Annotated in this window: 36 protein-coding genes (1 of these 36 running past the window's edge); 21 read left to right on the plus strand and 15 right to left on the minus strand. The window is 73.5% G+C overall.

The features are described from left to right. The 5 genes from ACSIH6_RS15475 to ACSIH6_RS15495 form a co-directional block, all read left to right on the plus strand. Positions 1-1142 carry the 3' portion of an FAD-dependent oxidoreductase gene (locus tag ACSIH6_RS15475; RefSeq protein ID WP_435109027.1) on the plus strand. Its footprint begins 205 nt before the window's first position, so only the last 1142 of its 1347 coding nucleotides appear in the window; its start codon lies off the left edge, out of view; the stop codon is at positions 1140-1142. 379 nt (positions 1143-1521) lie between these two features. After that, positions 1522-3894, plus strand: coding sequence for a penicillin-binding transpeptidase domain-containing protein (locus ACSIH6_RS15480; protein WP_435108989.1), 2373 nt, complete (start codon positions 1522-1524; stop codon positions 3892-3894). Between the two features lie 518 nt (positions 3895-4412). Next, a complete protein-coding gene (locus ACSIH6_RS15485; RefSeq protein WP_435108990.1) occupies positions 4413-4733 on the plus strand; it encodes a hypothetical protein in 321 nt (106 codons plus the stop codon). Positions 4734-4786: 53 nt separating this feature from the next. After that, the gene (locus ACSIH6_RS15490; protein WP_150255047.1) at positions 4787-5035 is read left to right on the plus strand and encodes a hypothetical protein; all 249 of its coding nucleotides are present in this window, start codon (positions 4787-4789) and stop codon (positions 5033-5035) included. 103 nt (positions 5036-5138) lie between these two features. Beyond that, positions 5139-5711, plus strand: coding sequence for a CAP domain-containing protein (locus ACSIH6_RS15495; RefSeq protein ID WP_435108991.1), 573 nt, complete (start codon positions 5139-5141; stop codon positions 5709-5711). Positions 5712-5758: 47 nt separating this feature from the next. On the opposite strand, the gene ACSIH6_RS15500 is transcribed toward ACSIH6_RS15495, so the two are convergent. The 6 genes from ACSIH6_RS15500 to ACSIH6_RS15525 form a co-directional block, all read right to left on the minus strand. Next, positions 5759-6094 carry a DUF3040 domain-containing protein gene (locus ACSIH6_RS15500; RefSeq protein WP_435108992.1) on the minus strand — a complete coding sequence of 112 codons (336 nt, stop codon included), beginning with the start codon at positions 6092-6094 and terminating at the stop codon, positions 5759-5761. 221 nt (positions 6095-6315) lie between these two features. Further along, complete coding sequence (locus ACSIH6_RS15505; RefSeq protein ID WP_435108993.1) at positions 6316-7428, minus strand: ABC transporter ATP-binding protein; 1113 nt, start codon at positions 7426-7428, stop codon at positions 6316-6318. Next, positions 7428-8270 (minus strand): ABC transporter permease, encoded by an 843-nt coding sequence (locus tag ACSIH6_RS15510; RefSeq protein WP_435108994.1) that lies wholly within the window; start codon positions 8268-8270, stop codon positions 7428-7430. Before ACSIH6_RS15510 ends, ACSIH6_RS15505 begins: the two co-directional genes overlap by 1 nt. Next, entirely contained in the window at positions 8267-9166 is a 900-nt protein-coding gene (gene modA / locus ACSIH6_RS15515; protein WP_435108995.1) for a molybdate ABC transporter substrate-binding protein, read from the minus strand. The genes ACSIH6_RS15510 and modA overlap by 4 nt, the downstream gene beginning before the upstream one ends. Next, positions 9159-9560 (minus strand): TOBE domain-containing protein, encoded by a 402-nt coding sequence (locus tag ACSIH6_RS15520; protein ID WP_435108996.1) that lies wholly within the window; start codon positions 9558-9560, stop codon positions 9159-9161. The genes modA and ACSIH6_RS15520 overlap by 8 nt, the downstream gene beginning before the upstream one ends. A gap of 233 nt (positions 9561-9793) precedes the next feature. Next, positions 9794-11416, minus strand: coding sequence for a glycoside hydrolase family 10-like protein (locus ACSIH6_RS15525; protein ID WP_435108997.1), 1623 nt, complete (start codon positions 11414-11416; stop codon positions 9794-9796). 322 nt (positions 11417-11738) lie between these two features. Here ACSIH6_RS15525 and ACSIH6_RS15530 point away from each other — a divergent pair, with 322 nt between their 5' ends. Both ACSIH6_RS15530 and ACSIH6_RS15535 read left to right on the plus strand, forming a co-directional pair. Next, on the plus strand, positions 11739-13019 hold the full coding sequence (locus tag ACSIH6_RS15530; protein ID WP_435108998.1) for an isochorismate synthase: 1281 nt from the start codon (positions 11739-11741) through the stop codon (positions 13017-13019). A 184-nt stretch (positions 13020-13203) separates the two neighbouring features. Continuing rightward, positions 13204-13653, plus strand: a complete 450-nt coding sequence (locus ACSIH6_RS15535; protein WP_435108999.1) for a GNAT family N-acetyltransferase — start codon at positions 13204-13206, stop codon at positions 13651-13653. A gap of 115 nt (positions 13654-13768) precedes the next feature. Here the strand turns inward: ACSIH6_RS15535 and ACSIH6_RS15540 are convergent, their stop codons facing one another. The 4 genes from ACSIH6_RS15540 to ACSIH6_RS15555 form a co-directional block, all read right to left on the minus strand. Next, a complete protein-coding gene (locus ACSIH6_RS15540) occupies positions 13769-15793 on the minus strand; it encodes a PhoX family protein (RefSeq protein ID WP_435109000.1) in 2025 nt (674 codons plus the stop codon). A 452-nt stretch (positions 15794-16245) separates the two neighbouring features. Further along, on the minus strand, positions 16246-17199 hold the full coding sequence (locus tag ACSIH6_RS15545; protein ID WP_435109001.1) for an ABC transporter ATP-binding protein: 954 nt from the start codon (positions 17197-17199) through the stop codon (positions 16246-16248). Then, entirely contained in the window at positions 17196-18455 is a 1260-nt protein-coding gene (locus ACSIH6_RS15550; RefSeq protein WP_435109002.1) for a FecCD family ABC transporter permease, read from the minus strand. Before ACSIH6_RS15550 ends, ACSIH6_RS15545 begins: the two co-directional genes overlap by 4 nt. After that, entirely contained in the window at positions 18452-19645 is a 1194-nt protein-coding gene (locus ACSIH6_RS15555; RefSeq protein ID WP_435109003.1) for a FecCD family ABC transporter permease, read from the minus strand. Before ACSIH6_RS15555 ends, ACSIH6_RS15550 begins: the two co-directional genes overlap by 4 nt. Positions 19646-19827: 182 nt before the next feature. Here ACSIH6_RS15555 and ACSIH6_RS15560 point away from each other — a divergent pair, with 182 nt between their 5' ends. The 8 genes from ACSIH6_RS15560 (at position 19828) to ACSIH6_RS15595 (ending at position 31757) form a co-directional block, all read left to right on the plus strand. Further along, positions 19828-20850, plus strand: coding sequence for an ABC transporter substrate-binding protein (locus tag ACSIH6_RS15560; protein ID WP_435109004.1), 1023 nt, complete (start codon positions 19828-19830; stop codon positions 20848-20850). 212 nt (positions 20851-21062) lie between these two features. Next, positions 21063-22451: a type III PLP-dependent enzyme domain-containing protein gene (locus ACSIH6_RS15565; protein ID WP_435109005.1), complete on the plus strand. Its 1389-nt coding sequence runs from the start codon at positions 21063-21065 to the stop codon at positions 22449-22451. A 95-nt stretch (positions 22452-22546) separates the two neighbouring features. Then, entirely contained in the window at positions 22547-23110 is a 564-nt protein-coding gene (locus ACSIH6_RS15570) for a GNAT family N-acetyltransferase (RefSeq protein WP_435109006.1), read from the plus strand. An 86-nt stretch (positions 23111-23196) separates the two neighbouring features. Continuing rightward, positions 23197-24831 carry a pyridoxal phosphate-dependent decarboxylase family protein gene (locus ACSIH6_RS15575; protein WP_435109007.1) on the plus strand — a complete coding sequence of 545 codons (1635 nt, stop codon included), beginning with the start codon at positions 23197-23199 and terminating at the stop codon, positions 24829-24831. Next, positions 24828-26138 carry a lysine N(6)-hydroxylase/L-ornithine N(5)-oxygenase family protein gene (locus ACSIH6_RS15580; RefSeq protein WP_435109008.1) on the plus strand — a complete coding sequence of 437 codons (1311 nt, stop codon included), beginning with the start codon at positions 24828-24830 and terminating at the stop codon, positions 26136-26138. The genes ACSIH6_RS15575 and ACSIH6_RS15580 overlap by 4 nt, the downstream gene beginning before the upstream one ends. 78 nt (positions 26139-26216) lie before the next feature. Beyond that, positions 26217-28133 carry an IucA/IucC family protein gene (locus ACSIH6_RS15585; protein WP_435109009.1) on the plus strand — a complete coding sequence of 639 codons (1917 nt, stop codon included), beginning with the start codon at positions 26217-26219 and terminating at the stop codon, positions 28131-28133. A gap of 239 nt (positions 28134-28372) precedes the next feature. Next, a complete protein-coding gene (locus ACSIH6_RS15590; protein ID WP_435109010.1) occupies positions 28373-30217 on the plus strand; it encodes an IucA/IucC family protein in 1845 nt (614 codons plus the stop codon). A 112-nt stretch (positions 30218-30329) separates the two neighbouring features. Further along, a complete protein-coding gene (locus ACSIH6_RS15595; RefSeq protein ID WP_435109011.1) occupies positions 30330-31757 on the plus strand; it encodes a glutamine synthetase family protein in 1428 nt (475 codons plus the stop codon). 64 nt (positions 31758-31821) lie between these two features. Here the strand turns inward: ACSIH6_RS15595 and menD are convergent, their stop codons facing one another. The 3 genes from menD to menB form a co-directional block, all read right to left on the minus strand. Next, a complete protein-coding gene (gene menD / locus ACSIH6_RS15600; protein ID WP_435109012.1) occupies positions 31822-33534 on the minus strand; it encodes a 2-succinyl-5-enolpyruvyl-6-hydroxy-3-cyclohexene-1-carboxylic-acid synthase in 1713 nt (570 codons plus the stop codon). Positions 33535-33718: 184 nt separating this feature from the next. Further along, the gene (locus ACSIH6_RS15605) at positions 33719-34702 is read right to left on the minus strand and encodes an o-succinylbenzoate synthase (RefSeq protein ID WP_435109013.1); all 984 of its coding nucleotides are present in this window, start codon (positions 34700-34702) and stop codon (positions 33719-33721) included. Next, a complete protein-coding gene (menB, locus tag ACSIH6_RS15610; protein WP_435109014.1) occupies positions 34699-35538 on the minus strand; it encodes a 1,4-dihydroxy-2-naphthoyl-CoA synthase in 840 nt (279 codons plus the stop codon). Before menB ends, ACSIH6_RS15605 begins: the two co-directional genes overlap by 4 nt. Before the next feature lie 200 nt (positions 35539-35738). On the opposite strand from menB, the gene ACSIH6_RS15615 reads away from it, so the two are divergent. From ACSIH6_RS15615 to ACSIH6_RS15630, 4 genes are all read left to right on the plus strand, one after another. Beyond that, positions 35739-36995 (plus strand): AMP-binding protein, encoded by a 1257-nt coding sequence (locus ACSIH6_RS15615; protein WP_435109015.1) that lies wholly within the window; start codon positions 35739-35741, stop codon positions 36993-36995. Between the two features lie 561 nt (positions 36996-37556). Further along, complete coding sequence (locus ACSIH6_RS15620; protein WP_435109016.1) at positions 37557-38963, plus strand: sigma-70 family RNA polymerase sigma factor; 1407 nt, start codon at positions 37557-37559, stop codon at positions 38961-38963. A 142-nt stretch (positions 38964-39105) separates the two neighbouring features. After that, positions 39106-39465 (plus strand): hypothetical protein, encoded by a 360-nt coding sequence (locus ACSIH6_RS15625; protein WP_435109017.1) that lies wholly within the window; start codon positions 39106-39108, stop codon positions 39463-39465. Positions 39466-39608: 143 nt separating this feature from the next. After that, positions 39609-40856 (plus strand): Nramp family divalent metal transporter, encoded by a 1248-nt coding sequence (locus tag ACSIH6_RS15630; protein ID WP_435109018.1) that lies wholly within the window; start codon positions 39609-39611, stop codon positions 40854-40856. 34 nt (positions 40857-40890) lie between these two features. On the opposite strand, the gene ACSIH6_RS15635 is transcribed toward ACSIH6_RS15630, so the two are convergent. Then, the gene (locus tag ACSIH6_RS15635) at positions 40891-41253 is read right to left on the minus strand and encodes a GntR family transcriptional regulator (RefSeq protein ID WP_013153598.1); all 363 of its coding nucleotides are present in this window, start codon (positions 41251-41253) and stop codon (positions 40891-40893) included. A gap of 112 nt (positions 41254-41365) precedes the next feature. Then, on the minus strand, positions 41366-41752 hold the full coding sequence (locus ACSIH6_RS15640; RefSeq protein ID WP_435109019.1) for a hypothetical protein: 387 nt from the start codon (positions 41750-41752) through the stop codon (positions 41366-41368). Positions 41753-41897: 145 nt separating this feature from the next. On the opposite strand from ACSIH6_RS15640, the gene ACSIH6_RS15645 reads away from it, so the two are divergent. Both ACSIH6_RS15645 and ACSIH6_RS15650 read left to right on the plus strand, forming a co-directional pair. Then, positions 41898-42506: a TetR/AcrR family transcriptional regulator gene (locus ACSIH6_RS15645; RefSeq protein ID WP_435109020.1), complete on the plus strand. Its 609-nt coding sequence runs from the start codon at positions 41898-41900 to the stop codon at positions 42504-42506. A 218-nt stretch (positions 42507-42724) separates the two neighbouring features. Beyond that, positions 42725-43510: a sporulation protein gene (locus ACSIH6_RS15650; protein WP_435109021.1), complete on the plus strand. Its 786-nt coding sequence runs from the start codon at positions 42725-42727 to the stop codon at positions 43508-43510. The last annotated feature ends 182 nt before the right edge of the window (positions 43511-43692 follow it).

Genomic DNA, 43692 nt, shown 5'->3' on the forward strand with positions numbered 1-43692 from the left:
AGCCGGAGATCACCTTCTACGGCAACGTCGAGTACGGCGTGGACCTCAAGCTGGAGGACCTGCGCCACCACTACGACGCGGTCGTCTTCGCCACGGGCAGCGACCGCGACCGGCCGCTGGACATCCCGGGCATCGACCTGCCCGGCAGCCACGGCGCCGCCGACTTCGTCTTCTGGTACGACTCCCACCCCGACGTGTCGCCGTCCTGGCACGTGGAGGGCACCAGCGTCGCCGTGATCGGCGCGGGCAACGTCGCCGTCGACGTCGCCCGCATCCTCGCCAAGAGCGCGGAGGACCTGCTGGAGACCGACATCACCGACAACGTGTACGAGGGGCTGCGCGCCAAGCAGGTCACCGACGTCCACGTCTTCGCCCGCCGCGGCATCGCCCAGTGCAAGGCCACCCCCATGGAGCTGCGCGAGCTGGACAAGCAGCCCGGCGTCGAGGTCATCGTCTACCCCGAGGACTTCGACATGGACGAGGGGAGCCTCCAGGCCTGCGAGGACTCCAACCAGGTCAAGACCAACGTCAAGGTCCTCCAGAACTGGGCGATCCGCGACCCGCGCGGCGCCGAGCGCCGCCTGCACCTGCACTTCCTGCACAGCCCGGTGGCCGTGCTCGGCGAGGACCGCGTCACGGGCTTCCGGACCGAGCGCATGGAGCTGACCGGCGACGGCGGCGTCCGGGGAACCGGCGAGTACGTCGACCACGAGGTGCAGGCCGTCTACCGCGCCATCGGCTACCTGGGCTCGCCCCTGGCCGACCTGCCCTTCGACGAGGAGCGCGGCGTCGTCCCCAACGCCGAGGGCCGGGTCCTGGACCTGGACGAGGAGCCGATGGACGGCGTGTACGCCACCGGCTGGATCAAGCGCGGTCCCGTGGGCCTCATCGGCCACACCAAGGGCGACGCCCTGGAGACGGTCACCAACCTGGTGGCCGACCGCGAGGCCCTCACCCCGGCCTCCGAGCCCGACCCTGTCGCCTTCCGCGCCCTGCTGGAGGCGCGCGGCGTCCACTACACCACGTGGGAGGGCTGGCAGCGGATCGAGGCCCGCGAGGAGGAACTGGGCGCCGAGCGCGGGCGCAAGCGCCTCAAACTCCTCTCCCGTGACGAGCAGACCAGCATCGCGCGCCAGGAGTAGCCTCCGGTTCGCGGGCTTCCCGGCCGGTCCCGTGCCCCTCTGCGGGACCGGCCACCGCATTCCCCGCTTCGCCCGTGAGTACCGTGAGATTGCGCATGCGCCGCATCTGCCGGTAGCGGAACAACGGCCCGGCCCGATGGGTTAGAGTCACTGTTGGTCGGTGTGGTAGCAAGTGTCCCCCGGGCCTCAACAACCGCCTTCGCGGAATACCGCGTCCGGCCCCGCCTCCGGGTGGGTGACCGTACGGCCAGGAGCCCCGTTGTGCCCCGCGCCGAGAGGCGACCGCCATGCCGACCCTCATCCTCGTGCCCCGTTCCCACCGAGGTGGGAGCGGGGCATCGTGGTATTTCCAGCCATCCCCAGTGAAGGACGGTCAGGCGTGGACGAACGGTCCCCCCGGCAACCGGATTCCTCCGGGCCGCCCGAAGCATCGCACGAGTCCCCGGCGGCGCACCCCTCGCGCCCCGCAAACCCCTACCGCATCCCCCAGCGCACCCAGGGGCCTCCGCCCGCGGACACCGGCGGCCACGGACACCCCGATCCCGCGGAACCGGTGACCCCGTCCGCGCCCGTTCCCGGCACTCCCCCGCAGCCCGACTTCCCGGAACCGTCCGCCGGGTCCTGGAACGCACCCGCCTCCTGGGACGAGCCCCCGCGCGGGGGACCCGCCGACGAGGGCTGGAGCGCCCCCTACCCCTCGGCGCAGGGTCCCTCCGGCGACTGGAACGGGTCCCGGGACGACGAGGCGCACGACTCCTGGCAGGACGCCCCGGCCTCCCGGCACGGCGTCCGCGAGCCCGCCGCCGGACACGGTCCCGCGGACGGCCGCACCGACACCTGGGACGACGACCCCTACCCGGGTCAGCCCGTCCACCACGGCGACACCCCCTATCCGGGCGAACCAGACGACCCGGCGCAGGAGCACGGCGGCCGCGGGGAGACCGGTCCCCAGCACCGCCAGGGATCCCCGGACGGCTTCGAGTACCTCTACAGCGGCGGCGGCCCGGGCTCCGGCGGACCGGACGACCCCGACCGCTACGGGGGCGACGGCTACGGGAACGACGACTACGACTCCGGTCCCCCGCCCCGCAAGTCGCGGCGCGGCCTGCTCATCGGCGTGCTCTCCGCCGTCGTGGTGCTGCTGCTCGTCGGCGGCGGCGCGTCCTGGTACGTCCTGACGCTGCCCGAGCCCGAGGAGGCCACCGCCGAGTACGAGGCCGCCTGGGAGGCGCAGGACTACGAGCGCCTGGCCGCGGTCACCCGGGGCGGCGACGCCGCCGCGGTGCTCGGCGGGATCGACTCCGGGCTGGGCGTCGACTCCATCGCGGTGGAGGTCGGCACGGTGACCGCCGACGGCGGCACCGGCAGCGCGCCCTACGAGGTCACCGTGTCGCTGACCAACGCCGACGACTGGGGCTGGGAGGGCGAGCTGCCCCTGGTCCGCGAGGACGGCGAGTGGTGGGTGGAGTTCTCCTCCGAGGTCGCCTACCCCGGCCTGGGCGAGGGACAGGTCCTGGCCCGCACCGCCGTGTGGGGCGAGCGCGGCAACATCCTGGCCGCCGACGGCACCGCCCTGGACGGCGGCAACGTCTCCGGTTCGCTCCAGATGATCGCGGGCTCCCTGGGCGAGGCCACCGCGGAGGACGTCGAACGGCTCGGCCCGGCCTACAGCGTCGGTGACACCGTGGGCGTCAGCGGCCTCCAGCGCACCCACGAGGAGCGGCTGGCCGGAGAGGCCGCCACGACCATCCTCATGGTCGACGCGGCCGCCGCCGAGGACAGCGACTCCCTGGAGGCCACCGAGGAGAACACGGTGGCCACCCTGGACGGCGCTGACGGCGAGGACATCACCACCAGCATCGACATGGCCGTCCAGAACGCGGCCTCCAACGCCATCATCGACTCCCCCGACCCGGCGGGCCTGGTCGCGGTGCGCCCCTCCACCGGGGAGATCCTGGCCGCGGCGAACGTGCCCGGCGGGTTCAACCGGGCCTTCGAGGGCCAGTACCCGCCCGGATCGTCGTTCAAGATCATCTCCTACAGCTCGCTGCTGGACAACGGGATGAGCATGGACGCCACCATGAACTGCCCCAAGGAGTACGACCTGGGCGGGTGGCCGTTCGTCAACGCGGGCGACGCCGAGTACGGCGCCCAGACGGTGACCGAGGCGTTCGCGACCTCCTGCAACACCGCGCTGGTGGAGCAGGTCGGCGACCGGCTCAGCTCGGACACGCTCCAGGCCAGCGCCGAGCAGTTCGGCATGAACGCGCCGCTGGACATCGGCGTGCCCACGCTCGAACCGTCCTTCCCGCCGGTGGACAGCGCCACCATGCTGGGCGCCCAGAGCATCGGCCAGGGCCAGATCCTCACCTCGCCGCTGCACATGTCCACGGTGCCCGCCGCGGTCGCCGACGGTTCCTGGCGCCACCCGGTGCTGGTGACCGAACCCGCCCAGGAGGGCCTGCCCGAGCCCCGGGCGATCGCCCAGGCCGAGGCGCTGCGGACGATGATGCGCGCGGTCGTCACCGAGGGCACCGCCGAGGACGTGCCCTTCCAGGGCGAGGTGCACGCCAAGTCGGGTACGGCCGAGTTCGGCACCGCCGAGGACGCCGACGAGGACGGGGAGCTGCCCAGCCACGCCTGGATGGTCGGCTTCAAGGGCGACGTGGCCTTCGCCGTGGTGGTCGAGGGCGGTGGCGGCGGCTCGTCCGTGGCCGGTCCCCTGGCCGCCAGCTTCACCAACGCCCTCTGAGACAGATCCGCCGCGACGGCGCGTACCGGCCCCGCCGGTACGCGCCGTCGGCGTCGGGGCGCCCCCGCGCCGCGCGGTGCGCCTGCGAGGGGATGTGAGCCCGCGGCCCCGGAGCGGTGCGGCGGCCCGTCCCCGGAAGCGGCCCGGCCCGCGGCGGCCTGGCCGGAAGCGGTCCGACGCGCGCGCCCGGGACGGCGTGGCCGGTGTCGGTACCGGTTTCCCTGCGTCTACGATGCTCCCGGGCTCCGCCACACGCCGCGGCCCCGTCCCCGGCCTTTCCAGGACCGGTAGCCCCCCTGTCTCCGCTTCGGGGCATGTGCTCTCCCCAAGCAGGAAAAATCCGACCCAAAACAACCAATTATTACTTTAAGCTATTTAGTGACTACTAAGAGTTAATGAGCGGGAACCCGGGGCAGATCTACGGATGGCGCCAGGAGAACGGTTCCCCCGAGGGTCGAGCTGGGGGGATCGGCGCCACCGGACCGACAGATCGTCGGTCCGCCTCGAAAGGACACAGGATGAACCGCAAGACTCTCACTCGGATCGCCTTCGCCTCCGTCGCCGTTCCGGCCCTGGCCTTCGGCGCCCCGGCCACCGCCATGGCGGACAGCTTCTTCTCGGGTGAGTCCAGCGCCGCCGGCCCCGAGGGCGCCGCGAGCCACAACGTGACCGCTGTCGCCTTCGATGGCGGCGACTACGGCCACGGCCACGGCCACGGCCACAAGGACGGCAAGGGCGACGACCACTGGAACGGTGGCGGCTCCTTCTACAAGAAGAGCGCCACCTGGGCGGGCTACGACGGCGCCGCCTCCCACAGCATCGTGAGCGGTGCGAACTAGGCATCCCGTTTCCGTCGGGCGTGACCCGACCCAACCCGAGGAGGGGAAGGACGATGGTCCGACTACGACGAGCGCTGTCCCTGACCGGTGTGGCCTTCGGCCTGGCGCTGGGTGCGCCCTCGGTCGCGATGGCCGACACGGTCTTCGAGAAGGACTTCGGCAGCGCCAGCGCCGAGGGTGCCACCATGACCGTGGTCCACAGCCGCGTCGGCGACGACGGCGAGGTCTTCTACGAGTACGTGACCTACACCGCCTCCATGCACGGAGCCACGGTGGACAGGACCACCAGCAAGGCGAACTGAGTTCCCGCGAGGTTGCGGGCGGGCGGCCTTCACGGCTGTCCGCCCCTGGTGTGCGCGGGCGCGGCGCGGTACACGCGCCCCCGCGCACGGAAGGTGGAAAGACATGCGAAACCTGCTTCGAGGCCGCGTCCTCGCGGGGATGGCGGCGGCGGCCGTGTGCTGCGCCGGTGTGACCGGCGCGGCCGACCCCGGCGACGTGTTCGCCGACGGCGGGACCCCGTCCGCGACCCAGGGGACGGGCTCCGGCGACGGCTGGCCCCCGCCGTGGACTCAGGAGGACCCTGCCGATCCCTGGCCCGAGGCCGAGGCCGAGGTCGTGCGGCTGGTGAACGACGAAAGGCCCGGGTACGGGTGTGAGAAGCTGAGCGCCCACGAGCTGCTCACCCAGGCCGCCCGGGAGCACAGCCAGGCCGAGGCCGGCGACAGCGGGTTCCCCGGCGGCGGGTTCCTCGGCAGCTCGTCGGCCAGGGACCGCGCCCGCGGCCTGGGATACGCGCACCCCTCCGGCGAGATCGTGGCCAGCGGCTTCGAGACGGCCGAGGAGGCGGTGGAGGCCTGGACGCGCCGCGGCCACAACCAGGTGCTCGCCGACTGCGAGGCCGAGCACATCGGCGTAGGCGTGGCGAAGGGCGAGGACGGCCCCTACTGGACCGTCATCCTCGGCCACGGCGACTGAGCCGGGCGCGCGGAAAGACGCCCAGCGGCTCCGGCCCGGGGCACCGGTCAGGAGGTGCCGACGGCCTCAGGCCCGTCCGGAACGGGGTCCGGTTCGGGCGCCGGGTCGCCGGTGGTCTGTGAGGTGTCGGCCGGCGCCGTCGGCGCGGACGGTTGCGGTGTGCTCGGGGTGAGTACGAACAGCATCACGAGCAGGCCCGCGGTGACCGCGGCGATCAGACCGCACGCCACCCACGGTTTCCAGCCGCCAAGACCGGGGTCGGCAGGAGCGTCGGGGTCCGCTGACCCGAAGGACTCCAGCCGTCCGGCCAGGTCCGGTTCCTCCTCGCTGAGCTGCCGCTCGATCTCCGCGAGGATTCTTCTCTCGTGCTCTCTCAGGGACATGGAACCCTCCTCGGCCACGGGGGGAAGGACTGTCGTCGCCAGACTTACAGTCTCCCCCGGGTGTACCTGAGATATCCAGGTGTGCACAGGTTTTCCGATGTGGGTTTCTATGCCCGATTCTGGGTAGAAAAATCGGTTCTCTCCGTAGGACACAACCCACCGCCCCGGACCGGCGACGCGCGCCGCGCCGACGTGGGGCCGCGGACCGGATCCGCCGGGAGTCATCCCGGGTAGCACTCGACCTCGGCGGCCTTGACCCCCGCCCACACCGCGTCCCCCCGGGACAGGCCCAGTTCGGCCAGGGCCGCCGGGCTGATGTCGGCGGCCAGGGAGGGGCTCCCCGCCAGGTGCACCCGCACCTGGTCGCCGAACCGCTCGGTCCCCTCCACCGTCAGCCGCCACACATTGCGCGGGCTGCCGTGCGGACGGTGCGGGTACAGGGCCACGGCGCGCGGCGGGAAGGCCACCAGGGCCGGGCCCCGGTGCGCCTCGTGCACCTCCACCCGGGCGGGCTCGCCGGAGCCGTCGCCGTCCAGGGCGACGGTGGTGCCCTCGGCCGTGCCGCGGAAGAGGTTGAGCCCGACCAGCCGCGCGACGTAGGCGGTGCGGGGGCGCCGCGCCACCTCGGCGGGTTCGCCCTGCTGCACCACCCGGCCCTCCTCGATCACCGCCACACGGTCGGCGAGCACCATGGCGTCGAGCGGGTCGTGGGTGACCAGCACCGTGGCCCCGTCGAACTCCTCCAGCAGGTGGCGCAGCCGGGCGCGCACGTCGATGCGGGTGCTGGCGTCCAGGGCGGCCATGGGCTCGTCGAGCAACAGCAGGCGCGGGCGCACGGCCAGGGCGCGGGCCAGCGCCACCCGCTGGGCCTGGCCTCCGGAGAGTCGGCGCGGCCGGACGCGGGCGTGCGCGGACAGGTCCATGTGGGCGAGCAGTTCGGCGGCGCGCTCGCGGGCCGCCGCCCGCGACAGGCCCTGACGGCGGGGGCCGAAGGCCACGTTGTCCAGGGCGCTCATGTGCGGGAAGAGCAGGTAGTCCTGGAAGACCATGCCGATGGGGCGGCGCTCCACGGGCGTGGTGGTCTGGTCGCGCCCGTCCACGAGGACCCGTCCGCCGGTGAGGGGCACTAGTCCGGCCAGGGCGCGCAGCGCCGAGGACTTGCCCGCGCCGTTGGGCCCCAGCAGGGCGAGGATCTCCCCCGGGCGCACCGTGAGGGAGGCCTCCAGGGTGAAGGTGCCCCGGCTCAGGCGCAGGTCCGCCTCCAGCGCGGGTGTGGGTTCGGGCATGGGTCCGGAGTCGGGCGTGGACTCGTCAGGGTGGTGGTTCGGGGCCATCAGGTGTTCGTCCACCTCTCGCGCAGGGTGGCCAGGACGGCCAGGCAGACCGCCAGCAGGATCAGGCTGAGCACGATGGCGGCCTCGGGGTCGCGCTGCATGGCCACGTACACGGCCAGCGGCATGGTCTGCGTGGTGCCGGGGAAGTTCCCGGCGAAGGTGATGGTGGCGCCGAACTCGCCCAGGGCCCGCGACCAGCACAGGACCGCGCCCGCCGCGATGCCCGGCAGCACCATGGGCAGGGTGACGCGGGCGAAGACGACCGCCCGGCTGGCGCCCAGCGTGGCGGCGGCCTCCTCGTAGCGGCGGTCCGCGCCGCGCAGCGCGCCCTCCACGCTGATCACCAGGAACGGCATGGCGACGAACACCTGGGCCAGAACCACGGCGGCGGGGGTGAAGGGCAGGGTGATCCCGAACCAGGCGTCCAGGTACCGGCCCACGATCCCGTTGCGTCCCAGGACCAGCAGCAGAGCGACGCCGCCGACCACGGGCGGCATCACCAGGGGGACGGTGACCAGGGCGCGCACGAGGCGGCGCCCGGGGAAGTCGGTGCGGGCCAACAGCCAGGCCAGCGGCACCCCGAGGAGCAGGGACACGGCCGTGGCGGCGGTGGCGGTGGACAGGGACAGCCACAGGGCGGCCAGCACCTCGGGCTCGGCGAGGCGGCTGCCCATGGTGGACCAAGGCGCGCTGACCAGCAGGCCCGCCATGGGCAGCACGAGGAAGGCCACGCCCAGGAGCGCGGGCAGCACCAGGATCCAGGGCGGTCGGCCGGAGCGCACACGCGGCGGACGGCGGCGCGGCGCCGCGGTGGGCTCGGCGGGGGCGCGGTCGGGCGTCATGGCACCTCGAATCCGGCGGCCCGCAGGACCTCCTCGCCCGCCGGGGAGCGCACCAGCTCCACCCAGGCGGCGGCGAGCGCGGCGTCGGAGGTGGTGGAGACGACCCCGACGGGATAGTCGTTGACCACCTCGTCGGACTCGTCGAACGCGATGCCCTCGACCCGGTCGCCCGCGGAGACGACGTTGGTGGCGTAGACGAGTCCGGCGTCGACCTCGCCGAGTTCGACCTTGGTCAGGACCGCGCGCACGTCCTCCTCGTAGGTGTCGGGGGTGATCTCCAGCCCGGCCTCGTCCAGGACCGCGCCGGTGGCCGCGCCGCAGGGGACCTCCTCGGCGCAGAAGGCGACGGCGGTGTCCCCGCCCGCGAGGTCGGCCAGTTCCTTGACGTCGGCCGGGTTGCCCGGGGGCACGACGATGCGCAGGGTGTTGGCGGCGAAGACGACGCCCCGCGCGCCGTGCTCCGCGGCCCAGTCGGGGTCCAGCCCCTCGCCCTCGACGACCCGGTCCATGGTGGCGGTGTCGGCGGAGGCGAAGACGTCGGCGGGGGCGCCGGAGTTGATCTGGAGGGCCAGGTCGCTGCTGCCCGCGAAGTTGAGGACCACCTCGGTCCCGGGGTGCTCTGTCTCGAACTCCTCGGCGAGGTCGGTGAAGACGTCGGTGAGGGAGGCCGCGGCGAAGACGTTGAGCCGGTCGCCGGGGCCCTCCCCCGAGGAGCAGGCGGAGAGGGCGAGTGCGGACGCGGTCAGGGCGCAGGCCAGGCGGAGCGCGCCGGGCCGGAGACGGCCGGGAGCACCGGTTCCCGGGTGGAGAACGCCGGACTGGAGCCAGCCGAGCGGAGCGTGTCCGGGGCGCCGGGGAACACCTGACCTGAGGTTGTGGAGGGCGCGGTCACGCATGGCGCTCCCCGGTGGTCTCCACGACCACGTTGGTGGACTTGACCACCGCGGTGGCGACGGTGCCCACCTCCAGGCCGAGTTCGTCGGCGGCCTCGCGGCTCATCAGCGAGACCACGCGGTGGGGTCCGGCCTGGATCTCCACGCTGGCCATCACCCGGTCGCGGACGATGTCGGTGACCAGGCCGCGGAAGCGGTTGCGGGCGGAGGACAGGCGCCGTGCCGGGTCCTCGTCGGTATCCGTGCGCATGAATCCGGCCAGGTCCGCGCCCCCGATCAGACGCCTCCCGGAGGCGTCACGGGTGGCGGACAGGCGGCCGGAGTCGACCCAGCGCCGGACGGTGTCGGCGCTGACGCCGAGGAGGTCGGCGGCCTCGCTGATGTGGAAGGTCGGCATGGGGACAACCTACCCCTGGCATCTACTGGGACAAAAGGGGCTTTCCGCTAGCAGATGCTTACCTTTTCGCCCTGATTCTGGGGATTTTGCGGCAGAAAGCCGCGCGGGACAGGGGGCACCGGACCGGGCGCCCCGCAGAGGAATCGGGGAACGGCTCCCCCCGGCGAACGAAGCGGGCTCCGGCCGGGGAGACACGTTCCCCGGCCGGAGCCCGCGCGCTCCTCGTCGGCAGGTCAGCCGCGCACGTCGGCGACCTCGCTGACCGGCCCCTCGGCACGGTAGTCGTCCAGCGCGGTGACCACGTATCCGACGCCGTTCTCCAGCGGTGCGGTGTCGGTCAGTGCCGTCTCCCCCGTCAGGCCCACGAGGTTCTCCGCGCTGACCGCGGCGCAGCGCTCCTCCTCCGACCCGGCGGCGGCCGCGTCGGCGGGCAGCCGGTAGACGGCGTAGAAGCGGGCGCCGTCGACGGCCTCCCACGCCACGTCGACCCCCTCGTCGGCGGCCCGGGCCGTGACCCCGCCGACCGTGCCGACCAGCGGCCCCTGGCCCTCGGGCGTGTCGGAGAGCGGCGGCAGCGCGGGGTTGCCGTAGTGCTCGTCGGCCAGTGCGGCGTAGGCGTCGGAGGCCTGCTCGCGCAGGTTCTTGATGGAGAAGTAGACGTCGCCGTCCACCTGGGGCAGCTCACCGGAGTAGTCCAGCTGGGTGCTGAGCGCGTCCTCGCCGGTCCAGCCGTCCTCGCCCACCCGGTAGGCGGCCTGGCCGATGTACAGGTCCACGCCGGTGCCCTCGACCTCCTGGGCCCACCAGTCGGCCAGAACCTCGTAGTCGGCGACGTCGAAGCCCCGCTCCCAGTACAACTGCGGTGCGACGTAGTCGACCGTGCCCTCCTGGATCCAGGTGCGGGTGTCGGCGTACTGGGCGTCGTAGGACTGGAGGCCCGAGCTGGACGAGCCGCTGGGGTCGGTGGAGTCGTTGCGCCAGATGCCGAACGGGGAGATCCCGAAGCTCACCCAGGGCTTGGTCGCCTCGATGCCCTCGTGGACGTCGGCGATGAGCTGGTTGACGTTGTCGCGGCGCCAGTCGCCCCGGTCGTCGAAGCCGTCGCCCTGCTCCTCCCAGGAGGCGTCGTCGTCGAACTCCTCGCCGTCCTTGGGGTAGGGGTAGAAGAAGTCGTCGAAGTGCACGCCGTCGATGTCGTAGCGCTCCACCACGTCGAGGATCACGCGGGTCACCCACGCGCGGACCTCGGGGTTGCCGGGGTCGAGGTAGGCCTCGTCGCCGTAGTCGACGAGCCACTCGGGGTTCTCCCTGGCCGGGTGGTCATCGGCCAGGTTCTCGACGTCGGGGTCCTGGAAGCCCACGCGGTAGGGGTTGAACCAGGCGTGCAGTTCCAGGCCGCGCTCGTGCGCTTCGGCCACCGCGTACTCCAGCGGGTCGTAGCCGGGGTCGCCGCCCTGCTCGCCGGTGAGGTAGCGCGCCCACGGCTCCAGGTCCGACTCGTAGACGGCGTCGGCGGTGGGGCGCACGTGCAGGAAGACCGCGTTGAGTCCCATGCCGGAGGCGTCGTCGAGGTAGGCGTCGAGCTCGGCCTTCTGCTCCTCGGCGGACAGGCCCGGCTCCGAGGGCCAGTCGATGTTGCGGACCGTGGTCAGCCACGCCCCGCGCATCCGCCGCTCCGCCCCGCCGTCCCCGCACCCGGCGGAGGCGGCGGTCCCTGGCCCATCGCCGGTCCCCGGCTCCTCGGCGTCGGTGCCCCGAGCGGTGCAGCCCGCCAGCAGGACGGTGGCCGCGGCGGCCGTCGCGGCCCACCGCAGCGCGGCGCGCGGCGAGGTCACGGCACGAGCCACTGAATCCATGGAAGAGGTCTCCTCTGAGGGGTCGTCGCGCACCGCCGTCACCGTGGCGTCGCACCGCGAACCAGAGTAGGCCAGACAGTCAATTTTCGGACACGATTGCGGCAAACTGTGGATAACCTCGCACCCTCCGTGCCAGGGGGCCATCCCCACAGGTCAACGGAGTGTCTGCGCGGGCGGCCACGGAGCACGATCCCTGTCAGGCAACGGCAGGGGCCGGGCCACGGGGGCGGCACCTGCCCGGGAAGGGGGCACGCCGTGCACCCCGGCCACCACGGCCGATACCGGACACACCGTCCCAGACGAGGTTCTAGACTCGGGGACCGTGAACGCCCTCCTGAGCCCGCCCCACCTGTTCGTCCGCACCGTCGCCGTGCCCGATGACACGGCCAGCCTGGTGCACCGCCTACCGGCGGACTCCCCCCTGGCCTGGCTGACCGGCGACGAGGGCATCGTGGGCTGGGGACAGGCCGCGCGGCTGGACCTGGGCGGCGAGTCCGAGACGGCCGAGCCCACCGACACCACCCGTTTCACCGAGGCGGCCCGCTGGGTGAACGCCCTCACCGAGCGCGCCGAGGTCCACGACGAGGTGGGAGTGCCCGGCACCGGCCCGGTCGCGTTCGGCACGTTCGCCTTCGCCCCCTCCTCCGCGGGGTCGGCCCTGGTGGTGCCGCGCGTGCTGATCGGTCGGCGCGACGGCCGCGCTTGGCTGACCACCGTCACCGACGCACCCGGGGCGCACCCGGCCGTGCCGCTCCGCCCGGCGTCCGCGCCGCGGCCCGTCGGCCCGCTCTCCTGGAGCACGGGATCGCTGACCGGCGAGCAGTGGATGGCCGCCGTGGCCGGTACCGTCGAGCGCATCCGCGCGGGAGAGCTCGACAAGGCCGTGCTGGCGCGCGACGCCCTGGCCGAGGCCGACGCCCCCATCGACGTGCGCACGCTGCTGGAGCGGCTGCGGCTGCGCTTCCCCAGCTGCTTCACCTTCTCCGTGGACGGCATGGTCGGAGCCACCCCCGAGCTGCTGCTGCGCCGCGAGGGCGACCGGCTCTCCTCGCTGGTGCTGGCCGGAACCCGCCCCCGGGGCGAGGACCCCGACGGCGACCGGCTCCTGGCCGAGGAGCTGCTGACCTCGGCCAAGGACGTGGACGAGCACCGCATGGCCGTGGACTCCCTGCGCACCGCGCTGGAACCGCTCACCGAGGAACTGGACGTGCCCGGGCGGCCCCGCCTGCTCGCGCTCGCCAACGTGCAGCACCTGGCCACGCCCGTGCGCGCCCGCCTGTCCCCCCGGGTCTCGGCGCTGGACGCGGTCGCGGCCCTGCACCCCACGGCGGCCGTGGGCGGTACTCCCACCGCGGCGGCCATGCGGCTGATCGCGAAGGCCGAGGGCATGGACCGGGGCGGCTACGCCGGTCCGGTCGGGTGGCTGGACGGCGCGGGCAACGCCGAGTGGGGTATCGCCCTGCGCTGCGCCCGCGTGGAGGGCGCGCGCGCCCGGCTGTTCGCCGGAGGGGGCATCGTCGCCCAGTCCGACCCGGACTCGGAGCTGGCCGAGACCGAGTCCAAGTTCCGGGTGATGCGCGAGGCCCTCACCGACCCGGTCTGAGCTCGGGCGGGACCGGAGCCCACACCCCGGTTCGGGTCTCACCGTTCGCACGTGGGTGGCGGCGCGCACGGGGGCCGCTGTCCGTACGAAGGCGGTGCTCCGCACGGGGTGGCGTTCCGCACAGGTGCCGCTGTCCGGACGGGATTTCACGGGCGTGAAACACGGCGCCGCTAGCGTGGCGCCCATGCGTGTCGACGAGGTTTCCTGGAACGATCCCGACGCCGTCGCCCTGCGGGCCGGTCAGCGTGCGGAGATCGCCGAACGGTACGGCACCCCCGACTCCGAGCCGGGGGTGGCTCCCTCCGCCGGGGACATCGCGGTGTTCGTGGTGGCCCGCGACGCCTCGGGCGAGGCGGTGGGCTGCGGCGGCCTGCGCGACCTCGGCGACGCGGCGGGCGAGGTCAAGCGGATGTACGTCCGGCCCGACCGGCGCGGCTCGGGCGCGGCGTCGCTGGTCCTGGCGGCGCTGGAGGACCGGGCCCGCGAGCGGGGCTGGAAGTGCCTGCGCCTGGAGACGGGCGACCGCCAGCCCGACGCGGTGCGGTTCTATACCCGCTCGGGGTACACGCCCATCCCCGGTTTCGGCGCCTACGCCGACGAGCCCTCCTCGCTCTGCTTCGAGAAGGTGCTCTGAGGGCTCCGCGCCCCGGGCGCAGGCCCCGGCGGACACGGAGAACCGGCCCCGGCAGCCCCCACGATGGATGCCGGGGCCGGTGGTCGTCGTCCCTACCGGCGGGAGGGGGTCCGGGCTACCTGCCGACCTCGCGGCCCGCGGTGTGCCAGATGCACACCACGGACGGACGCGGGAACTCGCCGTCGGGCCAGGTGCTGGTGGGCGCCTCGAAGCTGCCGCCGTCACCCGGGTGCTGGGGAGCCAGGAACACCGTCTTGCTGTCCTCGGTGACGAAGGGGCCGCAGGCCTCCGCGCCGACCGGGACGGTGGCGAAGGTCTTCAGCTCACCGCGGAAGCGGCCCTCGACCGGCATGACGTGCAGGCCGTCGTTGATCCCCAGGGCCCCGGGCTGGCCGTCCGTGGAGATCCACAGGTTGCCGTCCTTGTCGAAGGTCAGGTTGTCCGGCGAGGAGATCGGCATGACCTTGGACTTGTCGAAGCCCGCGTAGTAGGTGTCGTCGTCCTCGGGGTTGCCGCACACCAGCGGCACGTTCCAGGAGAAGGAGGTGGCCCCGGCGTCGTCGCCGGCCTCGACGATCTCCAGGATGTGTCCGTGCCGGTTGGGGCCGCGCGGGTTGGGCTCGTCTGCCTGGCCGGGCTCACGGGAGGAGTTGTTGGTCAGCGCGCAGTAGACCTTGCCGGTGACCGGGCTGGGCTCGAAGTCCTCGGGGCGGTCCATCTTGGTGGCGCCCATGGCGTCGGCGGCCAGACGGGTGTGGATGAGGACCTCGGCGACGCTGAAGCCGGGGACGAAGCTCTCGGTGTCGGTGCACAGCGCGATCCACTCGCCGGAGCCGTCGAACTCGCCGTCGGCGGGCAGCGCGCCGGAGCCGTCGAACTCCTCGGCGGGGCTGTTGCCGGAGAGGCGGGCCACGTACAGGGTGCCCGTCTCCAGCAGGGTGAGGTTGTGGCGGCGGGAGCCCTCGACGTACTTCTTGGCGCTGACGAACTTGTACATGTAGTCGAAGCGCTCGTCGTCGCCCATGTAGGCCACGACCCGGCCGTCGTCAGCCAGGCGGGTGGTGGCGCCCTCGTGCTTGAAGCGGCCGAGCATGGTGTGCTTGCGCGGCTCGGACTCGGGGTCGAGCGGGTCGACCTCGACGATGTAGCCGAAGCGGTTGATCTCGTTGGCGTGCTTGGAGAGGTCGAAGCGCTCCTCGAACCGCTCCCAGCGGCGACCCGTGGCGCCGGTGCCGACGCCGTAGCGCCTGGTCTCGGCGGACCCGGAGCCGTTGGCGAAGTACTGGTTGAAGTTCTCCTCGGCGGTGAGGAAGGTGCCCCACGGGGTCATGCCGCCCGCGCAGTTGTTGAGCATGCCCCTGACCAGGGTTCCGGTGGGGTCCTCCGCCGTCCTGAGCAGGTCGTGCCCGGCGGCGGGGCCGGTGATGCGCATGGGGGTGTCGGCGGTGATGCGGCGGTTGAAGGCGCGCTCACCGGTGGACAGCGCCCACTTGCCGGTGCGGCCCTCGCGCTCCAGCTCGACGATGGAACCGCCGTGGGCGGCCATGGCGATGCGGATCTGCTCCTCGCTGGCCGCGTTCCCGTCGGTGTACCCCGGGAACATCAGTTCCTCGTTGGTGTACTCGTGGTTGACCCACAGCAGGGCGTGGTCGTCGTCGAGCTGGTGGAAGCCGACGTAGTCGCAGTTGTAGCCGAACTGCTGGGCCTGCGCCTCGGCGGTCTGGTCGTACACGTCGAACTCGGGCGCGCCGGGCAGGACCGGCTCCCCCCAGCGGATGATGACGTGCTGGTCGTAGCCCCGGGGGATGGTGATCTTATCGTCGTTGTTGGGCTGGACGCTGGTGAAGGTGGGCCGCGGGGAGGGGTGGGGGCGGTCGGGGCCGCGGCGGTCGGCGGAGGCCGGGCTGAGCGCGGCGAGTCCGAGCGCGCCCGCTCCGGCGCTCACGGCACCGGCCTGGATGATGGAGCGGCGGGAGAGCGCTTTGGCGAAGATGTCCCCGAAGTAGGGGTTGTCGCTGGTGTTGGGAGCCGGGTGGAAACAGGCGTCGCCGCAGCGCAGTCTGCATGTCGCACGGGAACGACCGCCACCGACCTGGCCGATCAACGGCAGCTGGCGGTGGCGGGGCGCGGATTCGGGCACACCTTCTCCTTGGGGATCGTGCTGCTCCCACGCGCTCCGTCGGTGCGGGGTCTGACCGGGGCGCGCGGATTGTCTCCTGGTCCGACGGGGGTGCTCCGCCGGACGCTCTCGACCTTGGCCGAAATTCCAAACGCGCAGGTGAAACCGAGGTGAACGCGCCTACAACTCCGGCGCATGCCCTGGTGGGTCACGCTGGGAATCCGTGTGGACACAGATCGTCGGGTCCGGTCGTGATCATGGCGTACCGTACCCGCCGGGTCCACGTGACACGCCCGTAACCGTCCCCGGAGTTGTCGGCCCTCCCGTGATTCGGCACCGGGCGGAACGGTGCGGGGACGGGTCCGGGAACGGAAAACGGTTGCCGAGAGGAGGGGTTTCCGGGCATGCCGACGCCGGGGAGGGCGAAGAGCCGGAAAGGGCGGGCGCGGTGCCCGGTGCCGCGGTGGACGGGTTCAGGCGCGCTGACCGCCGCTGCGGCCGACGGGGACCACCATGGGCCCGCCGGTGACGGGGTCCTCCACCACGACCGCCTCCAGGTCGAAGGCCTCGCGCAGCAGTTCGGGGGTGAGCACGTCGGCGGGGGCGCCGCTGGCCACCACCCGGCCCTCACGCATGGTGATGACGGTGTCGGCGTAGCGGGCGGCGAGGTTGAGGTCGTGCAGGACCATGACGATGGTGCGCCCGCCGTGCAGGTGCAGCTCGCGCACCAGGTCCAGCACGTCGACCTGGTGGACCAGGTCCAGGAAGGTCGTGGGCTCGTCCAGCAGGAGGAGGTCCGTGCCCTGGGCCAGCACCATGGAGATCCACGCGCGCTGGCGCTGGCCGCCGGACAGCTCCTGCAACGGGCTGTCGGCCAGCTCCAGCAGACCGGTCTGCTCCAGGGCGTCGGAGACCGCCCGGTGGTCCTCGCCCGACCACTGCCGGTACCAGCGCTGGGAGGGGTGCCGTCCGCGGGAGACCAGGTCGGCGACGGTGAGCCCGTCCGGCGCCACGGGTTGCTGGGGCAGCACGCCCAGCACCTCGGCGACCTCGCGGGTGGGCACGCGGTGGATGTCGCGGCCGTCGAGCTCCACCAGGCCCGCCCGGGGCCTCATGAGCCGCCCCAGGGCGCGCAGCATGGTGGACTTGCCGCAGCCGTTGGGGCCGATGACGCAGGTGATGGTGCCCTCGACGATGTCGGCGTCCAAGCCCTCGACGACGGTGTGGTCGTCGTAGGCCAGGGTGAGGCCGCGCGCGCTCAGCCGGACCGGCGCGGAGGCGGACGCGGTCGCGGGAACAGTGCCGGGACCGGCGGTGGTGTGGGCGGTGCCCGTGGGCTCGTCGGTCATGGTGTCGGAAGTGGTGACGGTGTCGGAAGTGGTGGCGGGTTCGGACGTGGTCCGCGTTCGGGCGGGGTGTGTGGTCACGCCTGTGCCTTTCGGTTGCCGCGGACGAGCAGGTAGACGAGGTAGAGGGCGCCCAGGCAGCCGGTGACGATGCCGACCGGGAGCTGGACGCCGACCAGGTTGCGGGCGATGAGGTCCGCGGCGCAGGTCAGCGCGGCGCCGACGAGGGCGGAGAGCAGGACCGGCGGCCGGGATGTGCGGGCCAGGCGCAGTGCGATCTGCGGGCAGGCCAGCGACACGAACAGGATCGGCCCGGCGGCGGAAGTGCCGAAGGCGGCCAGGAGGACGGCCAGCACCAGCATGGCGGTGCGGGCGCGTTCGAGCCGCACGCCCAGGCCGCGGACCACGTCGTCGTCGTAGGAGAGCACGTCCAGGGTGCGCGCGGCCGCCAGTGCCAGGGGCAGGAGGACGAGCAGGGCGGTGGCGACGGGGACCGCGTCCTGCCAGGTGCGCATGGACAGGCTGCCCGAGATCCACACCATGGCCCGCCCGGTGTCGCTGACCTCCCCCAGGGTGAGCATCCACAGGGTGAGGTTCATGAGCACCGTGGACACGCCCACGCCCACCAGCAGCAGGCGGAACCCGTCGATGCCGCCCCGCCAGGCCAGTCCGTAGCACAGGGCCCCGGCGGCCAGGCCGCCGATCAGGGCCAGGGCCGGAACACCGATGTCGGCGAGGGGGCCGCTGACGATGCCGTAGCTGCCGCCGAAGGCCAGCACCGCGACCACGCCCGCGCTGGCCCCGTGGGTGACGCCGAGCAGGTCGGGGCTGGCGAGGGGGTTGCGCATGATGGTCTGGGTGATGGCGCCCGCGGCGGCCAGGGCGGCCCCGGCGAGCATGCCCACCACCACGCGGGGCATGCGGACCCGCCAGACGGTGAAGTAGTCGTCGTAGGTGGTGCCGACGACGTTGGCCCACACCCGGGCCGGGGAGAGGAACACCTCCCCGACGGAGAGGTTGAGCGCCACCAGGACGAGGAGGACCAGGGCGGTCAGCAGTCCGAGGAGGACCGGGCGGGGGCGCAGCGGGACGGAGACCGGGCCCAGGCGGAGGGCGCGGCCGCGCCTGGCGAGGCTGGCGCGGGCCCGTGCCCGGGCCTGGTCCTGGTCCTGGTGCGGGACGCGTGCGCGCTGACGGGCGCCGTGGGGGGCGGCGGTTCCGTGCGAAGCAGTGGTCCCGGCGGGGGCACCACGGCCGGAGGTCTCAGAGGGGGCGGAGGCGTCCGGAGAGGCAGGGGTCCCGGAGGAACGGGAGGTTCCGGGCGGAGTGGAGGTCATAGGGAGAGCAGCCTCCGGCGGCGGACGATGTGGACGAAGAAGGGCGCGCCGAGGAGGGCGAGCACCACGCCGACCTGGAGTTCTCCGGGCGGCGCGAGGAAGCGGCCCAGAACGTCGGCGGCCAGGAGCAGGGTCGCGCCCATCAGCGCGGAGTAGGGCAGCAGCCAGCGGTAGTCGGCGCCGACGACGCCGCGGGCCAGGTGCGGCACGATCAGCCCGACGAAGGCGATGGGACCACAGGCGGCGACGGTCACGCCGGTGAGCAGGGTGATGGCGAGCAGCCCGACGACGCGGGCGCGGCCGATCCGGAAGCCCAGGGCGCGCGCGGTGTCCTCCCCCAGTGCCAGGGCGTTGAGGGCGCGGGCGTTGGCCAAGGCGAGGACGGCGCCGACGGCGACCACGGGCGCCATGGGGACGAGGATCGAGGGGTCGCGGCCCACCAGGGAGCCCACCCGCCAGAACCGGAAGCTCTCCATGGTCGACTCGTCGAGCAGGACCAGTCCCGAGACCAGGGAGTAGCACATCCAGCTCACGGCGGTCCCGGCCAGGGCCAGGGTGATGGGTGTGGGGCCGCGCCCGGGGACCGAGCCGATGGCGTAGACCGCGACGGCGGCCGCGGCGGCGCCCGCGAAGGCGAACCAGGCCTGGGTCTGGAGCGTGGTGACGCCGAGCAGCAGGATGCCCAGCACCACGGCGAGGGCGGCGCCGAAGGTGACGCCGAGGATGCTGGGGTCGCCCAGGGGGTTGCGGGTGTGCCCCTGCATGAGGGCTCCGCCCAGGCCCAGGCTGATCCCGGCGAGCAGGCCGAGCGCGGTGCGCGGCAGGCGGATCTCGTTGACGATGATGTCGGCCTCGGCGCCCGCGGTGGAGGTCAGGGCCAGCCACACGGTTTCGGGGGTGAGGGCGCGGGCGCCGACGAGCACGCTGGCCAGGGCGGCGAGGCACAGCAACAGGAGCAGCAGGGCCAGGCCGGAGGTCCGGCGCGTGCGGCGGGCCGCGACCGCGTTGCCAGCGGAGGGCGGTGGAGCTGCCGGGGCGGCGGGGGTTCGGGGAACGGCGAGGGTTCGGGGGCTGGTGGTGACGGATGCGGGAGTCGATGCCCTCCGTGGCGGCGCCTCCTTGGACGATGCCTCCGGGGCGGTGGAGGCAGGAGCGGCGGAGGTCGGCGGCGGTTCGCTGGTCTCGCTCACCCTGTCTCCCTCTCATGACGAAAGGCCAGGCCAACCTAAGTTAGGTTTGCCTAGCCACACCTGGATACTCTAAGTTTGCCACGTCTCGACCTGAGACGTCACCTCCCCTGGTGATGTGTGCCGTTCTCGTGTTCGCAGCATGCAGTTTTCCCCCGTTTCCCTCATCGACCGGGAGCCCCACGATGACCATTCTCCCCTCCCTGCGCCGCGCGGGACTGCCCCTGTCCCTCGCCGCCTCCCTCGCCCTGGTGACCGCCTGCGGTGCGGGCGGCCCCGAGGAGGAGGCGCCCGCCTCCGAAGCCGGGCAGGAGACGGCGGAGGGCTTCCCCCTCACCGTTACGCACGCCATGGGTGAGACCGAGATCCCCAGCGCTCCCGAGCGGGTGCTGCCGCTGGACTTCACCTACGTGGACGCCACCCTGGCCCTGGGCGGGAACGTGGTCGGCTTCACCCAGATCGCCGAGGGCCAGGACGCCCTTCCGGAGTACCTGCTGGAGAGCGACTGGAACGTCGGCAGCGCCGAGGGTGCCGAGTCGGTGGGCCTGCTGTGGGAGATCAGCCCGGAGCTGGTCGCGCAGACCGAGCCGGACCTGATCCTGTCGGCCGAGGTCCGCCACGGCGACGGCTACGAGCAGCTGACCGAGGTCGCCCCCACGGTGATGTCGGAGACCACCGGCGCGACCTGGAAGGAGAACCTGCTCCTGGCGGCGGAGGCGATGGGCGCGACCAAGGAGGCCGAGCGCCTCCTGACCGAGTACGAGGACCGCGCCGCCGCCATCGGCGAGGAGATCGCCGCGTCGTCGGACGGGGAGCCGCCCACGGTGTCGGTGGTGCGCTTCGCCGGTGACGCCGACGGCGTGCGCCTGTACACCCGCAACTCCTACGTCGGTGTGGTCCTGGACGACCTCGGGCTGCCCGCCAGCGAGGGGACCGACACCGGGTCCGAGGAGATCGCGACCTACCACAGCCCCGAGCGCCTGCTGGACCTGGAGGCCGACCGGATCCTGGTGGCCACCTACGACGACGGCGCCGGTGCGGTGGACGAGGACAAGGAGCGCTACACCGCGAACCCGCTGTGGGGTGAGCTGGAGGGCGAGAAGACGGACGTGGACGACGCCTACTGGATGTCGGGCGTGGGCCTGATCTCGGCGCACGCGGTGCTGGACGACGTGGCGGAGATCTTCGAGGTGGACCCGCAGCGCTAGGCGGTGTTCTCCGGACCTCCGCTTCGCCGCGGTCCGTCCGGAGAACAGCCCCTGGACGGTACCGGCCGGGGTGGAGCGTGCGGGAGGGGACGACGTTCCACCCCCTGGGGGTTGAGCCGGGCGGCCCCGAGCGAGAGAACAGAACCCTGTCATGTGTCGCGCACACAGCGTGTGCGCACCGCCACGACCACACGCACGCGGAGAAAACGTCCATGGAACCGCCCCGCTCCTTCGAGCACACCCCGGCCCTGCCCGCCGAACGGATACCCGCGCCCGTGCGCGAGGCGGCGCTGTCCCTGGCCGCCGACACCGGCGCGGGCTACGTCTACGATCCGTCGCTGGCCGCGGACCGCGCCCGGACGCTGCGCGAGGCGCTGCCCGCGTGGGCGCGGGTGTACTTCGCGGTCAAGGCCAACGGCTTCGAGCCGGTGCTCGCCCACCTGGCCGAGGCCGTGGACGGGTTCGAGGCGGCCTCGCTGCGGGAGGCCCGTGCCGCGGTGGCCGCGTTGCGCCTGCCCGGGGAGGGGAGCGGGAGCGGAAGGAGGATCGCGGTCAGCGGTCCGGGCAAGACACCCGAGATGCTGGCGGGTCTGGCCCGGCTGAGCGCCGACCTGGGCCCCGGCTCCGGCACCGGCTCCGGCACCGGCGCGGACACCCCTCCGGTTACCGGCCCCACCACCGCCCCCGGCGAACCCACCGGCCGCACCGGCTCCGTCGCCGCCGTGGTCGTCAACGCCGAGAGCGTCCTGGAGCTGCACCGGATCTCGGCCGCGGCGTGCGCGGCGGGCACGGTGCTGACGGTCGCCCTGAGGGTCAATCCCGAGCGAGTGCCGGTGAGCGGGGCGCTGGTGATGGGCGGGACCCCCGGCCCCTTCGGCGTTCCCGAACCCCTGGTCGACGAGGCCGTCCGCACGGCCCTGGCCCTCCCGGGCGTGGACCTGGCGGGCTTCCACGTGCACGCGGTCAGCGGGAACACCGACGCCGACGCCCACGCGCGGTACGTGCGCTGGTGCCTGGAGTGGTCCCGCCGGACCGCGGACGAGCACGGCGTGGACCTGCGCCTGGTGGACGTGGGCGGCGGCCTGGGGGTGCCCTTCGAGGGCGGCCCCGGCTTCGACCTGGAACGGCTGGGCTCCGCGCTGGCGGAACTGCCCGATCCGGGGGTGGAGGTCGTGTTCGAGCCGGGGCGCTGGATCGCCGCTCCGGCGGGCTGGTACGCGACCCGGGTGACCGACGTGAAGTCGGCCTACGGCGGCTGCTTCGCGGTGGTGCGCGGCGGGATCAACCACTTCCAGCTGCCCACCTCCTGGGAGATCCGGCACAACTTCGCGGTGCTGGAGGGCGGACCGTGGCCCGAGGGAACTCCGAGGCCCGGAGCGAGCGGGGAGTCGGTGACGGTGTGCGGGGAGCTGTGCACCCCGGAGGACGTGCTGGCCCGGGACGTGCGCGTGGAGTCCCTGCGGGCCGGTGACGTGCTGGTCTTCCCCAACGCGGGTGCCTACGGGCACGAGTTCGCGATGCCCGCGTTCCTGGCGCACCCGGCCGCCCCCAGGGCGACGGTGGACAGCCTGTGGGCTGGGTCACCCACCTGCACACCTTGACATGCTTAGGTAAGCCTGCCCTAATTAATGCGGCCCTGACGTGCCGCCCTCCCCGTGTCCCCCTCGACACGCCCTCCCAGCCGAAGGATCCCCTCGTGCCCGTGCCGCACGCCGCCACATGGCGCATCGACAACCTCACCGGCCCCGACGTGCTGGCCGCTCCCTCCGGCTGGGTCGGCGCCTACGAAGCGGTGTACGCCGACGCCCTGCACCTGCCCGACCACAGCCAGCCGTCCTTCGCCGAGCGCCTGGCCTTCAGCGCGGCCCGCCCGGGTTTCCGGCTCACCGCCTGCCACGTGGACGAGGAGCTGGCCGGGTTCGCCTACGGCTACACGCTGGCGCCCACCACCGGCTGGTGGAACGGGTTCGTCCCGCTGCCGGGGGTGGAGGAGGACGTCGCCGTCGAGCGTCCGGGCCGGGCCTTCGCCATGTGCGAGGCGCTGGTCCGCGCCCCCTTCCGCGGTGCCGGGCTGGTGGAGCGCGCGCTTCCGTTCCTGGTCAGCGGCCGCACGGAGGAGCGCGCCGCCGCGCTGGTGGCGGAGGACAACACCCACGCGCTGGACATCTTCCCGCGCAACGGCTGGCGGCACGTGGGCGGCCTCGCGCCGCACCCGGGCTGGCGAAGACACCACTGCCTGGTCATGCCGCTGACCGGCTGACGGCCCCGCCCCGCCGACCGGCGCCCCTGATCCGCCACGATCCCCCACGATCCGATCCGCCTCGGAACCACAGGAGCCCCACCCCCATGCCCATTACCCAGAGCGCCGACCCGGTCACCGAGGTGCCGCCTGACACCGGGACAACCCCTGTGGCCGAGGCCCTCCCCTCCACCACGACACACCCTGTACCCACAGCTCTCTCCGCCACCAAAGCGCCCGCCTCCCCCGCACCACCCCCGGCCCCCGCCAACACGGCGCCCCTGCTCTCCGGCGGTCTGGCGGGGGCTCCCGGCGGGCCCGCCACGGTCGCGTCCCTGGTCGAGACCGCCACCCGCGCCCTGGCCGAGGCTGCCGGGGAGCGCGGCGGTCCGCTCCCGGCGCGCACACCGCACCAGGTCGCCGACGCGGTCCGCGAGGCGCTCGGCGCGGCGGACGGCACCGCGCGGGACGTCCTGGTCCGCCTCACCCGGGTACTCACCGCGGGCGCCGCCGACCCCGCACACCCCCACTGCGCCGCCCACCTGCACTGCCCACCGCTGGCCGTGGCGGTGGCGGCGGACACCGTCGCCTCGGTCCTCAACCAGTCCCTGGACTCCTGGGACCAGGCCCCCGCCGCCACCTCCATGGAGACCCAGGTCGTGGCCGAACTCGCCGACCTGGTCGGCTACCGGGGCCGGGACGCGGGCGGGGTGGTCACCTCCGGCGGCACCGAGTCCAACCTCACCGCCCTGCTGCTGGCGCGCGACCACGCGCTGGGCGACGCCGGACGCCGGGGTGTGGCGCGGGCCGCGGACGGCGCGCGGCCGCGCGTCCTGTGCGGGAGGGTCGCGCACTTCTCCGTCCAGCGCTCCGCCGCCCTGCTGGGCCTGGGCGAGGACTCCGTGGTCACCGTGGACGTGGACTCCCAGCACCGGATGCGCCCGGCGGCGCTGCGCGAGACCCTGGTGCGCCTGCGCGCCGAGGACGACCTGCCGGTCGCGGTCGTGGCCACCGCCGGGACCACCGACCTGGGCGGCATCGACCCGCTGGGCGCCGTCGCGCGCGTCACCCGCGAGTTCGGCGTGTGGCTGCACGTGGACGCCGCCTACGGGGGCGGTCTGCTCTTCTCCCGGCGCCTGCGCGGGCTCCTCGCCGGGCTGGAGCGGGCCGACTCGGTCAGCCTGGACCTGCACAAGCTCGGCTGGCAGCCCGTGGCGGCCGGAATCCTGCTCACCCGCGAACGCGCCCTGTTCGCGCCGCTCTCGCGTTCGGTGGACTACCTCAACCCGACCGACGACGAGGAGGCGGGCTACCCTAGCCTGCTCGGCTACTCGCTGCGCACCACCCGCCGGGCCGACGTGTTCAAGATCGCCGTCACCCTGCGCGCCCTCGGCGTGGACGGTCTGGGCCGCCTGGTCGACGCCTGCCGCGACCTGACCCTGCGCACCGCCTCCCACGTGCTCACCGAGCCGCGCCTGGTCCTGGCCGCCTCACCCTCGCTGACCACCGTCGTGTTCCGCTACGACGCCGGGGCGCACAGCGACACCGTCAACGCCCGGCTGCGCCGCCGCCTGCTGGAGGAGGGCCGGGCGGTGGTCGGGCGCACCCGGATCGACGGCCGCGTGTGGCTCAAGCTCACCCTGCTCAACCCCGACACCACCCCCGACGACACCGCGGCCCTGCTCGCCGAGGTCGTCGCCGCGGGCGACACCGAGGCCGCGGCCCTGAAGGAGTCCCGTTGACCAGCCCCGACCGGATCCACGACCTGGTGGGCGTGGGCCTGGGCCCGTTCAACCTGGCCCTGGCCGCGCTGGCCGACGGCGTCCCCGGGCTCAGCGCCCGCTTCCTGGAGTCGCGCCCCTCCTTCTCCTGGCACCCGGGCCTGCTGCTGGAGGGCGCCCGCCTCCAGGTGCCCTTCCTGGCCGACCTGGTCAGCCTGGTCGACCCCACCAGCCGCTGGTCGTTCCTGTCCTACCTGCGCGAGCACGACCGCCTGTTCCCGTTCTACTTCTCCGAGCACTTCCACGTGCCCCGCCGCGAGTACGACGACTACTGCCGCTGGGTCGCCCACCGGCTGGACTCGTGCCGCTTCGACGCCCGCGCCACGGCGGTGCACCACGACGACGGCGTGTTCACCGTGGAGTACACCGGCGCCGCGGGCTCCCGCGCCGCCGTGCGCGGCCGGGCCCTGGTGCTGGGCATCGGCACCGAGCCGGTGCTGCCCGAGGCCCTGGCCGCGCTGGAGGGCGAGCGCGTCCTGCACGCCGCCGACTACCTGGACCGCGCCCCCGGCCTGGCCGGGCTGCGCGACGTGACCGTGCTCGGCTCGGGCCAGTCCGGCGCCGAGGTGTTCCTGGACCTGCTGCGCTCCCCCCAACACCGCGACACCGAGGTGCGCTGGCTGACCCGCTCCCCCGCGTTCGCCCCGATGGAGTACTCCAAGCTGGGCCTGGAGCACTTCACCCCGGACTACACCCGCTACTTCCACGCCCTGCCCCAGGACGTGAAGGACCGCGTGGTGCCCGCGCAGTGGCAGCTGTACAAGGGCATCAGCGCCGACACCATGGCCGAGATCCACGACGTGCTCTACGAACGCGGCATCGCCGGAGCGCCGGTGGGCGCCTCGCTGCGGGCGCACTGCGAACTGCTGGGGGCCAGGGCCGAGGGGGACGGGTTCGCGCTGCTCCTCCGCCACCGCGAACAGGGCCGGGAGTTCACCGTGCGCACCGAGGCGGTCGTCGCCGCCTCCGGCTACGCCCAGCGCTCCCCCGACTTCCTGGCGCCGGTGGCCAAACTGCTGCACACCGACGACCGGGGGCGGCCGGTGATCGGCGCGGACCTGCGCCTGGCCGCCGACCCGGAGCTGACCGCGCCCGTCCACGTGCAGAACGCCGAACTGCACACGCACGGGGTCGGCTCCCCCGACCTGGGCCTGGGCGCCTGGCGGGCGGCCACCATCCTCAACAGCATCACCGGACGCACCGTGCACCGGCTCCCCGCGCGGACGGCGTTCACGTCCTTCGGGGCGCCGTCCGGGGAGACGGGGTGAGGAACTCGGGCACCGGGAGCCCACACCCGCCCCACGGACCACGACCGCGCACCGGACAGAGGACAGAGGACGCACAGCATGCCTGAGACCGCGCACGACCAGCCCACCGCCCACGATCAGCACACCGGGCCCAGCGTTCACACCGCAGCACACGGCCAGCACACCAAAACCACGCCCCACACGGGACGCACCGAGCACACCGCCCACGACGACCCCCGCGCCACCACCACCGACCCCGATGTCTGGCGGCGGGCGGGACGTCGCCTGCTCGCCCACATGGTCGGCGAGATGGCCTACGAGGAGATGGTCGTCCCCCGCTCCGGTCCCGGCGGCTCCTGGACCCTGGACGCGGACGGCGGGGTGTCCTACGCCTTCACCGCCCGCCGGGGCGGGTTCGGCTCCTGGCACGTGGACCCCGACTCCCTCACCCGCACCGCCGACCGGGTCCGCGAGCCCGCCTGGGACCCCACCCTGTTCGTGACCGACGCCCAGAGGACCGTCGGCCTGCCCGGCGACTCGCTGGCCGAGGTCGTCCGCGACCTGCTGGCCACACACGCCGCCGACGCCCGCCTGACGGCCGCCGCCCCGGACGCCTCCACCCTGGCCGACCTGCCCTACGAGGACCTGGAGGGCTACCAGACCGGCCACCCCTGCATCTTCGTCAACAAGGGGCGCCTGGGCTTCTCCGCCGCCGACGCCGCCCGCTACACCCCCGAGGCGCGCGGCGCGTTCCCGCTGGTGTGGATCGCCGTCCACCCCGACCTGGGCCGCTTCCAGTCCATGGCCGGAACCGAACGCGAGGACCTGCTGGCCGGGGAGCTCGACGCCGACCAGCGCGCGGACTTCGCCGGGCGGATCCGCGAGCGCGGCGGCGACCCCGACACCTACCTGTGGCTGCCGGTGCACCCCTTCCAGTGGGACGAGGTCGTCGCCCCGCTGTTCGCCTCCGAGATCGCTCTGGGGCGGGTGGTGCGCCTGGGACTCAGCCGCGACCGCTACCGGCCCTTCCAGTCCATCCGCACCCTGATGAACCTGGACCGACCAGGCAGGCTCAACGTCAAGGTGCCCCTGATGATCCGCAACACCCTGGTGTGGCGGGGGCTGTCGGGCACCCAGACCGGGTGTGCCCCGCACACCAGCGCCTGGCTGCGCGACCTGGCCGAACGCGACCCCTTCCTCGCCGGAACGGGGGTGGTGATGCTCGCCGAGCGGGCCTCGGCCACCGTCCCGCACCCCGTGTTCGACCGGATGCCGCAGGCCCCCTACCGTTACCACGAGCTGCTGGGCGCCATCTGGCGCGAGCCGATCCACCACCACCTGGCCCCGGGCGAGCGCGCCCGCACCATGGCCTGCCTGCTGCTGGAGGGCGCGGACGGGCGCGCGCTGATCACCGAACTGGTGGAGCGCTCGGGGCTGGAGGCGCAGGAGTGGCTGCGGTGCTTCGTGGGGGCGCTGTTCCCGCCGGTGCTGCACTACCTGTACCGGTACGGGGCCTCCTTCACCCCGCACGGGGAGAACGTCGTGCTCGTCCTCGACGGGGACGAGCGGCCCGTGCGCATCGCGCTGAAGGACTTCGGCTCGGACGTGGAGCTGCTGCCCTTCGACCTGCCCGAGTACGCCGAGCTCCCCGACCACGTGCGCGGCGCGCTGCACCGCTGGCGGCCCGAGGAGCTGGCGCACTCGGTGCTCTCCGCGATCTGCGCCGGGCACCTGCGCTTCCTCGCCGACATCGTCGAAGGCCAGCTCGGCGTGCCCGGCGAACGGCTGTGGGCGCTGGTCCGCGAGCAGGTGCTGGCCTACCACGCGCGCTTCCCCGAGCTGGCCGAGCGCTTCGCCTGGTTCGACCTGCTCGCCCCGAAGGTGGGCAGGGTCGCCCTCAACCGCGAGCAGCTCATGGGCGGCGGGTTCCACGAACGCGCCGAACGCGACGCCGAGTTCGACGTCATGCACGGTCTGGTGGACAACCCGCTGGCGGCCCCGGAGGCGCAGAGGTGAGCCCCGCACGACCGGACGCGCCCACGACGCACACGATCCCGGAGGATCACATGCACGCCTCCCCCGCCTCACCGAGCCCGGCGGCCTCCTCCGCCCCGGCGGCACCAACGCCGGACGCGACCACCGAACCGGATACCGATCGCCATGCGGACACCGGCCACCAGACGGGGACCGGTCACGGGGCGAAAGCCGGTCATGGGGCGGGCGTCGCCGCGCCCCCTCCTCCCCCTCCCCTTCCGGTGCCCTCCGAGCTGACCCCCGAGCGCTGGCGCCGGGCGTGCGACCGCCTCGCGGCCAAGATGCTCGCCGAACTGTGCTTCGAGTACGCCCTGCGCCCCGAGCCGGAGGGCCCCGGGACTGAGGGCTCCGAACCGGAGGCCCCCGGCCGCGCCGCCGATCCCCGCGGGTACGGCCGCTGGCGCGCCCGCGTCCACCCCGGCGCCGCCTACGTGTTCGAGGGGCGGCGCACCACCATGGACGGCTGGCGGGTCGTCCCCGGCACCGCTCTGCGCCGGGCCGCAGACGGCACCACCGCGCCCGCCTCGCCCTTCGCGCTGCTGCGCGACCTGGGCGCGGCGGGGATCGTGGACCCGGCCGTGGAGGCCTTCACCGTCGGGGAGCTGACCGCCACCCTGAGCGGCGACGCCCGCCTGGCCGAGTCCGGCGCCACCAGCGCCGACCTGGCCGACCTGCCCCACGCCGAGCTGGAGGGCCACCAGGGCGGCCACCCGTGGATCTTCGCCAACAAGGGCCGCGTGGGCTTCTCCGCCCGCGACCGCGCCCAGTACCCGCCCGAGGCCCTGCGGCGCCTGCGCCTGCCCTGGATCGCGGTGCACCGGTCGCTGGCCGAGCACCACGGCGTCCCCGGCCTGGACCAGACGGAACTGCGCGCCCGCGAGCTGGACGCGCACACGGACGCGCTGTTCGCCGCGCGGTTGGAGGAGGCCGCGGCGCGCACCGGCGCGGCGGCCGGGGAGTTCGTGTGGCTGCCGGTCCACCCCTGGCAGTGGGACGAGGTGGTGGCGCCCCTGTTCGCCGCCGAACTCGCCGAGGGGCGCGTCGTGCCGCTGGGCGAGGCCGGGGACGACTACCTGCCCCAGCAGTCCATCCGCACCTTCACCAACCTCACCCGCCCCGACCGCCTCAACGTCAAGCTCTCGCTGGCCATCCTCAACACGATGGTCTACCGGGGCATCCCCACCGAGCTGTGCCGGGCCGCACCCGCCAGCACCCGCTGGGTGCACGCCCTGCACGCGCGCGACGCGTTCCTGTCGCGGCGCTGCCGGGTGGTCCTGCCCGGCGAGGTCGCCGCGGTGGCGGTGCGCCACCCCGTGCTGGAGGACATCCCCGACGCCCCCTACCGGCACCGGCAGCTGCTGGGCGCCCTGTGGCGCGAGCCGGTCACCGAACAGCTGGACCCCGGCGAGCGCGCCCGCACCCTGGCCGCGCTGCTGCACGTGGACGGCCGGGGCAGGGCCTTCGCCGCCGAGCTCGTGGAGCGCTCCGGTCTGGACGCCGAGGCGTGGCTGCGCGCCCTGTTCGCCGCCGTCCTGCCGCCGGTGCTGCACCTGCTCTACCGGTACGGGCTGGCCTTCAACCCGCACGGGGAGAACGCGATCGTGGTCTACGACGGGCGCGAGCGTCCGACGCGGCTGGCGGTCAAGGACTTCGTGGACGACATGAAACTGCTGGACACCGACCTGCCCGAGTACGCCGACCTGCCCGCCGAGGCGCTGGGCGTGCTGATGCGCTTCGACGCCGCCGAGCTGACCTCCTCCGTGGCCAAGTCCCTGTTCGTGGGGCACTTCCGCTACCTGGCGCCGCTGGCCCAGGAGCAGCTGGGCGTGCCCGAGGAGCGCTTCTGGGAGCTGGTGCGCGCCGAGGTCCTGCGCTACCAGGAGGAGTTCCCCGAGCTGGCCGACCGCTTCGCCATGTTCGACCTGCTCGGCCCGGTCTTCGAGCGGGTGTGCCTGAACCGGGAGCGGCTGCTGGGCGGCGGGTACCACGACCGCGCCGAGCGCGACGCCGAATTCCACCTGGACGCCCCGCCCGTCCCCAACCCGCTGCACCGGGAGGCCCCGTGACCACCGTGCCCGACCACGGGCCCGCACGAGCGGTGACCGCGAGCCGTCCCGGACCCGCCCGACCGGCGCGACCAGCGCGACCGGCACCGTCGGCGTGCGAGGGCGGGGCCGCGTGAGCACGTTCCCCGGCGACGGCCTGCCGCCCCTGCGCGAGACCCTGCCGCCCGCCCCGCCACCGCCGCCCTTCCCCGTCCCGCTGGAGCGGCTGCGCGCCGACGCGGCGGCCGGGGCGATCACCGACGTCATCGTGGCCCTGCCCGACCTCCAGGGCCGGGTGCAGGGCAGCCGGGTCAACCCGCACGACTTCGCCACCCGGGTGCTCTCACAGGGGTTCGACGCCTGCCTGTACCTGCTGGCCACCGACGTGGAGATGGAGTCGAGGCCCGGCTACGCCACCGACCCCTGGGGCGGGGGGCTGGGCGACTTCGCGATCGCGCCCGACCCCGCGACCCTGCGCTACCTGCCCTGGGACCCGGGCACCGCGCTGGTGCTGGGCGACGCCCGCGACGCCGAGGGCCGCCCGGTGCCGGTCGCGCCCCGCCAGGTGCTGCGCGCCCAGCTGGACCGGCTGGCCGAGCGCGGCTGGCACGCCCTGACCGGGACCGAGCTGGAGTTCCTGGTCTTCCGGGACTCCTACCAGGAGGCGTTCGAGGCCGACTACCGGAACCTGACCACGGCCACCCGGTTCAACTCCGACTACGCGGTGCCGGAGATGGCCGAGATCGACCCGCTCATGCGCCGCGTCCGCACCGCGATGGAGCGCACGGGCATGACCGTGGAGTCGGCGCGCGGGGAGTGTCATCCGGGCCAGTACGAGATCGTGTTCCGCTACGACGACGCCCTGCGCACCTGCGACAACCACGTGGTGTACAAGGCGGGCGCCCGCGCGCTGGCCGCCCAGGCCGGGGTGGCGCTGACCTTCATGGCCAAGTTCGACGGGGGCGAGGGCAACTCCTGCCACGTGCACCTGTCGCTGCGCGACGAGGCCGGGGCGCCGGTGTTCGCCGGTGACGGCTCGGGCCGCTACGGGATGTCCAAGCACATGGAGCACTTCGTGGCCGGGCAGCTGGCGTGCATGCGCGACTTCGCGCTGCTGTCCGCGCCCAACGTCAACTCCTTCAAGCGCCTCTCACCGCTGGCCTACGCGCCCAGCACCGTCTCGTGGGGGCTGGACAACCGGACCTGCCCGGTGCGGGTGGTGGGGTCTGGCGAGTCGGCGCGCATCGAGTTCCGGGTGCCGGGCGGGGACGCCAACCCCTACCTGGCGGTGGCCGGGATCGTCGCGGCGGGCCTGTACGGGATCGACCGGGCGCTGCCGCTGCCCGACCCGACGCCGGGCGACGCCTCGGCCGCGGACCTGCCCCGCCTGCCCGCCTCCCTGGAGGAGGCGGTGCTGGCCTGGGAGTCCAGCGACCCCGCCCGCGCCTGCTTCGGCCCGGACGTGGTGCGCCACTACGCGGCGGCGGGCCGCGCGGAGCTGGCGGCGTTCTCGGCGTCGGTCACCGACTTCGAGCGCAGGCGCCACTTCGAGCGGGGGTGAGGCGGGACCGTGCCCCCTCCGGGCCCTGCCCGGCGGGGCGCGGAGTCCCGCGCAAGGCCCGCGCTCAGAGCGCCTCGTCCACCGCGGCGTCCACCGCGGCCTGGATCCGGCGGCGCAGCGCGGCGCTGCCCGCGCGGTGCGTGCACACCTCGATCAGGCGCGGCCCCTCGCCCAGCAGCGCCTTGGGCAGGTCGGTCGCCCACTCCAGGCGGGTGTAGGGCACGTCGGACACCGCCGCCACCCGCTCCATCGACACCCCGTGCGGGGTGCCGAACACCCGCTCGAAGTCGGGGTGCCCGGCCTGCTCCAGGCCGGAGAAGATCCCGCCGCCGTCGTTGTTGACCACCACGATCGCCAGGTCCGGGCGCGGTTCCCCGGGGCCGATCAGCAGTCCGTTCTGGTCGTGCAGCATCGCCAGGTCGCCCAGCAGCGCGTAGGCGTGGCCCCCGCCCCCGGCCTGGTGGGCCAGCGCCGCGCCGATCGCCGTGGAGACCGTCCCGTCGATCCCGCTCACGCCCCGGTTGCCCACCAGGCGCACGCCGCAGCGCGCCCGCATGGTGGCGTCCAGGTCGCGAATGGGCATGCTCGAACCGGCGAACAGCAGCGAACCGGCGGACATGTGCGCGACCAGGTCGCGGGCCAGCCGCGGCTCGCTGAGCACCTCGTCCTCGTCCAGCACCGCGTCCAGGGCGGCGCGGGCCACCGACTCCGCGTCCGACCAGGTCCGCGACCACTCGGTGCGCCGCGGGGCGCCCGGGTCCAGACCGGCGGGCGGCGCGACCGCGGCCACCACGTCGGTGGCGGTGCGCACCGGGTCGGAGAAGGCGTTGAGCGCGCTCGCCGACGGGTCGCCCAGCGCACCAGCGCTGACCACCACGTGCCGCTCGGCCCGGCGCAGGTAGGCCAGGATCTGCCGGGACAGGTTGGGGCGGCCCACGCTCACCACCAGTTCCGGAGCCTGCCACGCGGCCAGGCGCGGCGAGGCCAGTAACTGCCGGTAGGTGGACAGCGCGCCCGCCCGGCGGGCGTTGGAGGTCGGCTCGGCCAGCAGCGGCCACCCGGTCAGCTCGGCCAGCGCCAGGAACGGCACCGGGTCGTAGTCCCCGTCGCCGCACACGATCACACCGCGCTCGACGTCGGGCAGCGTGAACGGCGCGGGCTCGGTCAACGGTCCCGGGCGACCGATCCACGCCCGGCCGCCGTCGCGCCCCTCCAGGGGCTCGGGCCACGAACCCGTGTCGGCGTCGGGGGTCAGCGGGTCGCGGAAGGCCACGTTGAGGTGGACCGGGCCGGGGCGTCCGCCCAGCGCCGAGCCCCACGCGCGGCAGGCCAGCGACCGCCAGTAGGCGACCATGCCCGGCACCGGGTCGGGGGTGCCGACCTCGGCGAACAGGCGGACCGCGCCGCCGTACAGGCCGATCTGGTCCACCGTCTGGTTGGCGCCGGTCCCGCGCAGCTCCGGGGGCCGGTCGGCGGTGAGCACCATCAGTGGCACCCCGCTCTCGTCGGCCTCCATCACCGCCGGGTGGAAGTTGGCCGCGGCCGTACCGGAGGTGCACACCACCGCGACCGGACGGCGCGAGACGCGGGCCAGGCCGAGGGCGAGGAAGGAGGCCGAGCGCTCGTCGACGCGCACGTGCACCCTGATTCCGGGGTGGGCGACCAGGGCCAGGGCGAGCGGCGTCGAGCGCGACCCCGGCGCGACGACGGCCTCGGCTAGGCCGCAGCGGGCCAGCTCGTCGACCAGGACACGCGCCAGGGCGGTGGACGGATTCATCAATTCTCTCGATCGTCTCAAGGTGTACCCAGTATCACCATGTGGACCCGGCCCCTACAGTCAACCCCCACCCAGGACCCGCGGAGGACGAACACGGCTGTTACACCTCACACACGCCGACCGGGCATCCGGTCCGCCGTCACCGTGTGCCCCGGGCGTAACGCCAACGCCGACCACCGCGCGGTTATCCGGCGCCGGGGACCTCGTCGGCGGCGGAGCGCGCGGCCTCGGCGCGGGCCCGCCAGGCGGTGGGGTCGACCTCCACCGCGCGCAGGCTCTCCTCGTCCACCGCCACCGGGCGCACGGGCAGGAACCCGTTCTCGGGCAGCAGGGGGTCGGCGGTGACGTCGGCGGTCAGCATCTGCATGGTGGCCAGGCCGCACGCGTGGGGCAGCTCCGGCAGCGCGGCGGCCAGGGCCACCCCGGCCGCCAGACCCACGGAGGTCTCCACGGCACTGGAGACCACCACCGGCAGTCCGCACGCCTCGGCCACGCGCAGCGCGGCGCGCACCCCTCCCAGCGGCTGGACCTTGAGGACCACGATGTCGGCGGCGCCGGCGGCGCGCACCCGCAGCGGGTCCTCGGCCCTGCGGACGGACTCGTCGGCGGCCACGGGGACCGACACCCGGCGGCGCACGGCGGCCAGCTCGTCCAGGGTGGCGCACGGCTGCTCGACGTACTCCAGGCCGAAGCGGTCCAGTTCGCGCACCATCCGCACGGCGGTGTCGACGTCCCAGGCGCCGTTGGCGTCCACCCGCACCCGCCCCGAGGGGCCCAGGGCGTCGCGGACCGCCTCGACGCGGGCCAGGTCCTCGGACGGGTCCTGCCCGCGTTCGGCCACCTTGACCTTGGCGGTGGCGCAACCGCCCGCGGCGACGATCGCGTGGGCCCGCCCGGGGTCCACGGCGGGCACGGTCACGTTGACCGGCACCCGGTCGCGGACCGGCGCGGGCCAGCCGCGGTGGGCGGCCTCCTCACAGGCCGCCCACCAGCGGGCGCACTCGCGCGGGCCGTACTCGGCGAAGGGGGAGAACTCCCCCCACCCGGCGGGCCCGCGCACGAGCATGCCCTCGCGGACGGTGATGCCGCGGAAGCGGTTGCGCAGGCCGACCGCGAAGGCGCGTCCCCCGGCGGGCGTGCCCGCCGGGTCGGGCTCGGCAGCGGTCACGGACGGCGCGGGAACTTGTCGAACTCCGGGCGGCGCTTCTCCTTGAACGCGTCGCGGCCCTCCTGGGCCTCCTCGCTCATGTAGTAGAGCATCGTGGCGTCACCGGCGAACTGCTGCATCCCGGCCGCGCCGTCGCTGACGGCGTTGATGGCGCCCTTGACCATGCGCAGCGCCAGCGGGGACTTGTCCAGCATCTCGCGCGCCCAGGCCACGGTCTCCTTCTCCAGGTCCTCCAGCGGCACGACCGTGTTGACCAGGCCCATGTCCAGGGCCTCCTGCGCGCTGTACTGGCGGCACAGGTACCAGATCTCGCGGGCCTTCTTCAGGCCGACGGTCTGGGCGAGCAGCCAGGAGCCGTAGCCGCCGTCGAAGGAGCCGACCTTGGGTCCGGTCTGGCCGAACTTGGCGTTGTCCGCGGCGATGGTCAGGTCGCAGCACACGTGCAGGACGTGGCCGCCGCCGACGCACCAGCCGGCGACCATGGCGATGACGGGCTTGGGCGTGCGGCGGATCTGCACCTGGAGGTCGAGCACGTTGAGGCGGCCGATGCCCTGTTTGGCCACGGCGTCGTCGCCCATGTAGCCGTCCTCGCCGCGGATCTTCTGGTCACCGCCGGAGCAGAACGCCTGGTCGCCCGCGCCCGTGAGGACGATCACGCCGACCGAGGAGTCGTCGCGGGCGAGGTTGAAGGCCTCCTGGAGCTCGAACAGCGTCTGGGGCCGGAAGGCGTTGTGCCGCTCGGGGCGGTTGATCGTGATCTTGGCGATGCCCTCCGCGGTCTCGTAGATGATGTCGGAATACTCGCCCGACCGCTGCCAGTCGATCACGCTGCTCACGGCTACTGCTTCTCCTCAACGGGGACACTGTGGACGGCGCGGACGTGTCACCACGTCCACGCGACAACCCTACGCATTGTGCCAGGCGGGCGGTGACGCGCGGGCAGGGCGGTACTCCTTGGGGCCGTGTCCCCCGCTGCCCGGCACCGGGTCCCACCCCCGGGGTCGGGTGCGCGCGGCACGGGCGTACCCTTGCGGTCGTGGCACGCGAGAGACAGGTCGAGGCAAGCAGCACACACCCCCGTGACCAGGGGGGACGCCCCCTCCAGGCGGTGCGCGGACTGGCACCCGGGCACCTGGGCGACCTGTTGGCCCGGGCCCTGGACGGGCACGGTCCCGCCCTGCTGCCGATCCCCGACGGGACCCCCGACGCACGCGTGGACGAGCTCCTGGCCGCCATGCGCCCGGCCTCCCTGCGCACCCCGGACGGGGTCGCCGCGCTGGACGGCGCCGCCCCGGCTGGCGGGGACACCGCCCTGGTCATCACCACCTCGGGTTCCACCGGCACGCCCAAGGGCGTGGAGCTGTCCGCGGCCGCGCTGCGCTCCTCCGCGCGGGCCTCGGTGGCGCGGATCGGCGCCGTCCCCGGCGACGCGTGGCTGTGCGTGCTGCCCGCCGGGCACATCTCCGGCATCCAGGTGATGACGCGCGCCCTGGCCACGGGCACCCGGGCGGAGCACACGGCTTTTTCCGCGGGGGCGGTGGCGGATCTGGCGCGCGGGTCGCGCCCGCACGTGTCCCTGGTGCCCACCCAGCTGCGGCGCCTGCTGGCCGCCGGGACCGACCTGTCGGTGTTCGGGACCATCCTGCTCGGCGGCGCCGCCGCCGACCCCGCCCTGCTGCGGGAGGCCCGCGCCGCCGGGGGCCGGGTGATCACCACGTACGGCATGAGCGAGACCTGCGGCGGGTGCGTCTACGACGGCGTTCCGCTGGACGGGGTGCGGGTGCGCGTGGACTCCCCCTCGCCCGGCGGGGCCGGGCGGATCCTGCTGTCGGGGCCGGTGCTGCTGAGCGGCTACCGCCTGGCGCCCGGGGTGCGGGCCGACCCGGGCGCGCTGGTCACCGACGGTGACGGGACGCGGTGGCTGCGCACCAACGACCTGGGCCGCCTGGACGGGGACGGGCGCCTGAGCGTGCTCGGACGCGTGGACGAGGTGGTCAACACCGGCGGCCACAAGGTGGTGCCGGGGCAGGTCAACGCCCGGCTGCTGGAGCACCCCGCGGTGGCCGACTCGGTGGTGGTGGGCCGCCCCGACCCCGAGTGGGGCGAGCGGGTGAGCGCCGTCGTGGTGCCCGCCGACCCCGACGCGCCGCCGTCGCTGGAGCAGCTGCGCTCGTGGGTGCGCGAGCGCCTGCCCGCCTACGCGGCGCCCCGTGAGCTGGAGGTGAGGGAGTTCCTGCCGATGCTGGCCTCGGGCAAGCCCGACCTGGTGGCCCTGCGCGGCCCGCGCGCCTGAGGGGAGGGGCACGGGCGTGGGGCGAGCGCCCGCCATGCGGTCGCGCGGTCCGGGCGCGTGTACCGGTACGCCTTCCACCCGTGGGACCCTGGGGCGCGTCGGGTACCGCGTCCCACCACGCCGGTGCCCGCCGAACAGCAGTGACGGCCCGGGGACGGGTGGTCCGGCCGCCCCGCGCGGAACGGCCGGTCACGGACGTGTCGGACAAAAGGCGGGGAACTTCCCCACGACCTCCGACGTCTACCTGAGTAATCCGGTCCCTCGGCCCCTCTCCCAAGGAGGTCCGCAGTTGGTGACAGCCCTCGGTCCACACGTTCGTGCCCCTGCGCGCTCCCCCCAACCGGCCCCCCTTCCCCACCCGCAACGGTTCCGGGCATGTTCCTTTACCCGCTCCCTACAGCGTTTGGCCACTTCCGCCGCAGTGATCTACGCCACTTCGGCTGATATCCAATCGAGACAGGGAACATTTGACTCCCCAACACGTTGGACATATTGGCGCGTCCAGCCGGCGGGAACCGTCCGCCGCGTGCCACACGTCTTGGAAGGGAGGGAGGTGCCCCGATGACGAGCACTGCCCCAGCCGCTCCGGCACCCACCGCCGGAGTCCCCGCTGACACCGCTCGCAGCGACGACGCGTCCGCCGACGCGGTCCTGACCGACCTGCTCGACCGCGGACGCGCCCAGGGACACCTGTCCCTCTCCGAACTGCGTGCCGCTTTCACCGCGGCCGCCGTCTCCACTGGCGACGGCCGATCCATCCTGCGTGAACTCACCGAGAACGGGGTCAGGCTCGCCAAGGGGGGCGACGACTCCGCACCGGTGGCCGATCCCGACGCCGAGGACGACGTGCTGGAAGACACTCTCATCGCCACGGTGCCCGACACCGACGAGGCACACAAGGCCGAAGGCAAGGCCGCGCCGCGCAAGGGCCCCTCCCCCCGGAGGAAGACCCGCTCCACACGGCGCGTCAAGAAGGCCGAGCCCGCCCAGACCACCACCGATCCGGACACCGGTGAGGCCGACCTCGACGACCAGTCCCCCGCCATGGGCGACTCGGTCCACACCTACCTCAAGGCCATCGGCCGACGCCAGCTCCTCACCGCGGAGCAGGAGGTCGACCTGGCCAAGCGGGTCGAGGCCGGACTCTACGCCGAGTACCGGCTCGGCCTGCACGGCGAGGTGGACGGCTCCGCCCCGCTGGCCGAGGTCGAGGTCGACGAGCTGGAGTGGGTGGCCGAGGACGGCCGCAAGGCCAAGTCCCACATGCTGGAGGCCAACCTGCGCCTGGTGGTGTCGGTGGCCAAGAAGTACAGCGACCGGGGGATGTCGCTGCTCGACGTGGTCCAGGAGGGCAACCTCGGCCTGATCCGCGCCGTGGAGAAGTTCGACTACACCAAGGGCTTCAAGTTCTCCACCTACGCCATGTGGTGGATCCGCCAGGCCATCCAGCGCGGCTTCGCCGACTCCGCGCGCACCATCCGCCTGCCCGTGCACGTCCTGGAGCTGCTGAGCAAGGTCAGCCGCCTGGAGCGCGACATGCACCAGATGCTGGGCCGCGAGCCCACGCCGGAGGAGCTGGGCCTGGAGCTGGACAAGACCCCGGCCCAGATCGAGGAGCTGCTGCGGGTCACCCGCCAGCCCATCAGCCTGGACTCCACCATCGGTGAGGACGGCGAGACCCGCATCGGCGACCTGATCGAGGACGTGGACGCCTCGGAGGCCTCCGAGGTGGTGGACCGCCAGCTCATGGCCGACCAGCTGCGCAACGCCCTGTCGGACCTGGAGCCGCGCGAGGCCACCATCATGTCCCTGCGCTTCGGCCTCATGGACGGCCGCCCGCGCACCCTGGACGAGATCGGCAAGCACCTGGGGCTGACCCGCGAGCGCATCCGTCAGCTGGAGAAGCAGTCGCTGTCCAAGCTGCGCCACCCCAGCCGCGCCCAGCAGCTGCTGGACTTCGCCAGCTAGACCGGACCGGCTCGACAGGCGACACGGGGCCGCTCTCCCACGGGAGGCGGCCCCGAGCCGTGTCCGAAACCCTCAGGGCGAACCCTGGTTCGTCCCCGGTATCGCGTCCACGGCGGTCCACCGCGGACGGACCGGTGCGACGATGGTGGCCATGACCGACCAACCCCAGCGCCACAGCGACGAGATCTCCGCCGCGCTGCGCGCCAGCCGCGAACTCGGCCCCGAGTACGACGAGGCCGTGGCGTCCTCACTGGTCGAACGCATCGACGGCACCGTCGAGGCGCGCGTGCGCCACCACATGGCCGCGCAGGCGCGCACGGAGTCGGCCAAGGTGGGCATGCCCTCCAACACCGTGCGCTTCGTGCTCTCCCTGGTGTGTCTGGGCGTGAGCATCCCGATCTCCATCATCACCACGGCCCTGGGCAGCCCGGCGGCACTGCCGCTGGTCTGGCTCGGGCTGATCCTGTTCTACGTCGTCTCGGTCGTGGGCCTGCGCCGCTGACCGGGCGCCGGACGTGACCCGCAACATATCGATTCCGCCACGGATCGTCCCCGTCGCTTACCTGCCCGTATTCACCCTTGTGTCCGAAGGCCTACAGTCGTGCCCACCACGGACCACACCGGTCCCACCAGGGGAAGGACACGATGGCAGCCATCGAACAACGCAGGGCGACGTGGAAGCAGATCGGTCCGGGCATCGTCGTCGCGGCCACCGGCGTGGGCGCGGGCGACATGGTCGCCACGCTCATCGCGGGCAACCAGTTCGGCTACGCCCTGCTGTGGGCCACCATCGTCGGCTGCCTGGTCAAGATCTCCCTGGCCGAGGCCACCGGACGCTGGCACCTGGCAACGGGGACCACCATCTTCGCCGGATGGAGCAGCCTGGGCAGGTGGACCACCGTCTACTTCGCGCCCTACATCGTGATCTGGGGCTTCGTCTACGGCGCCAGCGCCATGTCCGCCACGGCCCTGCCCCTGGCCGCGCTGATGCCGGGCGTACCGCTGGAGGTGTGGGCGATCCTGGCCGGGATCTCCGGCCTGGTGATCGTCTGGTTCAACCGCTACGCCGTCTTCGAGAAGATCATGACGGTGCTCGTGGGCGTCATGTTCGTCACCGTGGTCGGCCTGGCCATCTACGTCGTCCCCGACATCGGCCAGACCCTCAGGGGCCTGGTCCCGATGCTCCCGGAGGGGTCGGTGTTCTACACCATGGGCCTGGTCGGCGGCGTCGGCGGCACCATCACCATGGCGGCCTACGGTTACTGGGTGAACTCCAAGGGCTGGCGCGACTCCGGCTGGATGCGGATGATGCGCCTGGACAACCGCGTCGCCTATATCACCACCGGCATCTTCGTCGTGGCGATGCTCATCGTGGGCGCCGAGCTGCTCCACGCCAGCGGCGTCGCACTGGAACAGAGCGACCAGGGCCTGCTCCAGCTGGGCGACATCCTGCGCGATCGGTTCGGCGGGTTCGTCGCGACGGCCTTCCTCGTCGGCTTCTTCGCCGCCGCCTACTCCTCCATCATCGGCGTGTGGAACGGCGTGAGCCTGCTGTTCGCCGACTTCGTCAACCACCTGCGGGGCAGGACCAACACCGACCCGGGGGAGAACCAGAAGAGCTGGGCCTTCCGCGGCTACATGCTCTGGCTGACCTTCCCGCCGATGCTGCTCCTGCTGATCGGCAGGCCCTTCCAGCTGGTCATCGCCTACGGGGTGCTGGGCGCCTTCTTCATGCCGTTCCTGGCCTTCACCCTGATGTGGCTGCTCAACTCCTCGCGCACTCCCCGCGAGTGGCGCAACGGCTGGGTCAGCAACGCGGGCCTCACCCTCGCCGGATCGCTGTTCGTGGTGCTGTGCGCCTACGAGCTCTACGGGATCGTCTCCGGGACCTGAACCGCCGGGAGGCGCGGCGGCGCGCGGGGCGGGGTCAGCCCCGCAACGCCGCGCGCAGGATCTCCACCGCCTCGTCGTGGTCCAGGCCCACCCGCGAGATCACCTCGGCGTAGGCCCGGGCGGCGGCCAGCGCCTCGGCGCGCTGGTCGTCGCCCCCCGCGGCGACGAACGTCCCCGAGCGGCCGCGCGTCTCGACCACACCGGCCTGTTCCAGCTCGCGGTAGGCGCGGGCCACGGTGTTCACCGCCACCGACAGCTGGCCCGCCAGCGCGCGCACCGTGGGCAGCCGGTAACCGACCGGGAGCTCACCGTTGGCGACCGCGATGGCCACGATCGACCTGATCTGCTCGTAGGGCGGTACCCTCGACGTCGGATCGACGCGGATGAAATCCGCCATGTGCCCCTGCGCTCCCCACCGTCGCCTGCTGCGGTGTCCGGCCGCGGACCGGACCGGACACCAAACTATCGTGCGTGTACGGCCCCGAGGCTGCGGACCGGGGCCGCCGGTGTCAGACCGCCTGGCGCGGCACCCGCTGGATCCCGTGCAGGCGGTGGGTCTCACGGGCGGTGAGCAGCCGCTCGGCGACCTGGGTGGCCTCGCGCACCTGTGGGCGGGCCAGCCGCTTGCGCCGGTGGATCCGGTCCTCGTACCCCTTGACCCCCACCAGGGTCCGCTCCCGGGCGTAGGCGGCGCGCATCGCCTCGGTCAGCGCCGTGTCCAGGTCCAGACCCCGCTGGTTCAGCTCCTCCACCGGCGCGTCCCAGGTGCGGGCCCTCTCCAGCGCCTCCTGCGCCTCGGCCACCGTGCGCAGGAGCTCGGGCAGGCGCTGCGCGCTCTCCTGGTCGGAGGCCAGGCTCTCCCGTGCCTGAACCGTGCTCTGCTTGGCAAGTCCCATGTGTGTGCTCCAGACCACGCGTACCGTCGGACGGGGCCACTCTAGAGGTGACCAACATCATCTTGCGAGCCGGGCCGCGCGTCGGTGGTGGCCGCGCGGCCCACGATCTGCCACCTTTACGGCGCACACCCCCGAAAGGACCACCATGAGCAGGAACTACGCCGGACTCAGCCGCGAGCGCATCATCCTCGAGGCGCTCCACATCATCGCTGGCCGCGGGCTCGGCGGCCTGTCCATGCGCCGCCTGGGCGACGCGCTGGAGGTGGAGGCCATGGCCATCTACCACCACTTCCCCCTGGGCAAGGAGCAGCTGTTCAACGCCATCGCCGCCTACGTCACCTCCCCCGCGGCCACCGGCACCGCCCCCCTCGACGAGGAAGAGAGCGAGGAGGCGGAGGGCACGGAGGAGCCCGCGGAGGACACCCGGCCCTGGGACGTGCGCCTCACCGAGTGGGCCGACGCCTACCGGGACCGGCTGCTGGAGTTCTCCGGGGCGCTCTCCCTGCTGGTCCACCGCGCCCCGCGGACGCCGAGCAGCGACGCCACCCGCGCCCTGATCCACGACGCCCTCACCGAGGCGGGCCTGGGCGGCGAGGACCTGGAGCGCGCCGCCGACGCCCTGCACTCCTACTGCGTGGGCGCGGTCGTGCACCAGGTCCGCCACCAGGACGAGGAGGGCGCGCCCGACGCCGCCGAGTCCCGAGCGCGCTTCCACCACGGGCTGCGCGCCCTGATGCGCGGTCTCACCTCCTGAAGCCGCGTCCGGGCGGGGCGGGGGTCCGCCCCGGCGCGGCCGCGTCCCGCCCGAACAGGACAGGGACCGCCCCCGGCGTGGCCAGCACCCGGGCCAGGCCGGGCGAAACAGGGACCTTCGTCCGGGAACCGAGCACGCTCCTCCGACGTCCTTACCAGAAGACAGCCGCCCGACCCCGCTCCCCTCTCCCGACGCGGGGCGGTACAGAAAGGTCATCCATGGTTCTCAAGCGCCTGCTCGCCGGTATCGGATTCGGCGGGGCCTCGGTGGAAACCACCCTGCACTCGTCCGTGACCACCCCGGGGGGCACCCTGCGGGGCACCGTCGTCATCGAGGGCGGCAACGTCGAGCAGCAGGTCGAGCGGCTCACCGTCGGCCTCCAGGCCCGGGTCGAGGTCGAGAGCGGTGACCACGAGGGCGTCCGCGACCTGGAGTTCCACCGCGTCCAGATCGGCGGCGGCGTGACCCTGGCCCCCGGCCAGCGCTTCGAGCTGCCCTTCGAGCTCTTCGTGCCCTGGGAGACCCCCGTCACCGTCCACCGGGGCCGCCACCTGCACCGCATGAACGTCGGTGTGAACACCCGCCTGCACGTGGCGGGCGCGGTCGACCCGGGAGACCTGGACCCGGTGGCCGTGGAGCCGCTCCCCTCGCAGCTGGCCGTACTGAACTCGCTGGCCTCCCTCGGCTTCTCCTTCAAGCAGGCCGACCTGGAGCAGGGCCGCATCCTGCGCACCCGCCAGCAGCTGCCCTTCTACCAGGAGATCGAGTTCTTCTCGCCCAGCCGCTACCGGGGCCTGAACGAGCTGGAGCTGTCCCTGGTCACCGACGAGCGCGGCATGGACGTGGTGCTGGAGCTGGACAAGAAGCCCGGCCTGCTCTTCTCCGAGAGCCGCGACACCTTCCACCGCTTCAGCGTCGACCACCACGAGGGCGCCGGGCGCGACTGGTCGGCCCACCTGCACCAGTGGATCGACTCGCTGGCGGGCAAGCGCACCATGTTCTGATCCCGGCGGGGTCCCGGGGACGGGCGTCCCCGGGGCCCGCGGCGATCCCGTCCGCCGCTCACCCGGTCCGCTGGCGCGTGCGCTGCGCGCGCAGCTCGCGCGCCTGGTCCGGGTCCAGCACGGGCGCCGCGTTGAGCAGCTGGCGGGTGTAGTCGCTGCTGGGATTCTCGTACACCGCGTCA

It is taken from the genome of Nocardiopsis synnemataformans, from assembly GCF_965343085.1.
In the GTDB taxonomy this organism is placed as follows: Bacteria; Actinomycetota; Actinomycetes; order Streptosporangiales; family Streptosporangiaceae; genus Nocardiopsis; species Nocardiopsis alborubida.

Excerpts from the sequence above, each read along its gene's own strand:
- ACSIH6_RS15630 (WP_435109018.1), top strand. The coding sequence starts at position 39,609 with ATGGCAGCCATCGAACAACGCAGGGCGACGTGGAAGCAGATCGGTCCG.
- ACSIH6_RS15565 (WP_435109005.1), top strand. The coding sequence starts at position 21,063 with ATGGAACCGCCCCGCTCCTTCGAGCACACCCCGGCCCTGCCCGCCGAA.
- ACSIH6_RS15490 (WP_150255047.1), top strand. The coding sequence starts at position 4,787 with ATGGTCCGACTACGACGAGCGCTGTCCCTGACCGGTGTGGCCTTCGGC.
- ACSIH6_RS15485 (WP_435108990.1), top strand. The coding sequence starts at position 4,413 with ATGAACCGCAAGACTCTCACTCGGATCGCCTTCGCCTCCGTCGCCGTT.
- ACSIH6_RS15650 (WP_435109021.1), top strand. The coding sequence starts at position 42,725 with ATGGTTCTCAAGCGCCTGCTCGCCGGTATCGGATTCGGCGGGGCCTCG.
- ACSIH6_RS15525 (WP_435108997.1), bottom strand. The coding sequence starts at position 11,416 with ATGGATTCAGTGGCTCGTGCCGTGACCTCGCCGCGCGCCGCGCTGCGG.
- ACSIH6_RS15510 (WP_435108994.1), bottom strand. The coding sequence starts at position 8,270 with ATGACGCCCGACCGCGCCCCCGCCGAGCCCACCGCGGCGCCGCGCCGC.
- ACSIH6_RS15585 (WP_435109009.1), top strand. The coding sequence starts at position 26,217 with ATGCCTGAGACCGCGCACGACCAGCCCACCGCCCACGATCAGCACACC.
- ACSIH6_RS15495 (WP_435108991.1), top strand. The coding sequence starts at position 5,139 with ATGCGAAACCTGCTTCGAGGCCGCGTCCTCGCGGGGATGGCGGCGGCG.
- ACSIH6_RS15520 (WP_435108996.1), bottom strand. The coding sequence starts at position 9,560 with ATGCCGACCTTCCACATCAGCGAGGCCGCCGACCTCCTCGGCGTCAGC.
- ACSIH6_RS15625 (WP_435109017.1), top strand. The coding sequence starts at position 39,106 with ATGGTGGCCATGACCGACCAACCCCAGCGCCACAGCGACGAGATCTCC.
- modA (WP_435108995.1), bottom strand. The coding sequence starts at position 9,166 with ATGCGTGACCGCGCCCTCCACAACCTCAGGTCAGGTGTTCCCCGGCGC.
- ACSIH6_RS15500 (WP_435108992.1), bottom strand. The coding sequence starts at position 6,094 with ATGTCCCTGAGAGAGCACGAGAGAAGAATCCTCGCGGAGATCGAGCGG.
- menD (WP_435109012.1), bottom strand. The coding sequence starts at position 33,534 with ATGAATCCGTCCACCGCCCTGGCGCGTGTCCTGGTCGACGAGCTGGCC.
- ACSIH6_RS15575 (WP_435109007.1), top strand. The coding sequence starts at position 23,197 with ATGCCCATTACCCAGAGCGCCGACCCGGTCACCGAGGTGCCGCCTGAC.
- ACSIH6_RS15635 (WP_013153598.1), bottom strand. The coding sequence starts at position 41,253 with ATGGCGGATTTCATCCGCGTCGATCCGACGTCGAGGGTACCGCCCTAC.
- ACSIH6_RS15505 (WP_435108993.1), bottom strand. The coding sequence starts at position 7,428 with ATGGCCCCGAACCACCACCCTGACGAGTCCACGCCCGACTCCGGACCC.
- ACSIH6_RS15620 (WP_435109016.1), top strand. The coding sequence starts at position 37,557 with ATGACGAGCACTGCCCCAGCCGCTCCGGCACCCACCGCCGGAGTCCCC.
- ACSIH6_RS15640 (WP_435109019.1), bottom strand. The coding sequence starts at position 41,752 with ATGGGACTTGCCAAGCAGAGCACGGTTCAGGCACGGGAGAGCCTGGCC.
- ACSIH6_RS15560 (WP_435109004.1), top strand. The coding sequence starts at position 19,828 with ATGACCATTCTCCCCTCCCTGCGCCGCGCGGGACTGCCCCTGTCCCTC.
- ACSIH6_RS15645 (WP_435109020.1), top strand. The coding sequence starts at position 41,898 with ATGAGCAGGAACTACGCCGGACTCAGCCGCGAGCGCATCATCCTCGAG.
- ACSIH6_RS15550 (WP_435109002.1), bottom strand. The coding sequence starts at position 18,455 with ATGACCTCCACTCCGCCCGGAACCTCCCGTTCCTCCGGGACCCCTGCC.
- ACSIH6_RS15535 (WP_435108999.1), top strand. The coding sequence starts at position 13,204 with ATGCGTGTCGACGAGGTTTCCTGGAACGATCCCGACGCCGTCGCCCTG.